The sequence below is a fragment of the Microbulbifer salipaludis genome, from assembly GCF_017303155.1.
In the GTDB taxonomy this organism is placed as follows: Bacteria; Pseudomonadota; Gammaproteobacteria; order Pseudomonadales; family Cellvibrionaceae; genus Microbulbifer; species Microbulbifer salipaludis.
Map to the genome: position 1 here is coordinate 749,729 of NZ_JAEKJR010000002.1, position 57,671 is coordinate 807,399.

35 protein-coding genes (2 of these 35 running past the window's edge) are annotated in these 57,671 nt (G+C 55.1%); 26 read left to right on the plus strand and 9 right to left on the minus strand.

Annotation, left to right across the window (positions count from 1 at the left end):
* Positions 1-1,598, minus strand: the 5' portion of a protein-coding gene (locus JF535_RS08875; protein WP_207001317.1) for a carbohydrate-binding protein. 202 nt of this gene lie to the left of the window's left edge; 1,598 of the gene's 1,800 nt are visible here — the first part of the coding sequence; it begins with the start codon at positions 1,596-1,598; its stop codon lies beyond the left edge, outside the window.
* Positions 1,599-1,887: 289 nt separating this feature from the next.
* Here JF535_RS08875 and JF535_RS08880 point away from each other — a divergent pair, with 289 nt between their 5' ends.
* The 4 genes from JF535_RS08880 to JF535_RS16715 all read left to right on the plus strand — a co-directional run bounded on the left by JF535_RS08880 (position 1,888) and on the right by JF535_RS16715 (position 8,854).
* The gene (locus tag JF535_RS08880; protein ID WP_207001319.1) at positions 1,888-6,309 is read left to right on the plus strand and encodes a glycoside hydrolase family 2 TIM barrel-domain containing protein; all 4,422 of its coding nucleotides are present in this window, start codon (positions 1,888-1,890) and stop codon (positions 6,307-6,309) included.
* Between the two features lie 171 nt (positions 6,310-6,480).
* Positions 6,481-7,377: an SMP-30/gluconolactonase/LRE family protein gene (locus JF535_RS08885; RefSeq protein ID WP_207001321.1), complete on the plus strand. Its 897-nt coding sequence runs from the start codon at positions 6,481-6,483 to the stop codon at positions 7,375-7,377.
* Complete coding sequence (locus tag JF535_RS08890) at positions 7,374-8,618, plus strand: sulfatase family protein (protein ID WP_340674150.1); 1,245 nt, start codon at positions 7,374-7,376, stop codon at positions 8,616-8,618. Before JF535_RS08885 ends, JF535_RS08890 begins: the two co-directional genes overlap by 4 nt.
* Positions 8,594-8,854, plus strand: coding sequence for a hypothetical protein (locus tag JF535_RS16715; RefSeq protein WP_242523771.1), 261 nt, complete (start codon positions 8,594-8,596; stop codon positions 8,852-8,854). Before JF535_RS08890 ends, JF535_RS16715 begins: the two co-directional genes overlap by 25 nt.
* Before the next feature lie 305 nt (positions 8,855-9,159).
* Here the strand turns inward: JF535_RS16715 and JF535_RS08895 are convergent, their stop codons facing one another.
* Entirely contained in the window at positions 9,160-9,813 is a 654-nt protein-coding gene (locus tag JF535_RS08895) for a 2-dehydro-3-deoxy-6-phosphogalactonate aldolase (protein WP_207001323.1), read from the minus strand.
* Positions 9,814-10,032: 219 nt separating this feature from the next.
* Between JF535_RS08895 and JF535_RS08900 the strand changes: the two genes are divergently transcribed.
* The 8 genes from JF535_RS08900 to aldA all read left to right on the plus strand — a co-directional run bounded on the left by JF535_RS08900 (position 10,033) and on the right by aldA (position 21,166).
* Positions 10,033-11,598, plus strand: a complete 1,566-nt coding sequence (locus JF535_RS08900; protein WP_207001325.1) for an MFS transporter — start codon at positions 10,033-10,035, stop codon at positions 11,596-11,598.
* Between the two features lie 42 nt (positions 11,599-11,640).
* Entirely contained in the window at positions 11,641-12,414 is a 774-nt protein-coding gene (locus tag JF535_RS08905) for an SDR family NAD(P)-dependent oxidoreductase (protein WP_207001327.1), read from the plus strand.
* Between the two features lie 13 nt (positions 12,415-12,427).
* On the plus strand, positions 12,428-13,582 hold the full coding sequence (locus JF535_RS08910) for a mandelate racemase/muconate lactonizing enzyme family protein (RefSeq protein WP_207001328.1): 1,155 nt from the start codon (positions 12,428-12,430) through the stop codon (positions 13,580-13,582).
* Positions 13,583-13,785: 203 nt separating this feature from the next.
* Complete coding sequence (locus JF535_RS08915; RefSeq protein WP_340674151.1) at positions 13,786-16,068, plus strand: beta-galactosidase; 2,283 nt, start codon at positions 13,786-13,788, stop codon at positions 16,066-16,068.
* Positions 16,069-16,717: 649 nt separating this feature from the next.
* Positions 16,718-17,857 carry a mandelate racemase/muconate lactonizing enzyme family protein gene (locus JF535_RS08920; protein ID WP_242523772.1) on the plus strand — a complete coding sequence of 380 codons (1,140 nt, stop codon included), beginning with the start codon at positions 16,718-16,720 and terminating at the stop codon, positions 17,855-17,857.
* 12 nt (positions 17,858-17,869) lie between these two features.
* The gene (locus JF535_RS08925) at positions 17,870-18,901 is read left to right on the plus strand and encodes a zinc-dependent alcohol dehydrogenase (RefSeq protein ID WP_207001332.1); all 1,032 of its coding nucleotides are present in this window, start codon (positions 17,870-17,872) and stop codon (positions 18,899-18,901) included.
* A gap of 43 nt (positions 18,902-18,944) precedes the next feature.
* Positions 18,945-19,709 (plus strand): SDR family oxidoreductase, encoded by a 765-nt coding sequence (locus JF535_RS08930; RefSeq protein ID WP_207001335.1) that lies wholly within the window; start codon positions 18,945-18,947, stop codon positions 19,707-19,709.
* A 2-nt stretch (positions 19,710-19,711) separates the two neighbouring features.
* A complete protein-coding gene (gene aldA / locus JF535_RS08935) occupies positions 19,712-21,166 on the plus strand; it encodes an aldehyde dehydrogenase (RefSeq protein ID WP_207001336.1) in 1,455 nt (484 codons plus the stop codon).
* A 159-nt stretch (positions 21,167-21,325) separates the two neighbouring features.
* On the opposite strand, the gene JF535_RS08940 is transcribed toward aldA, so the two are convergent.
* Entirely contained in the window at positions 21,326-21,934 is a 609-nt protein-coding gene (locus JF535_RS08940) for a GntR family transcriptional regulator (protein WP_207001339.1), read from the minus strand.
* A gap of 398 nt (positions 21,935-22,332) precedes the next feature.
* Here JF535_RS08940 and JF535_RS08945 point away from each other — a divergent pair, with 398 nt between their 5' ends.
* Positions 22,333-23,235, plus strand: coding sequence for a 2-dehydro-3-deoxygalactonokinase (locus tag JF535_RS08945; protein WP_207001341.1), 903 nt, complete (start codon positions 22,333-22,335; stop codon positions 23,233-23,235).
* A gap of 171 nt (positions 23,236-23,406) precedes the next feature.
* Positions 23,407-24,336 carry an SGNH/GDSL hydrolase family protein gene (locus JF535_RS08950; protein WP_066965705.1) on the plus strand — a complete coding sequence of 310 codons (930 nt, stop codon included), beginning with the start codon at positions 23,407-23,409 and terminating at the stop codon, positions 24,334-24,336.
* Positions 24,337-24,422: 86 nt separating this feature from the next.
* Here the strand turns inward: JF535_RS08950 and JF535_RS08955 are convergent, their stop codons facing one another.
* Positions 24,423-26,114 carry a thioredoxin domain-containing protein gene (locus tag JF535_RS08955; protein ID WP_207001343.1) on the minus strand — a complete coding sequence of 564 codons (1,692 nt, stop codon included), beginning with the start codon at positions 26,112-26,114 and terminating at the stop codon, positions 24,423-24,425.
* Positions 26,115-26,240: 126 nt separating this feature from the next.
* Positions 26,241-26,714: a YcxB family protein gene (locus JF535_RS08960; protein WP_207001345.1), complete on the minus strand. Its 474-nt coding sequence runs from the start codon at positions 26,712-26,714 to the stop codon at positions 26,241-26,243.
* 475 nt (positions 26,715-27,189) lie between these two features.
* Between JF535_RS08960 and JF535_RS08965 the strand changes: the two genes are divergently transcribed.
* The 5 genes from JF535_RS08965 (at position 27,190) to JF535_RS08985 (ending at position 35,541) form a co-directional block, all read left to right on the plus strand.
* The gene (locus JF535_RS08965; protein ID WP_207001347.1) at positions 27,190-30,135 is read left to right on the plus strand and encodes a TonB-dependent receptor; all 2,946 of its coding nucleotides are present in this window, start codon (positions 27,190-27,192) and stop codon (positions 30,133-30,135) included.
* A gap of 103 nt (positions 30,136-30,238) precedes the next feature.
* Positions 30,239-30,988, plus strand: a complete 750-nt coding sequence (locus JF535_RS08970) for a SapC family protein (protein ID WP_207001349.1) — start codon at positions 30,239-30,241, stop codon at positions 30,986-30,988.
* An 84-nt stretch (positions 30,989-31,072) separates the two neighbouring features.
* Complete coding sequence (locus JF535_RS08975; protein ID WP_207003669.1) at positions 31,073-32,569, plus strand: tryptophan halogenase family protein; 1,497 nt, start codon at positions 31,073-31,075, stop codon at positions 32,567-32,569.
* Positions 32,566-34,125: a tryptophan 7-halogenase gene (locus JF535_RS08980; protein WP_207001351.1), complete on the plus strand. Its 1,560-nt coding sequence runs from the start codon at positions 32,566-32,568 to the stop codon at positions 34,123-34,125. Before JF535_RS08975 ends, JF535_RS08980 begins: the two co-directional genes overlap by 4 nt.
* Positions 34,126-34,272: 147 nt before the next feature.
* A complete protein-coding gene (locus JF535_RS08985; protein ID WP_207001353.1) occupies positions 34,273-35,541 on the plus strand; it encodes a sugar MFS transporter in 1,269 nt (422 codons plus the stop codon).
* Between the two features lie 151 nt (positions 35,542-35,692).
* On the opposite strand, the gene JF535_RS08990 is transcribed toward JF535_RS08985, so the two are convergent.
* Together JF535_RS08990 and JF535_RS08995 are read right to left on the minus strand one after the other, a co-directional pair.
* On the minus strand, positions 35,693-36,514 hold the full coding sequence (locus JF535_RS08990) for a LytR/AlgR family response regulator transcription factor (RefSeq protein ID WP_207001355.1): 822 nt from the start codon (positions 36,512-36,514) through the stop codon (positions 35,693-35,695).
* Complete coding sequence (locus tag JF535_RS08995; RefSeq protein WP_207001357.1) at positions 36,501-37,670, minus strand: sensor histidine kinase; 1,170 nt, start codon at positions 37,668-37,670, stop codon at positions 36,501-36,503. The genes JF535_RS08990 and JF535_RS08995 overlap by 14 nt, the downstream gene beginning before the upstream one ends.
* A 363-nt stretch (positions 37,671-38,033) precedes the next feature.
* On the opposite strand from JF535_RS08995, the gene JF535_RS09000 reads away from it, so the two are divergent.
* From JF535_RS09000 to JF535_RS09025, 6 genes are all read left to right on the plus strand, one after another.
* Entirely contained in the window at positions 38,034-39,359 is a 1,326-nt protein-coding gene (locus JF535_RS09000) for a sugar MFS transporter (protein WP_207001359.1), read from the plus strand.
* A gap of 284 nt (positions 39,360-39,643) precedes the next feature.
* Positions 39,644-40,648, plus strand: a complete 1,005-nt coding sequence (gene glk / locus JF535_RS09005) for a glucokinase (protein WP_207001361.1) — start codon at positions 39,644-39,646, stop codon at positions 40,646-40,648.
* Between the two features lie 27 nt (positions 40,649-40,675).
* Positions 40,676-43,276, plus strand: a complete 2,601-nt coding sequence (locus JF535_RS09010) for a glycoside hydrolase family 3 protein (RefSeq protein WP_242523774.1) — start codon at positions 40,676-40,678, stop codon at positions 43,274-43,276.
* A 198-nt stretch (positions 43,277-43,474) separates the two neighbouring features.
* Entirely contained in the window at positions 43,475-45,469 is a 1,995-nt protein-coding gene (locus tag JF535_RS09015; RefSeq protein WP_242523775.1) for a glycoside hydrolase family 3 protein, read from the plus strand.
* Between the two features lie 425 nt (positions 45,470-45,894).
* A complete protein-coding gene (locus tag JF535_RS09020) occupies positions 45,895-48,834 on the plus strand; it encodes a cellulase family glycosylhydrolase (protein WP_340674153.1) in 2,940 nt (979 codons plus the stop codon).
* Positions 48,835-49,066: 232 nt separating this feature from the next.
* Positions 49,067-51,910 (plus strand): carbohydrate-binding protein, encoded by a 2,844-nt coding sequence (locus JF535_RS09025; protein WP_207001365.1) that lies wholly within the window; start codon positions 49,067-49,069, stop codon positions 51,908-51,910.
* A gap of 154 nt (positions 51,911-52,064) precedes the next feature.
* Here JF535_RS09025 and JF535_RS09030 read toward each other — a convergent pair whose 3' ends face one another.
* Positions 52,065-54,779 carry a glycoside hydrolase family 9 protein gene (locus tag JF535_RS09030; protein WP_207001367.1) on the minus strand — a complete coding sequence of 905 codons (2,715 nt, stop codon included), beginning with the start codon at positions 54,777-54,779 and terminating at the stop codon, positions 52,065-52,067.
* Between the two features lie 445 nt (positions 54,780-55,224).
* On the opposite strand from JF535_RS09030, the gene JF535_RS09035 reads away from it, so the two are divergent.
* Positions 55,225-57,276, plus strand: a complete 2,052-nt coding sequence (locus tag JF535_RS09035; RefSeq protein WP_207001369.1) for a glycoside hydrolase family 31 protein — start codon at positions 55,225-55,227, stop codon at positions 57,274-57,276.
* A gap of 131 nt (positions 57,277-57,407) precedes the next feature.
* Here JF535_RS09035 and JF535_RS09040 read toward each other — a convergent pair whose 3' ends face one another.
* Positions 57,408-57,671, minus strand: the final stretch of a protein-coding gene (locus tag JF535_RS09040) for an ADP-ribosylglycohydrolase family protein (RefSeq protein ID WP_340674154.1). 2,040 nt of this gene lie beyond the right edge of the window; the window shows 264 of its 2,304 coding nt (coding positions 2,041-2,304); its start codon lies off the right edge, out of view; its stop codon occupies positions 57,408-57,410.

Below are 57,671 nucleotides of genomic sequence, written 5' to 3' on the forward strand. Positions count from 1 at the left end.
CCACCAGTCACACCGCTACCTGCCTGATAGTGAATTTCATAGGTGCCCGCCTCGGCGATGGTTACTGTGTAGTCGGCGAAGTCACCTTTGTTGACATAGTTGATGGCAGTGTTGCCATTTACTGTGTAAACACTGATGGATTGGGCCTGGCCGTCAACAAAGGTGCCGCCAACACTGACAAAGTTCTCTGCTTCCGTGGTAATGCTCGCGCCGGTTGCAGGTGGTGGAGTCGTCGCACTGTCTTCCGTTTTGGTAAAGCGGAGTTCGTCTCCGTTCCACTGCCATGCACTGCCTCCGGCACTTTGCACGCGAATCGTGTGGTCGCCGGCGCCGGCGATATAGATGGTGTCGGGCAGGCTGAAGGTGCTGTACAGCTCCCAGGCGCCGGTGCTGCTCATGGGAATGGTGCCCACGTAGCTGCCGTCCACCTGAATATCGGCGGCGATGCCGGAAGTGGTGGGGGAGGCGGCGACCAGCTCAACGGCATATTGGCCGGCTTCGGGGAAGTTTACGGTGTAGTCGCCCCAGTCGCCCAGGGTGTTGTAGTTGATATTGTCGGCACCGTTGCGGTTGAAACCGGGAACCGTATCACCGGCGACCGCCGCGCCGGATTTACCGGTGTCGGTAAAGTTTCCCAGCTCGACGGTTATGGTTTCGCCGTCGCCGCCATTACCCGGGTTTCCACCGTTGCCGGGATCGCCGCCGCCATTATCCGCTGGCACTGGTTTGTAAAAACGTACCCAGTCGACAAGGAAGCGATTACGGCTGGAATCGGCGAGTTCTTCATCGGTGGGCGGTGCAGTGCCCTGGGCATCGCGCCATGGCTGGTGCTCGGCATCAAAGATTACCTGCATCGGTTTGCTCAGGCCGGTGCCGCCGGTGTAGCCGTAGGGGTCGATCATTTCCGGTCCGGTCACGGTGCGCACATGCTCGCCATTGACGTAGTACTCCAGTGTCCAGGGGTCGACCCAGTAGGTGCCGATGCGAATCCACTGATCGCGCCAGGTGCCGCCGTTGGGGTTCGGGTACCAGCTGCCGGCGTCTTTGGGCTGGTAGTCCTGGAACGGTGAGCGAATAAATACGTGGTGGCTGAGATGCAGGCGTTCATCAAACCAGGTTTCACTGGGGCGGTCACTGCCGTAGGACTCCAGCACATCGATCTCCTGCGTGGAATCGGAGCTGAGTAGCCAGAAGGCATTGGCGAGGGTGAGATTGGTGATCTTTACCCGCGCTTCCATAAAAAGCGGGTAGGTCAGGCTCTCTTTGGAGTGGATGGCCCCGGTGTGGATTTTGATGGTGCCCGGTTTGCGGGTGGCCTTGATCACCAGATTGCCGTTTTCCACGGAGGAGTTGGGGGCGTGGTATTCGGTCTCGCCCGGGCCGAGCCAGGGGTTGATAAAGCCCTCGCTCCAGCGCTCGAAAAAAGTGGTGCTTTTACCGTAAGCCGGTGCCGCGTAGTTGAAGTCGTCCGAGAGCGGGTGCAGCTCCCAGGTGTTGCCGGTGCCTGCGTCAGCCGGGACCGGGATGCCGTCCCAGTCTGTGGCCATCAGCGGGGTGCTAAACACAAGCGCCGCCAGGGCGCACTGAGTGGTTTTCATCGCTTTGCTCCTTGCTCTCAAACCGATGTGGTGTGAGCGCGTTATTGTTATATCGGAGCAGTTAGGTTACTGTTAATTGTTGACAATTTGAAGTGCGCGCGGGCCTTCCATGTAGGAATTGCGTTGTGGTTCGCATTCGCGCAAGCCTGGTTGCGACCACCGACATGGTCTGTTGCTCCTTGCCGATCGCGATGAACGCGGTCAGGAAGGTCAATCACACCGCTATCCACGGGGGATTGGTGACTTAACCAGTACGACTACCAGAGGAAAGAGCAAGGGCGAACCCGTCATGAAACAATCGACTATTTTGCGTTTCCCATTGGCAATTGCGCTACTGATTGGCGCCTGTGCCGCAGCTGCGGAATTGCAGTTCATTGAAGTCAGCGAGCAACGCGGTCTGAATACAGAGCCGACCTGGAAGTACGGTGGCCCCGCCGTGGCGGATCTTAACGGTGACGGCCACTACGATCTGCTGCTCAGCAATCACGACAAGGTGCCTGCGCAATTGTTCTGGGGGGCGGATGGTGGCCGCTATCGGGAGCATGATTCGCCCATCATGCGCTGGGACGTCCACGGTATTGCCGCCGGTGATTATGACCGGGACGGTGACCAGGATGTGGCGGTGGCACTTGGCGGAGGCAACGGCGCTGCGCCACAACCGCCACGGATTCTGAGAAACGACAATGGCACCTTTCGAGATATCACCGTAGGGAGCGGGATTGAGAATATGGGCGCGCGTGGGCGCTCGGTGCGTTGGATCGATATGGATCTGGATGGTGACCTAGATCTGCTACAAATCAATGCCATGATGCTGCCGGGAGAAAAAGGCCCACGCAATATCCTGTTTGAAAACATGGGCAACGATCAATTCCGGTATCGCCAGGCGCCGGCATTCGAGCAGCTGGAGGCTGAGCGCGTTCTGGTCACGGATTTTAATGGCGACCACATTGATGACCTGATTGCCTTTTCCCCTGTCAGTTTGTGGGCGGGCACTGGCGACTTCGTCTATCGCGACGTCACTGACCAGTGGTTGCCGAAAGACATCGATCGCGATTTCGTGATGGCAGTGGCCGAGGCGGATATCGACAATGATGGCGACCTGGATTTTTATCTGGCGCGGGGAAAAACCTATTACCAGATCGCCAATAATGCGCTGTCGTTTGACCCGGAGAGCGGCCGCCTGGATCTGCGCGATGAGGGCAATCGCAGTCACGACGGAATTACTCTCTACAGTGATGGGCCCCTGCAGTTGAATGAATTTTTTCACTGGCAACGCGGGCAGGAAATTACCCTGCCGGTGTACCTGGGGGAGAGTGGGGAGAAACTGGCTACTCCAGCGGGGCCATCGCTGATCACGGTATCACCGAAGGATGCCAGCGGTTTTCCCGATGAAGTGTTAAAGAACGGCTGGCACCTGGGAGTGGTGGAGCAGCATGGCACGGAGAAGGCAGTGCGTGGCGCTTACAAATGGCGCCTGGAATGGCTGTTAAATGGCAATCTGGCCTGGGATGTCCGCGCCAGCGTTCACGGTGTAAAACAGATAGCGCCAGACTGGACGCCCCAGGAGCTGGGCGTTGCCGATATCCTGCTGCGCAATGATGGGAAGAGGTTTACTGATATCAGTGCTAGTCTGCCGCCACACAGTGCCGAAAATAGCTGGGGGGTTGCGGCCGGTGATCTGGATAATAACGGTTATCAGGATTTTTTTGTCTACCGCTTTGGCAAACTGCGCCAGCGTGTGGAAGATCTGTTGCTGCTGAATCAGGATGGCCAATCCTTTGTCCAGCGGACGAATCACGGTGGCACGCTGCTTGGCCAGCCTGGTCATGGTGATATGGGGGCGGTGTTCGACTACGACTCCGACGGTGATCTGGATCTGCTGAGTGGCGATGACGATCCGGGCCGTTGGCACCTGTTTGAGAATGCTCTGAATCCACAGCAATCCAAGTCGCGGAAGAACAATTACCTGCAAGTTCGCGTTGGCTACTCCCCGGAGGGAACAGACCCCAAGGGCGCAGAAGTTTTTGTAAACAACCGATACCATCGGGTAGGTTCCGGTAGTGCGACCCATTCTCAGGGGCAGCTAGATGTCGCACACTTTGGTCTGGGACAGCGTGATGCCCCGGTCGATATCCATGTGCGCTGGCGAGATGGGACGGAAGCAACCTTGAAAGGCGTTGCTATCAATCAGCGGGTATTTGTCCATGGTGACAATGACCGGTCTCAACGTGCCGCCAACACGTATCCTCGAAGCGTCGATTTTAACTTTGGCTGGAAATTCCGCCTGGAAGACGACAAGGCCTTCCGGAACCCCGCGTACGATGATAGTCAGTGGCGGAACCTGCGCTTACCCCACGACTGGAGCATTGAACACGACTTTGACCCCGCCCTGAACGGAGCAACCGGGTATCTACCCGGAGGTATCGGCTGGTATCGCAAAACCTTTGCCTCTCCCGATTACGCGGATGGGAAGGTGACCTACCTGAATTTTGACGGTATCTACAACCATTCTGAAATCTGGCTGAACGGTGCAAAGGTGGGAGGACGAATTAATGGATATACCCCGTTTACCCTCGACATCACTGAGCACCTGGCGGCGCCGGGGGAAGATAATGTTCTGGCGGTACGAGTCGATCGCAGCCGGTATATCGACAGCCGCTGGTACACCGGGTCCGGGATCTACCGCAATGTAAAACTGGTGACCGTAGACCCGCTCCACATCCCCATGTCCGGCGTATTCATTCAGACTCCGGTAATCAGCGCAGAAGAGGCACAGGTCACCGTTCAGGTCGATGTGGTCAATACCGCGGGGGCGCAACGCTTTGTGGTGGACACCGAGGTAGTGGACGCGGCAGGTAAGCGAGTAGCGCAGGCCAGCACCAAGAAATCCTTGAGCGCGAAGAGTGACGCCAACGTCCAACTGCAGCTCAGTGTCGCCAATCCCGCGCTGTGGAGTCCGCAAGCGCCCAATTTGTACACCGCAGTGACCCGGATACGGCATGGCGATCGGATTGTCGATCAGGTGGAAACCCGCTTCGGTATTCGTTCCCTGCGCTTTGACGCCGACAAGGGCTTTTTCCTGAATGGTGTAAACACGTCCATCAAGGGCGTCAACCTGCATCACGATGCCGGCGCGGTGGGTGTTGCGGTGCCCAAAGACGTCTGGCGTCGTCGCCTGGAAACCTTGAAAGCGGCCGGGACTAATGCCATTCGCACCGCACACAACCCCGCTTCCGAGGAGTTTCTGGACCTGTGTGACGAAATGGGATTTCTGGTACAGGCGGAAATTTTTGATGAGTGGGACAACCCCAAAGACAAGCGGCTGAACCAGTGGGAACGTCACAGCGATTATATTAGCCGCGGCTATGCGGACTACTTTCAACAGGAGGCGGAGTCGGACCTGCGCCTGGCGGTCAAGCGCGACCGCAATCACCCTTCAATTATCATGTGGAGTATCGGCAACGAGATCGAGTGGACTTACCCTCGCTACAAAGATGCCACCGGCTATTTCGATATGAACGCGTCCGGCAACTACTTCTACAACCCGCCGTTTATCACTGAGCAGGAAATCAAGGACCGTTTTCACGGGAGTGAAGAAGGTGAGTATGTACTTGCCAAAACCGCCCGGAAGCTGTCGGACTGGGTAAAGGCGCTGGATACCAGCCGACCGGTAACGGCGAACCTGATTCTGCCGTCGGTTAGCCATATTTCCGGCTATACCGATGCCCTGGACATTGTTGGCTACAGCTATCGCCGGGTGATCTACGACTACGGCCACCAGCGGTATCCCGAGAAGATGATCATGGGTACCGAAAACGTGGTGCAGTGGCACGAGTGGAAGGCGGTTGAGGAGCGACCGTTTATTCCCGGGACCTTTTTGTGGACGGGCACGGACTACCTTGGCGAAGCCAATGGCGCCTGGCCGCGCAAGGCAGTGCGCAGCGGTATGCTCGATCTGGCCGGGTTTGAAACGCCCGCCTATGATCTCTACCGCACACTATGGAACAGTGAGCCCTACGTGGCGATTACCTCGCAGACGGAAGATAAATCCCTGTATCGCCGCGATACCGATGGCCGCGTGGTGGAAAAAACACCCGGTGCCTGGGCGCGTCGTGTGTGGGGATGGCAGGATGTGAATCGCCACTGGAATTACGGCGAGGGTGAGCAGATTATTGTGGAGGTGTTGAGTAACTGCCCGCAAGTGGAGCTGTCACTGAACGGCGAATCCCTGGGTATTCGAACGCTTGCAGAAAGCCCTGATCGCCAGCTGAAGTGGGCGCTGCCTTTCGCCGGTGGTCGACTGACCGCGCAGGGAGTGAATGGGTGCGATGCCTCGGCCTCGGTTGAAACCTCCGGGGCGCCCACAGCCATCGCGCTTTCGTTCGATCGAGACGCCTTGCCGGTCGACAATTACAGTGTGGCTCATGTGACCGCACAGTTGGTCGATAAAATGGGCAGGCCCGTGCGCCACCAGGATATGATTATCGCCTTCGACCTCGCCGGTGGATTGGAGCTACTGGGCACCGACAACGGGCGCACTTCGCGTATGACAGGTTATAAAAATGCGCAGCTGCGCACCAGTGAGGGTAAGGCACTGCTGATTGTGCGGGGGTTGTCAGAAGAGGCAACCCGCGCCGATGCTCCGGACACCATTCACCTCGATAAGGCGGTGAACGCAAAAATCACTGGTGCTATCGTAGAGCCCAGTTAAGAACAATAAAGAGGAAAGAACTTGGAACGCCATATTGACAGCGCTTCGCGGCGCAAGCTGGTGCTGGCGATCTTGTCTTGCGGTTTCGGTACTCTGTCATTGAGCGCCGCTGCGAGAAAGGTCTCGATGCTTGGAGATAGGAATAGTCAAACAAATGGTGAGGAAGAGAGCGTGAGTGAGCATTCACAGAATCCAGCCTTGGCGGGTCAGGCGGAAGTGTTTGATCAACGTGTCTGCAGCCTGGGGGAAGGCCCCTTGTGGCACCCAGAGCGCAAGAATCTGTACTGGGTGGACGTGCTCAACAAGCGGGTGCTCGCCAATGGCGCTGATGGTGAGCAGGCCTGGGAATTCGAAGAAATGCCCTCGGCGATTGGCTGGGTAGACCGGGACCGCGTTGTTGTCGCTTTTGAGAGTGGCCTGTACCTCCTGGATCTGGACAGCGGCGAGACGAGCCTGCTGTGTTCGATCGAGGCTGATATGTCGGGCAATCGCAGCAACGACGGCCGCGCAGACCCCTGGGGCGGATTCTGGATTGGCACTATGGGCATGGAAGGCGAGCCGGACCAGGGCAACCTGTACCGCTGGTACAAGGGCGAGCTGCGCCAACTGGATAGTGGCATGACCGTGCCGAATGGTATTTGCTTTGATCACACGCGCGGTTTTGGATATTACGCAGATTCTGCCAAAAATCGGATTTATCGGGTGCCGCTGAATGAAAAAGACGGGTGGCTGGCTGGCGAGCGCGAGGTCTTCCTCGACCTGAGCGAGCAGGGGCTTATCCCTGACGGCGCGGTGATGGATGGGCAGGGCAATATGTGGTCGTCACTCTGGGACGGCGCACGTACCCAATGCTTTACCCCGGATGGCAGCGCCATCACAGCGCTGCCGGCGCCGGTAATTCGCACCACGTGTCCTGCGTTCGGTGGTGAGAACTTTGCCGATATGTATGTGACCACCGCCGCAGTGGGGCTGGAAGACGAAGTGGACGCGGCAGTACAGAACGGTGTGACCCTGGTGTATCGGAATGCCGTTAAGGGTAAGCCCGAACCCGCGGTGGTTCTCCGGTGAAACGATTTCTATTGAGTGTTGTTTGCGGTTGCTTGGTTTCGGCGCTGACACAGGCTGAAGATATAGAGAAGCCCAATATCCTGCTAATTCTGGCGGATGACCTGGGTTATGCGGATACCGGTTTTACCGGAGCCAAAGACATCAAAACCCCCAACTTGGATCAATTGGCAAAAGCCGGCGTGGTGATGAACAACGGCTATGTTACACATCCGTATTGTGGACCATCTCGCGCGGGGCTGCTGGTCGGGCGTCACCAGGCTCGCTTTGGTGCGGAGAGCAACAACACCTACTCACCCTTCGACAATTACATGGGGTTGCCAGTTACTGAGAAAACCTTTGCCAAGTATCTGCAGGAAGTGGGTTATCGCACCGGCATTGTTGGCAAATGGCATCTGGGTGCGGCGCCACCCTTCCATCCGAACAACCGCGGGTTTGATCACTTTTACGGTTTCTTCTCCGGTGGCCGTGCTTATTTTCCTGAGAGTACCTCCAACAAGGTTCCCCTGGAAAGTGACACGGGGCTGAACGACTATATGGCCAATGAGGGCGGTTACCTGCCACTGGTGCGTAATAGCGGCGCCGGTGAGCTAACGGAGTACCTGACTACTGCTCTGAGTCGCGATGCGGCGGAGTTTGTCAAAGAAAGCACTGAGCCATTTTTCCTGTACCTCGCCTACAATGCGCCACATGCGCCGCTGGAGGCTCCGCAAGAAACCATCCAAAAATACCAGGCCATTGAAGATCCCGAGCGGCGCATCTATGCGGCAATGATCGACGAGATGGATGCGGGTATTGGCATGGTGGTGGATGCCCTGAAAGCCTCCGGGAAATACGATAACACGCTGATTTTCTTCCTGTCGGACAACGGCGGTGTCTACCCAGAATACTGGATGCCAGAGAGTGATTGGGCAGATAACACGCCTTTTCGGCGTGGTAAAGTCAGCCTGCTGGAAGGCGGTATTCACGTGCCATTCTTTTTGCACTGGCCGCAGAAATTGGAATCGGGACAGTTTGATGGTCTGGTCTCTGCGCTGGATATAGCTGCCACTGCACTGGCTCTGGGCAATGCCCCGGTGGCCGACGAAGCGCTGGATGGTGTAAACCTGATTCCTTTCCTCACTGGAGAGAAGCTGGGGTGCCACATAAGGCGTTGTTCTGGCACCTGGAAGAAGGCGATGGCAATACCTGGGCGGTACGTACGGAAGATGCGAAATATATGCATCAGACATTGCCTGGCGTAGGACGCAGTTATTTCAATATGCGGGAAGATCCCCACGAGCAGAACAATCTGGTGGATCAGTTCCCCGAGCGCCAGAGTGAGCTTGCGGAACTCTGGAACCAGTGGAATGCCGGCAACCAGCAGAATGTTTTGATGCAGGCTTATGAATACCAGAAGGCCCGTCAGGATTTTTACAAGTCTCTTTATGACGCGCGCGTCAAGCAGGCGAAGGAACGGAAGCCGATTGTGGTGAAGTGATTCAGTCGTCTGGATCGATCATCCAAGTTCACGCTTCAGCTATCACCTGGGGCGCGCCAGTTAAGCTCCCACCGGAACAGCTGGCGTTGACCCTGGAAGCCGCCGATTGGCACAAGCTCGACTACCTGGGGGCGCATATTTACGGCAAGAGCCGCTACGGATATAAAAAAACGCCCCTGGGAAGGGGCGGTGAAGCGAGAGAAGAGCTTGCGTTGCGGCGCAAGCAAAGGTCGCGAAGAGTCAATCGCAACTGACAAGATGTAGCGAACTGCAAACTACGCTGCAGTTCGCTACGGGAGACAACTTTACCCAAGCGCCTGTGCGCGTTTTGCCGCATCCACCATGATGCGTGCTTTGTCCGCGATCTGGCTGGCGTTGTCGCCGGCAGCGTAGATATTTGAGCCGAGGCCGAAACCGCGTGCACCGGCTTTCCAATACTCTTCCATGTTGGTATCGGTAATGCCGCCCACCGCCAGGGTGAGGACATCTTTTGGGACCACGGCACCCAGGGATTCCAGGTACTGGGCCGGAAAGTCTGCCACCGGGAACATTTTCAGTACCCGGGCGCCCGCCTTGAGCGCGCTAAACGCCTCGCTAGGGGTGAGGCAGCCGGGAACGGAAATCAGCTTCCGGTCATTGGTGGCTCGAATTACTTCAGGGTCACAATTCGGTGAAACAATGATCTTTCCGCCCGCATTTTGTACACTCTGTACCTGCTCCGGTGTGAGCACGGTGCCGGCGCCGCAGATAGTGGTTTCAGCGAAGTCATCCATGATCTTGGCCAGCCGCTCGATGCTGTTGAGTGGCTCAACCGGGGAGTTCAGCGGAATTTCGATGACACGGACCCCGGCTTCCAGCAGGGTATTGGCGACCATGTCGATCTCGTCCGGGGTGACGCCTCGAATGATGGCAATCAGGGGGCAGGCTTCCAGCGCCTGTTGGAACTGCTGACTCAGCATCGTGTATTCCTGTGCTCTTTACTGATCTTTTCCCGGTGACGGGACAGGATGGATGCAGTATAAAGGGAGGTAGGAACATTTGTATATAGTTAATTGTTAACAAAAAAGGATTGGGGTTGTATGATGGGCCAACATTACGTGGCGGCCGACCGTACGACCTGACGATACCCCAGTGTATCTGCGGTCGGAGTGCCCATAACAATAAAAGAGGGTTATCCGATGAGAGGATTCCAACTGACCGCCTTTAAGTTTGCTGCGATCGTGGCATTCGGTGGTTTCATTTTTGGTCTCGATGCGGCGCTGATCTCCGGCACCGTGCGTTTTATTACTGCCGAGTTTACGCTGTCGGACCTGCAGGTGGGCACCGTCGTCAGTGCCCCTGGCTTCGGGGTTATTTTTGCACTGATGGTCACCGGGCGCATCTGTGATGCGTGGGGCCGAAAAACCGCGCTGCTGTTGATTGCCGCCCTCTATCTCGTCTCCGCAATAGGCTCTGTACTCGCGCCCAATTTTGAAATGCTTGTGGCTGCGCGTTTCCTTGGTGGCCTTGCGTTTACCTCGCTTTCCCTTGCCTCCATGTATATCGGCGAAATCGCACCGCCGCAAATGCGCGGCAAACTGGTGTCCATGAACCAGATCACTACTGTGGTGGGGCTCTCCGCCGCGTACTTCGCCAACTATCTGATTCTACAGGCGTCCAATGCGGATGCCGCCTGGGTGACCGCATTGGGGATCGATCAGTACACCTGGCGCTGGATGCTGGGTGTGGAGGTGATCCCGGCACTGATCTGGCTGCTGATGCTGCTGCAAATTCCAGAGAGTCCGCGCTGGCTGGTGCTGAAGGGTCGTCTGGATGAGGCACGCGCGGTTATGGGCAAGCTGTTGCCGGAAGGGCATATTGAGCCTCATATTCTAGAAATCCAGGAAAGTGCCGCCGCGGCACCGACCGGCAGCTTCCGTCAGCAGGTGGCCGAAATCTTTAAGCCGCGTCTGCGTACCGCCTTCTGGGTCGGCCTGGTGATTGCCGTTGCTCAGCCGATTACCGGGATCAATGCGATTATGTTCTATGCGCCCACCGTGTTTGAGCAGGTGGGCATCGGCACCAATGCGGCCTTTATGCAGGCGGTGATTGTGGGGGTGGTAAGTGTAATGTTTACTATTCTGGCACTGTTGCTGATTGACCGCCTCGGCCGACGTCCGCTGGTGCTGTTCGGTCTCGCCTGGGGAGGCGCAAGCCTGTTTCTGTGCAGTTGGGCGTTCAGCCAGGCGAGCTATGAATTAACAGTGTCCTCCCTGCAGGCGCTGGCGGGTGCGAACATTGACGTGTCCAGGCTGCAGGCGCTGGTGGGCACTGCGTTTGAAACGGACGTGGCCTTCAAGCAGGCCATGTACCAGGCACTGGGCGAGGCGACAGCGCGGGCCAACGAGGGGGTGTTGATTCAGGAGGCAATCCGGATTGACGCGACACTGGTGTTGATGGGCATCATGTGCTTTATCGCTTCCTTTAACCTGTCTATTGGGCCGGTTATGTGGGTGCTCTTCTCGGAAATTTTCCCCACCTACGTGCGCGGCGTTGCCATTCCATTCTTCGCATTGATCGTGAGCACCGTCAGTTACTTTGTGCAGCAGTTTTTCCCATGGCAACTGAATAACATGGGCGCGACAGAAATATTCCTGTTCTATGCCGCCTGTATCAGTGTGAGCCTGGCGTTGCTTTACCGCCTGTTGCCTGAAACCAAAAACAAATCCATCGAAGAGATTGAAGCGGCCATGGTGCGCGCCTGAGCGCGCACCCGGCCGGACCGTTCAAGAAAGTGAGAAGTTTTCATGTCTAAAGCCTTGCTGGATCAGAAGGTTGTTGTCGTCACCGGTGCCGCTGCGGGCATCGGCTGGGGTATCGCACAAGTGTGTGCCGAGGCGGGTGCCACCGTGGTGCTGGCGGATATCAACGACGCGAGTAACCGGGTGGCGACTTTGCGTGATCGCGGGTTGGAAGGCGCGTATTTCCCGTTGAATGTGGGTGACGCCTCGGCGATTGCACCGTTTATTGAATCGGTGGTGGAGCGTTTCGGCCGTATCGACGGCCTGGTAAACAACGCGGGCGTCACCATTGAGGGAAACTTCCTCGAGTTCGATCTGGGTAAGCTCGACTGCCTGTGGGAAGTGAATCAGCGCTCGGTTTTTCTATTGTGCCAGGCGGCCGCGCGTCATATGCAGGCGGGTGCTGCCATTGTGAACATCGCGTCCAATCACGCCGGTGCCAGTGTCGCGGGATACGAGATGTATGCGGCCACCAAGGGCGCCATCGTCGCCATGACCCGCGCCATGGCCTGGAGCCTGGGTAATAAAGGCATTCGTGTAAACAGCTTGTGCCCAGGCCTGACCAAGACCGAAGCGGTGGCGAAAGTCGCCGATGAAAACCCGGCACTGGCGGCTTCCTTTGACAAGATGCACGCGGACAACAAATACAACACGGTTGAGGAGGTTGGCCACATCGCCGCCTTCCTGTTGTCGCCCTGTTCCGGTGCCATGACCGGCTCCAATATCACCGCAGACCACGGCCTCAGTGCCAGTCTGTGTCCCACCGACGATCTGAAATAAGCGGAGCACAAGGATGAAGATTACCGATATCAAGGTGTATCCCGCCTGGGTAGGGCACCGTAACCTTTGCCTGGTGAAGGTGGAAACCGATGCGGGCATTTACGGCTGGGGCGAGTCTGGCCTTTCCAGTCGTGAACTGGCCGTCGCTGGTGCGGTAAAGCATTTTCGTGAATTTTTGATTGGTCGTGATGCGCGCAACATCGGTGCCTTGTGGCAGGAGATGTACCGCAGCCAGTACTTCGAAGGTGGTCGTGTGCTCACTGCGGCCATTTCTGCTATCGATATCGCGCTGTGGGATATCGCCGGTAAAGCGCTGAACGTGCCGACCTACCAATTACTGGGCGGCAAGCAGCGCAATGAAATCCCACTGTTTGTGACCTCCACCAAGCCCATGGGCCAGGCGCTGCTGGACGATTTCCGCGCGCTGCGCGAGCAGGGCTGGGAAGTGATCCGCGCAACCACCGGCGAACACGGCTCCCCCACCGAGCCAACCACGTTTGATGTGCGCAAATCCATTGCCGCCGCAGCCGGAAGCCTGAAGGAAATCCGTCAGGAGCTGGGGGATGAGTTGGTACTGGGTATCGATTACCACCACCGCCTCTCCGTTGCCGAAACCGCGAGCTTCTGCCAGAAACTGGGCGAGGGCGTGCTCGATTTTCTGGAAGAGCCGATTCGCGATCAGTCGGTGTCGGCCTATCAGGGGCTGCGCAATATGGTGAATGTGCCCTTTGCCATCGGTGAGGAGTTCGCCAGCAAGTGGGATTTTCTGCCCTATATCGAAAAAGACATTACCAACTTTGCCCGTATCGACGTGTGCAACGTGGGCGGTTTGACCGAGGCGATGAAAGTGGCCGCGATGGCGGAAAGCCATTACATCGACATCATGCCTCATGATCCGCTGGGGCCGGTGTGTACCGCGGCAACCATCCAGATGTGTGCGGCGGTACCGAATCTGTCCTGGTGTGAAATTGCCCCCTACGACAGCAATAAGTCGGATCACGACAAGTATTTCATCAACCGACCGAAAGAAGTAAATCGGGTGTATCCGGTGGGGGATGCACCGGGCATCGGTATCGATGTGAACGAGGCAATGATTGCCGAGCAGTCGTTCAAGTTCTGGGAAGCACCGCGGTTGTGCAAGCCGGATGGCAGCTACACCAATTGGTAAGAAATCTACTGCGTATGCCGGACGGCGTTCGGCGAGTATCAAAAAATAAAATGAGTGAGACGATGGAAACCACAGCCTTTGCCAAAAAAACTACTCGGCCACTGATGCGCTCCGTGTTGAGCCTCGCCATTACCGCGGCAGCTTTGAGCGGACTAGCCGCCTGCTCCGGTGAACGGAAGGGTAGTGAACCGAGTGAAAGCGCAGTGAGCAGCACAGACTCTAATTTACTGGCGCAGGACTTTGTGCTGGAGAATTTTAACAACGGGGATATTCCCGGGTCTGTTCAGGTCAACAATGGCACTGCCGATTTGGTGGATGATGGTGCCGGCGGCAAAGCGCTGCAGGTAAAGCTCAACCTTGCCGATAACAACAGCGCCGGCCTGGTCATCAAGCCGGCGGAAGCCTGGGATTGGAGCGAGTTCTCGGATTTCAATCTCGCGTTTGATGTGGCCAACCACGGTGAGGAATCGGTACAGATCGATGTCACCATGGGCGATAAAAATGGTGATTTCTATACTCGTGGCTTGGTGGTGCCTGCGGACGGCACTTCGCGCACATACTACGCCAAACTGCATGGACACGATCAGGAAGATCCCAAGGCGGCAGCCCAGAACGAATTCAACTTCGCCTCTGGCCTGCGCTCCAACCCGCCTACCTGGCAGTCCGACGACATCATGCTGCATTCCTTCTGGGGTAAAAAACTACTGGATCTGTCCGGTATTACCCAGATCGCTTTTGGCTCTGATGGCAGCCTGAGCAATCGTCAGTACACCATCGACAATCTGCGCTTGCGGGCAAACCCGGAGATGGATAAAAACTTCCTCACCGGCCTGCTGGACAAATACGGCCAGAACGCCAAGGTGGACTACGCAGGCAAGATCCACTCGGACGAAGAGCTGAAGACAGTCGTCGAGGAAGAGCTTGCCAGTCTTTCCGGAAAACCCAATGCGGATCGCTCCAAATTCAGCGGCTGGAAGAACGGCCCGCAACTGGAAGCCACCGGTTATTTCCGCACAGAAAAGGTCAACGGCAAGTGGGCCATTGTAGATCCGGAGGGGTATCTTTACTTCTCCACCGGGATCGACATTATCCGTCTGTCGAACTCTTCCACGATCACCGGTTACGACTACGACCAGGCGCTGATCCCCAAGCGCAGTGCCGATGAAGTGATTGCGGAAGACGATCAGCCCCTGAACCGTGTCAATGAAGAAGCCTGGGCCACACGCGAACTGATCTCTGAAACCCGCGCGAACATGTTCAACTGGTTGCCGGGTTACGATGATGAGTTGGGTAATCACTACGGCTACCGCCGTGAAACCCAGTCCGGTCCGTTGAAGCACGGCGAGACCTTCAGTTTCTACAGTGCCAACCTCGAGCGTCGCTACGGAGAAACCTATCCCGAATCTTATCTGGACACCTGGCAGAAGGTGACGGTTGATCGCATGCTGGATTGGGGATTTACCTCCCTCGGCAACTGGGCTGCGGACCCTTTTTACGAGCAGCAGCGCATTCCATTTGTAGCCTTTGCGGACATTATTGGTGAGTTCAGCACACTGAGCAGTGGCTTTGATTTCTGGCATCCTGTGCCTGACCCATACGATCCGCGTTTTTATGAGCGCGCGGTGGTCGCTGCCAAGTCTGTGAACCAGCAGATCCAGGGCAGTCCCTGGTGCATGGGCATTTTCTTCGACAATGAGCAGAGCTTCGGCCGCCTCGAGAGTGACGAGCTGCATTACGGTATCGTGATTAACACCTTGTCGCGCGATGCGTCTGATACACCGGCCAAAGGTGCATTCACCAAAGTACTGAAAGACAAGTACCGCACCATCGATGCGTTGAACAAGGCCTGGAATAAAAAAGTGGATTCCTGGGAAGCGTTCGAGAAGGGTATGGATTCCGCGCTCACCACCGATGCCCAGCGCGAAGACTACGCGACTCTGTTGTTCGAATACGGCAACCAGTACTTCGGCACCATCAACAAGGCGATGAAGTCCGTTATGCCGAATCACCTGTATCTCGGCTCCCGTCTACCGAGCTGGGGTATGCCGCCGGAAATCGTCAAGGCGGCGGGCAAGAATGTGGACATCATCAGCTACAACCTCTACGAGGAAGGGCTGGTGCCGTCCAAGTGGGATTTCCTCGCTGAAATCGACAAGCCCAGTCTGATTGGTGAGTTCAGTTTCGGTTCCGACGATCAGGGGCACTTCCACCCAGGTATCGTGATTTCCGCAGATCAGAAAGACCGTGGCCGTATGTTCAAGAACTATATGCACTCGTTTATCGATAACCCCTGGTTTGTGGGTGTGCATATGTTCCAGTACATGGATTCCCCGATCACCGGCCGCGCCTACGACGGTGAGAACTATGCCAATGGCTTTGTATCGGTGGCGGATGTTCCTTACGCGGAACTAGTCAAGGCGGCCAAGGAAGTCCATGAGGGGCTGTATGAGCGCCGCTTTGGCGATGTGAAGTCGGAAAAAGAGTAAACGCGCCTACGGCAAACCTAGGGCGATGAACGAAAGCGCGCTGTCCGCGAGGGCATCGCGCTTTTTTTTTGGCAAAACTGTGGGTTATGCCTGGCCTGTGGCACTAAAGGATTTACATTGCGTTTGGATGACTGTAGATTGTTGACAAAATGTGCTTTGTAAACAGAATAGTGAACACTCGACCCGGATAACAGAATGGCAAGCTGCTCATCCTTCATATTGGGTTTTTTGTAGTATTTTTTTCTCTAGCTAAATGGTTTCTTGGGGTGGTGGCGCTAGAGACGAGCTGCCGTCAGTCGGATGTTGATGGGGCAGAGCATTCAGGTGCTGCCGGTCAGCTCGAAAACCTTCCGCTAAACCTGGCTGTCGCACACGGGATTTCGGTGGGGGGCGAGGATCACCGGGCGTCGCTTTCACGTCTGCAGGTGGATGCCGGGGCTTCGCCTGTGAGGGCGGTCTTCTCCAGAATCACCTACGAGCCTGGGCTGAACTTCAGTCGGGGTGCGGCTGGAATTGGAGCCGCGTCGGAGCAGGCAAAAAAAGTGATTGATGTTAATTGTTAACAATATACAATGGTTTCATTGATTGAGGTCGAATCATTAGAAGTGTTGAAGTGCTAATAAAAAATCACGGATTTTGGGGTTCCTCCATGTTGATGGAAGTACAAGAGCAGGCCGCAGAGCTGCTGTCTTCGAGCACCATCGCTGCCACCAAGGTTGAGTATTACCAGATTCCTCTGGCGGAAGTACTCTCCGATGCGCGCCACGGTGACCATACCCACTTTGAAGTGCTGGTGTTTCGTGTGCGTTGCCAGGATGGCCTCGAAGGCGTGGGGTACACCTACACCGGCGGCCGCGGTGGTCTTGCCATTTACTCCCTGTTACAGGATGACATTCAGCCGCTGCTGGAAGGCCGCGATGCGTCGGACATCCTTGCTATCTGGGAGGGCATTCAGTCCCATCTCCATTATGTGGGCCGCGGTGGTTTGCTGAGCTTTGCGCTGTCAGCGGTAGATATCGCTTTGTGGGATCTGCGCTGCAAGCGTCTTGAGCTACCGCTGTGGAAAGTAGCTGGTGGTGCGGGCAATACCACCAAGTGTTATGCCGGCGGTATCGACCTGAATTTCTCCGAGACCAAACTGCTGGACAATATTTCCAACTACCTGGCCCGCGGGTTCAACGCGGTGAAGATCAAGGTCGGTAAGGAAAATTACAGGGAAGATGTTGCGCGGGTAGAGGCGGTGCGCAAGCTGATTGGTGACGACGTCACCTTCATGGTGGATGCGAACTACTCGATGACCATTGAGCAGGCGGTACGCTTTGGCCGCGCCATCGATCACTGCGATATTACCTGGTTCGAAGAGCCCACCATCCCCGATGACTATCTGGGGTATGGCCGTATTGCTGAGGCCATCAATATTCCCCTGGCGATGGGTGAGAATCTGCACACGGTGCATGAGTTCACTTACGCCATCGCGCAATCCAAGCTCGGATTTCTACAGCCGGATGCGTCCAATATCGGTGGTATCACCGGATGGTTGAAAGTCGCTGAGCTGGCCTACGCGCACAACCTGCCGGTGTGCAGCCACGGGATGCACGAATTGCATGTGTCGCTGATGGCAAGCCAGCCCCACGCGGGCTACCTGGAAGTGCACTCTTTCCCCATAGACGAATACACGACCCGTCCGATCGTGCTGGAAAACGGCCGCGCTGTTGCCTCCAGCGAGCCGGGTACCGGGGTGACTTTTGATGAAACCCTGCTGCGACCACACCTGGTCAAGCACTCTTAATAGGTGATGTTCATGCAAGCTCAAGCTGCTCAGTATGTCGGCAACAAATCGTTTGAAGTTGTAGAAGGGCGCTGTGAAGCGCCGGCGGCGGATGAGGTTCGCCTGAAAGTGGGTTATGTGGGTATCTGTGGTACCGACATGCATATCTATCACGGCGTGATGGATCAACGTGTAAAGCCACCGCAGGTTGTCGGCCATGAAATGTCTGGCGTTGTGGATGCGGTGGGTGAGAACGTAAAAGACTACAGCGTCGGTGAGCGCGTTGTAGTGCGCCCACTGGACTACTGTGGCGATTGCCCGGCGTGTAACGAGGGTCAAAGCCATGTCTGCCATAACCTGAAGTTTATGGGCATCGACTCCGTGGGAGCGTTCCAGAGCTTTTGGAACGTCAAGGCCCGTACCCTGCACAAGCTGCCGGAAAACGTCTCCTTGCAGCAGGGCGCACTGATCGAACCGCTGGCCGTTGCTTGCCACGATATTTCCCGCGCGCGCCTGAAAGCGGGCGAGAAGGCTGTCATTCTTGGCGGTGGACCCATCGGCCAGCTGGTGGCCCAGGTCGCCCTCGGCATTGGTGCCGAGGTGATGATTTCTGAGCCCAGCCCCGAGCGCCGCGCATTTGCGGAACAAACCGGTGCGCTGGCGGTTAACCCCATCGAGCAAGATCTGAAAGCGGCGGTGGAAGACTGGACCCAGGGCAAGGGCGCCGATGTGGTGTTTGAGGTTTCCGGCGTGCAGCCGGCGGTCGATGCCATGACCGAGATTGCGGCCGTACGCGGACGCATCTGCATGGTCGCCATCCACTCACAGAAGCCGCAGCTGGATCTGTTCAAGTTCTTCTGGCGCGAGCTGGAGCTGGTGGGTGCGCGTGTGTACGAAGCACAGGATTTCGAGCAGGCCATCGACATGGTTGCCAGTGGCAAGATCGACCTGGTTCCGTTTATCAGCAAGGTCGCGCAACTGAACGATATCGGTAGTGCCTTTGCCTCCATGGACGGTAACCCGTCGGGCATGAAGGCGCTGGTAGCGTGTGGAGCCGAGGACTGAGCTGTCCTGGGTATTCCCGGAATAGAATTGAGAGAGTAAAACGATGTTGGAACAATTCAGCCTTGCCGGCAAAAAAGCTCTGGTGACCGGTTGTAACCGCGGGATCGGTAAAGCCATGGCCGTTGCCCTGGCGGAAGCGGGAGCGGATGTGATCGGCGTATCCGCCAATCTGGACCTGAACGATTCCGAAGTGGGCCGCGAAGTGGCGGCCGTGGGCAAACAGTTTTTCCCTTACCAGTGCGATTTCTCCGACCGCAGTTCCCTTTACGGTTTTATCGACAAGGTGAAAAGCGAACACGCTAAGATTGATATTCTGGTCAATAACGCTGGTACCATTCTGCGTGCGCCGGCGGCGGAGCACGGGGATGACCTGTGGGACAAGGTGATCGAAGTCAACCTGAATGCCCAGTTCATTCTGAGCCGTGAAATCGGCAAGGAAATGGTTGCGCAGGGTTCCGGCAAGATCATTTTCACTGCCTCTCTGCTGACCTTTCAGGGCGGTATTACCGTACCGGGTTACGCGGCCAGTAAAGGTGCCATTGGTCAGATCACTATGGCGCTTTCCAACGAGTGGGCGTCGAAAGGTGTCAACGTGAATGCCATCGCCCCGGGTTATATCGCCACCGATAACACCCAGGCGCTGCGCGAAGACAGTGAGCGCGCCGCGAGCATTCTCGCGCGTATTCCCCAGGGCCGCTGGGGGCAACCCGAAGACTTCAAGGGGCCGGTGGTATTCCTGGCTTCCGAAGCTTCCAATTATATGAATGGCAGCGTCCTCCTGGTGGACGGTGGCTGGATGGGGAGATAACTATGGCTCTCGAATTAAAAACCAACGTCAACTTTGTGAACGGCGAGTATGTTGCTTCCAAGGCCGACGGCACCATTGAAGTACTGAACCCGAGCACCGGAGAAGTGCTAGGCAGTATTCCCAAAGGCTGTGCGGAAGACGCAGACGTTGCACTGCAGGTCGCCAAAGACGCGCAAAAGCCCTGGGCCAAACGCACCGCGCGCGATCGCGCGGCAGTACTGCGCAAGTTCGCGGCGGCCATTCGTGCGGAAACAGAATCGCTGGCGGAGCTGCTGGTAAAAGAGCAGGGCAAACTGATCGGTGTCGCCCGCGATGAAGTCAACGCGACCGCGACCTTTATCGAATACGCCTGCGATAATGCGCTGACCCTGGAAGGCAACATTCTGCCCTCGGACAACGAAGACGAAAAAATCTATATCCACAAGGTTCCGCGGGGCGTTGTGGTGGCGATTACCGCCTGGAACTTTCCGCTGGCACTGGCCGGCCGCAAGATCGGCCCGGCGCTGATCACCGGCAACACCATTGTGATCAAGCCAACCCAGGAAACCCCGCTCACCACCATGGAGCTTGGGCGTATTGCCAATGAAGCGGGCGTTCCCGCCGGTGTGCTGAACATCGTCAATGGTGAAGGCTCGATTGTCGGCCAGGCCCTGTGCGAAAGCCCGCTGACTGCGATGATCACCATGACCGGCAGCACCCGTGCCGGCCAGATCATTCACCAGGCCAGTGGCAAGCACATGATTCCGGTGATGCTGGAACTGGGTGGCAAGGCGCCGTTTATCGTGATGGAAGATGCGGACCTGGATAAAGCCGCGGAAGCCGCACTGTGGACCCGCTACGCCAACTGTGGACAGGTGTGCACCTGCGCTGAGCGCCTGTATGTGCACGAAAGCGTGTACGACGCGTTTATGGACAAATTCCTGCCAAAGGTGAAGGCCCTCAAGGTGGGCAACCCGCTGGATGAGTCCTCGCAGATGGGGCCTAAAGTCAACGCCCGTGAGATAGAACACATTCACGAGCTGGTACAGCAAAGTATTGCTCAGGGCGCGGAGCTGGCAACCGGCGGCAAGCCTGCTCAGGTGGCCGGGTTTGAAGGTGGCAACTGGTACGAGCCCACCGTGCTGACCAACGTGCAGCAGGACAACATTCTGGTGCACGAGGAGACCTTTGGTCCGATTCTGCCAGTGGTCAAGATCTCCAGTATCGATGAAGTGATCGCCTACACCAACGACAGTGAGTATGGCCTGTCTGCCTACCTGTTCACCGAAAACCTGCGTTACATCCATCAGTCTATTGCGGAAATGGAAGTAGGCGAAGTTTACGTAAACCGCGGGATTGGCGAGCAGCACCAAGGCTTCCACAACGGCTGGAAGTTGTCCGGTATCGGTGGTGAGGATGGTCGCTACGGCCTTGAGCAGTACGTGGACAAGAAAACGGTTTACCTCTCGGAAGTTTGAGCTACTTCCGGACTCTTCCTTTCATCTCATCAGGATGGATACTTTGCGGGGACATTGGTCCCCGTTTTTTTGACGTTGATTAGGCGTTGAAGGTAGTAAAACGTTCGTGCACAAAAAAGCCCGGCACCTGGCCGGGCTTCAGTAACCTTTTTTTACAGGTTACTTGATATTTGCGCGCAGCGCGGTAGTGGCCACGTTGATTTTGTTGGCCCTGAGTGCGTCGAGAATAGCGCGGTGCTCATCGACACAGTCTTTTGGCTGGGAGATACGTTTGTAGTTCATGCGCATGCGCAGCACGATGGGATACCACAGGTTGGTCAGCTCATCGCCACCGGCGGCGTGTACCAGGTAGCGGTGAAAATCGATATCTGCTTTGGTGACCTCGTTAAATTCCTGCGCGTCGAAGGCGTCCTGCAGGCGGTCCAGAATGTCTTCCAGCTCGGCAAAGTCCATCTCGCTCAGCTTGCCTTTCAGCTGGGAAATGGCGAACACCTCGATACGGCGACGGATGTCGATCATCAGCTCCTGCATGGACGGGGTCAGTACGCTGTTTACCGACACCCCGCAGTTGTTCTTGGCAACCAGCAGGCCCTCTTTTGTGAGCTGCAGCAGTACGTCGCGCACCGGCCCACGGGAGACGCCGAAGCGATTGGCGAGCTGCTGCTCGTTCAGTTTGGTGGTGGGTGCGAGTTCTCCGGAAATGATGTCGGAGCGCAGTTGGTCCGCGATCTGCTCGCGCACCGGAATGATCTTTGTGGCTTCACGCATGATGGATTCTGCTCACCATTTATCTTGGGGTGGGGAAGAGGCCTCTCCCACCGTGTCTTACATTGAATTCAGCCGCCCCCTGTGAGCCCTCCACAGTGGTCGATCCTGTGGGGGAGCTGACCGAAGGAGGGTGACAGCCCCTGCTGCCCGCGATTGACAAGGCAATGCGGATGCTTGGAATAAATCTACAACAAGACCCGGATAAACAGATAGTACCCCAGGCCGCAAGAAAAATCGCTATCTAACTGTTAACAGTTGACAATGGAGCTGGTTAAATCCTCTGTTCAGGAGACCGAAATATCCCGGGCAGGGAAGTCGGCAGGCGAATTGAGCGTGATTATCGGTCAATGGTCAACAATCAACCAATAAATAATTCAAAAGGCAGACGGAGTGCTCCAATGAGCGAAGTTCTAGTGTGTGACTGGGGAACCAGTAGTTTTCGGTTGATGAAGATTGGGCTCGAAGGGGAACTACTTTCTCAGGTAAGCACCGACAGGGGGATAAAAAACCTGAAGAGGGCGGACATGGAACCCTACCTGAAGGCACAGATGTCAGCCATAGGCGGTGCCAATTACCCGGTCGTCCTGTGCGGTATGGTGGGGTCTGGTATCGGCTGGCATGAAGTCCCTTATGTTGACTGCCCTGCATCAAAAGCATCCCTCGCCGCGGCTCTGGTGCGGATTCCGGATACTGATTTACAGGCCTGGTGTGTGCCTGGTGTGAAACGCATTACCCGCAGTGGTACTGCCGATGTCATGCGAGGGGAGGAGACCCAGATCATCGGCTGGTTGACCCAGGCGAGTTCGCAGGAGCAAGCGAAGGCCACGCTGTGTCTGCCCGGAACCCACAGTAAGTGGGTACATATTGAAGGTGGCGAGATCTGTGCGTTTAGTACGGCATTTACCGGCGAACTCTACGCCCTGCTCACGGCGCACAGCGTATTGGTCCAGGGAGCGCAGGGATATTCGGCAGAAGCATTTACTGCAGGCTTGGCCGCCAGTGCGGAAGAGCCAGGGCTGATTCTTCAGCTGTTTAATGCCAGAAGCCGTACCGTGCTGGGCCTGCAGTCGGGGGCGGCGAGTGCATCCTATCTGTCCGGGCTATTGATCGGCAGTGAGGTGGTTGCAATGGCAAGAAAGCTGGGGCAGGGAGAGTGTGTGCACCTGGTTTGTGGGGACAATCTGGCAGCGCCTTACGGCGAGGCGTTGCAGTATTTCGGTATTGAATATCGGCACTACTCGGGTAGCACCTATTCGGCACTGGGCCTGTCGGCAATCGCACGGGAGGCGAATGTCCTCTGAGCGTCTCGCTTGCGCCACCGGGAAACGCTTTCCGCGACACGATTGAGAGTTGCATCGCAGACTGGAAAAGCCGGCATCTAACCCATCCCTCGATGGTGGTGTGACCAACTACCCTATCTCCGTTCACCGCAAAAAAATAATGTCATAAATAGGATGATCGGAGATAACACAATGCAAAAAGCCAGTCTTTTTCTTTCTCTCGCCATTACCTCGGCGCTGTGGTCCATCAATACCCTTGGTGCTCCTGCCAAAGGCACGGCGGCGGGTGACAGTATCACCATGGGTTTCGCCGCCGACTGCACCGGCAACACGTTCTTTACCGGTGGTTTTTTCTGCCTGCTGGGCGGGGATCAACCGGAACACAGCTGGTTCGATGGCTGGGACAGCAGCGTCAACAGTGTCCACGATAAATACAAGGCGATAGACCCGAATGTTGCGGCCAACAAGAATGCCGCCCGTTCCGGTGCCGAGATGCGCGGCGGCAGTGACAATTTCAGCGTACAGGCGGACCGGATTCTTGCCGATACTTTGGTGGCGGATCACGTCGAGGTCGTGCTCGGCGGTAACGATATTTGCAACCGGGGCTGTGTCGATCCAGCCAATTGCTCGGACCCACTACTGACCGAGGGCGAGTGGCGCGGCGCGGTGCAGGCCGGGCTCGACAAGCTGGTGGGTGGCCTGCCGAGCGGTTCTACCGTGGTGCTGGGGTCGGTTCCACGGGTGCAGGACTTGCGCGCCGCGGGTATCGCCAAACAGTCGGGTAACTGGCGCGTCAACTGCGAAAGTGCTTGGTCCACCTTCGGTATCTGCCGCATAGCCACCAACGGCGGCACCATGAACGGTGAATCGTTTGCCACACGCTACGCGGGTATCGAGTCGGCGCAGCGTCGGTACAACGAAGTGCTGCAGCAGGAGGCCGCTGCCTATAATGGAACCAATGGTGTGGAAGTGGTTGCGGAATACTCCGGGGCAGACCAGACCAATGTGGGCACCTTTACGTTCGGCAAAGATGATATTGATGGTGGGGACTGCTTCCATCCCAGCGTTCGTGGCCAGAACACGGTGGCGAACCTGATGTGGAATGGCAACCCGGACAAGTGATTGTCAGGCGGTGAACGGGGCTCCTGCGGGAGCCCTCTTATGGCTTCTACCCAGCTTAACGGGTGTCAGGCGCCGGCCGCTGGGCTCTACTCAGATTCTTTATCCTCGTCGGCCTTGTCGTCGCTCTCCTGATCACTGTCTCCGTTGCCTTCCCCATTGCTTTCCTCGTCGCTGCCCTCGTTGCCGCTATCCTGCTGCTCGAAATAGCTCTCCTCCTGCACCACGTATTGCACCCGCTCCGGTAGCCCGTTGCGCATATAGGTCACATCGACCACCTCGCCACTGGTGAGCGCGTCCCACAGCTGGTTCTGGCCGCTGTGCACCCAGGTATCGTTGACCCGCACAACCACATCGCCTTCCTCGAAGCCCAGTGCGGTGAAAAACTCGCTGTTCTCGATGCCCTCCAGCCGCAGCAGGTTGTGTCCATCCACCACGTGATCCGCGGCAACGAATTTCCGCTCCAGTTCGGCGCGGTTCTGCAGCTGCTTTTCCAGCCACGCCTGTCCCAGGGGCAATACGCCAGAGGGCGGGATCAGCTTGCGGGATTCGCCGTCCGGTTGCTCGATGCGGCGCAGGGTGGCCTCGTCCCGCGGGGTATTGTTGGTCATGGGTACTCGCACGTAGTTGCCATCCTGCCCGCGCAGGGTGAGCCGCTGCAGATGGTCGTTGACCTGCAGGATGACGTGGCGCTCGTGTATCTGCTTTAGGGTGACCCCGGACATCACAGGGGCGCCGGTAGAAAAGCGCCCGGCAGCGGCATCGCGGACGCGAATGAGGGCGGTCGAGTGCTCCGGTTGCGAGGAAACACTGGTGCCGCTCAATTGCAGCGGCAAATCGGTCTCGGCAATCTGCTCGCCGGACAGTCGCCAGCGGGCGGCATCCTTGTGGGCGCTTGCGGGGTCGTGCCCGAGCCGCTGCAGCTCCTGATCAATCCACATGGCGTAGTGTTCCGGGGTGCGCGGGCCTTTGGTATACAGCCCGTTTACAAACACCACCGGCACACTCTGCAGGCCGAGGGAGCGGGCCAGGGCGGTATCTGCGGTAACGCGATCGCTGCGCTCGGGTTCGTCCAGGCACTGGTTGAATGCGTCTTGTGCCAGCCCCAGCTGTGATGCCAGCTGGCCGAAGGTAGTTACCTCCAGCGTCTTTGCCTTTGCGTAGAGGCCATCCGCGTAGGCCCATGGCGCGCCTTGCTGGTTGGCGCAGTGCGCCGCGATGGCGGCCTGCGCCCCCTCTCGGTGATAGTGCATGGGGAAGTCAAACGGCACCACCGCAATCCAGCCGGCGTAGCGCTCCAGCAGTTCCCGCAGCACCAGATTGGTGGCCGCGCAGTGTACCGACTGATACGAGCAGAACACCGCGAGGGTTACCGGGGCGTTGGGGTTACCACGCAGGGGGCGGCCGCTGGTATCAAGGCTCAGTCGGGGAGGTTGGGGGTGCGGTAGCAGCCACTCCACCGCGGGCGTATCTGCGGCAGCGGCCTGCGACGGATGCCGGGCATCGATCATGGATTTGAGCGTATTGAAGCGTAGCTGGTACTCCGCCAGCGCCAGGTCGTATCGCTCCAGGCGAATTTTCTGATCTACCTCTTGCAGGGTGATCGCGCTGTTGCCGATGCGCGCGACTATTTGTAGACCTGCTTGATTTTCCTGCCCTGCAGTGGATGTGGAGCCGGGTTCATCCCGCGTATCCAGGCTACAGGCGCTGAGCAGCGCGGCAAACAATATTGGTAATAGCTGGAGGGCAGGGCGGTAGTGTTGATTATTCAGTGCGTCCATGGATTGAGATCCGCTCGTTATTATTCTGCGAGCAGTTCTAGCACATGGCCGTGTAAGTCTCTACCAAGCGTGGCGCGTACCTCGTATTGTGGCGGGAAAGATAACGCCTGGATCAATAGCCCGTGCCTATTGATTTTTTGCAACAATCTCGCTGACCAGCTCGGGGGTAAATAATGATTTGGAAAGATACTGCTGACCGCCGGATTGGGTGACCAGAATCAGTCCCAGATCGGTTTCAATCACGCGCTCGATGTCTGCCCACAACAGCGTTGTTTGTGAGTAGCTGCTCTTGGTGGTAATCCCTTCTTCATTAATGGTTAGCGTCACCTCGGTATTCGCACTCCTTGACAACATCTGCCGCGCCAGCCACCACGCCCGCCGGAATCGAATATGCAGCAGTTCCAGAATGCCCAGGGCGACCAGCAGGTAGCCCAGAACTTTGGGCTGTTCGGTTAAGAACAGTGATCCGGAACCTGCAGCAAGCAGCAAGGCCGGGAACAGATAATTGGGCCTAGCCCCTTTCCCGTGGGGCCGAGACTGGTCAAAGCACTCGGCGAGGTATTCCCGGGATAGGGTGAACTGTGTCTTGAAAGGTTGCATAGAAGTCGCTTGTTCGAGTGGTTAGTTGTAACGCTGATGTCGACGCAGGTCTTACTGCCTGCCACGGGTATTAAGACCCTTCGCACCTCACGCCAATGCGAGCGGGGACATTTCGTGTAGGTGAGGATTTAGTTTATGGGTTTCGTCTCGCGTAGCAAATGAATCTACTTTTCCGTCTTGCCGCACAACCAATCCTCAATATCGCATATTGTTTTTTAGGCCATTTCAAAAGCGAAGAAATGAGGCATGCTGAAATTGCCTGGTCTTAGGCTTGATAGGTTACAGGGGACACCTGCTACATGCCAATCGCCTCAGTCGCTGGGGCTTGAACAAAAAATCCACAGAAAATCAATAAGTTGGGATATTTCCGATGAACAGAGAAAACTTTCCTAGAAAACAACTTGCTTTGGCGGTATCCGTCGCGCTAGGGGTTGCAGCTGCGTCCCAGTCGACAGTAGCCCAAGAGGGCGCGGCGATGGAAGAGCTGGTAGTGACCGGCATTCGTGGCAGTTTGACTCAGTCTATGGACGTTAAGCGCGACGCGAAAGGTGTCGTGGATGCCATTAGCGCAGAAGACATGGGCAAGTTCCCAGACTCCAACCTCGCGGAGTCCCTGCAGCGCGTTACCGGTGTATCCATCAACCGCCGCAATGGTGAAGGCAACCAGGTTACCGTGCGTGGCTTTGGACCTGATTACAACCTGGTTACCTTGAACGGACGCCTGATGCCTGCGACCTCACTCACGCAGAATGGCGGTGGTGTGCAGCAGGGGCGCGCCTTCGATATGGACAACCTCGCCGCAGAAAGCGTGCGTGCTTTGGAGGTGTACAAAAGTTCCCGCGCCGATATCGCCTCCGGCGGCATGGGTGCGACCATCAACATCAAGACCCTGAGACCACTGGATAATCCGGGCACCAAGGCGTCGTTCGGGGTAAAAACCCTAAACGATACCACCGCCCGTGTCGGTGACGACTTCACCCCGGAAGCCTCAGGCGTGTTTAGCTGGACCGACGAGACCGACACCTTCGGCGTGTCGCTCACCGGCTCTTATCAGGACCGTAACAGTGGCGCCAGCGGAGCATACATTAACAACTGGAATGTGGCCGCATACGATGGCTCCATCCCCCAGTCGCCCGGTGCAGGCTCCGGCGACCCGATCAATATTGAGAATGCGCCGGCAGTCGGTGACCTGCGCTCGTTGCATACCGACCTGCGCTATATTCACTCCGACCGCGAACGCACCCGGGTCAACTCCCAGTTGACCCTGCAGTGGCGCCCTGCCGACAACCTCACCGGTACCGTCGACTACACCTACGCTAAGCAGGACATCTACGAAAACCGTGCGGAGCTTTCCGCGTGGATGGACACCTACAAAAGTGACCTGGTTTTTGATGACGCCGTGGTAAGTACCCCGGTCCTGTACTGGGAAGAGCGTCGTGAGCAGAACCCCCGCGATGTGGGCCTCGCGCTGCAGCAGCAGAACCAGCAGAACAAGCTGGAGTCTGTGGGCCTGAACCTTGAGTGGCAGCCGAACGAGCAGCTCGACCTGGCGTTCGACGCGCACAAGTCTGAGTCCTCCAGCTTACCCAGCGCCTCCTTCGGTAACTGGATCAACATCGGCCTGGGTGCCAATGTGTCGGCAGGCCAGGGTATCGACTTTACCAAGTCGGGTCTCCCGGTGCTGATGCTGGACTTCGACGACTCCGTTGCTGGCAACGGCAATGGCGTGCTGGACAAGGAAGAGATCGGCTCCACTGTGCGTCAGATCAGTAATGACCGCGCTTACTCCGATTTCACCCAAGTCCGCTTTGACGGTACCTTCACCCTGGATGACCAGCATTCGATCGACTTTGGTATTGAGTCTCGCGACATGGAGCAGAACCTCCAGTCCTCCTTCTATCAGGAGCTGCTGGCAGGCGGTTGGGGCGTTGCCAATCCGGGCGATGTACCAGATGAATATCTGCAGCCGCTGAACTACGCCAGCCTGTTTGACGGCTACAGCGTAAATCCCACCGGTGAGGCAGGCGAGTTCTTCGATCGCGTCAGCGATGGCGAAGCTGCGCCGCTGATGAACGGCTACATCGGCGATGCCGCGGTGATCGGCAAACACCTGTCAGAAGCGGTTGGTTTGCCGTGGGCGGTCAACCCCACCGATAACCTGAACCGCACCATTGAAGAGAAGGTCTTCGCCGCTTACGCGCAATACAACTACTCCGGCGAGTTTTACAACAAGCCGATTGACGTTGTGTTTGGCCTGCGTCACGAGCGCACCGATGTCAGCTCTACCGACCTGGCGAATATCCCGACAGACGTTGTATGGCAGAGCAACAACGACTTCCAGATTCCTGCCGGTGCTGTAGCCAGCCTGTATGCGGAAGAAGCAGAGTACGACCACTGGCTGCCGAACCTCGATGTCAAAATGGACCTAAGTGAAGACCTGGTGGGTCGCTTCTCCTACAGTCAGAGCATCGCACGTTCGCGATTTGACAATATGGGATCTGCCGCTACCGGTCTTTCCGGACCCAGCTCCCCGACCAACCTCTCCGGTTCCATTCTTGGTGGCGCGGGCGCAGGTAACCCGGGCATTCTGCCTCTGGAGTCTGACAACTACGACCTCTCCGTGGAGTGGTATTACGGCGAGTCAAGCTATGCCTCCATCGGCTACTTCCGAAAAGATGTCGACAACTTCATCGGTACCTCAGCGGTTGATATGAATCTCTATGGTCTCACGGATCCCACCAGTGGTCCCCGTGAGCAGCAGGCTGTGGCCGATCTGGCCGCCCTTGGTGAGCCGCTCAACGATACCACGCTGTTCTCCATGGTTGCGGCCAATATGCTTGGCGTAAGCTTCTATGACTACACCGCGGAAGAGTTTGAAAACCTGGTGGACGTAACTGGCAACCCGGAAGATGACCTGATGATCTTCCGCGTATCCCGCCCGATGAACACCGAGAAGGCCACCATCGATGGCTGGGAAATGGGCGTTCAGCACTTCTTCGGTGAGACCGGCTTTGGTGCCCAGGCGAACTACACCATCGTGGATGGGGATGTGGGCTACGATGTTGGCCGCGATCCGGACATTGATGGCGGGGCACAGTTTGCCTTGTCCGGTTTGAGTGATACCGCGAACCTGTCGCTGATTTATGAAAATCACGGGATTTCCGCACGTATTGCTTATAACTGGCGTGACACCTTCCTTTCCGGTATTGAGGATGGTGGCAAGCGTCCGCGGTTCATCGAAGACTACAGTCAGGTCGACCTGAGCGTTGGTTATGAGGTCAATGACAACCTGAAGCTCGCGTTCGAGGGTGTGAACCTGCTGGGAGAAGACTCCCGTGAATATGCGCGCACCAAAGCGCAGCTGCTGCGCACCGAAATGCTCGGCCCGCGTTACGCGCTGAGTGCACGCTACAGCTTCTAAACTTGGCGCCAGGCTAAGTTAGAAGCAGGAACCGCATCCGCAGGCTACCTCTGAAGGACTTGAGGTAGCTTTTCGTGACAAAAGATCACCAATCGGGGATACTTTGTTGTTGTCACGACGGGTGCGGTTTTTTTCGCTACGCCGGATCTATAACAATAAAAGAGACATTACGATGAGTAATTACGAAGTATTAGATAATGTCCAGCACTGTGACTTGCAGGTAGCCCAAGACCTGCGACTGAATCCCCAGGATGGCCTGGGTTATGTGCAGGTGTTCCCCTCCGAGTTGGACGCCGCCCACAAAGAATATCCCGTTTTTTTCCGGAAAAATTCCGACACTGGAAAGTTCTTCCTCGTCGCACTCCTTGCTGACGCCTTTACCTCCAACGTCTACCTCAAAGATTCAAAATGGTCCGCCAACTACATCCCTTTGATGGTGCGGCGGGGGCCATTTTTAATGGCGCGAGTGGGAGACGAGCTGAGCCTATGCCTGAACCTGGCAGACGAGCGTGTAAACAAGCCGGGTGAACGCCTGTTTGATGACAGTGGCACACTTACCCCCTATGCAGAGAGTATTTCCAAATTGTTTTCTGCAATCCACCAGGGACACGAGCAGACAGACCTTCTGGTCACAGCCCTTTCTGAGCACGGATTAATCGAGGCACTGGAAATTAATGACAAAAGCCCATCGTCCGATGGAAATTTGTCCGGACTCTACTCGGTAAACCCGCAAAAACTCAGGCAGCTGACGGGCGATGCGCTGGCGCACCTGAATGCTACCGGGCTGTTGCAGCTCGCCTACTTTATCGCAAGTTCCTCCGCGAACATCCGATTGCTGCTTGCCGCCGAATAGCCCGCGAATTTCTGTTGAGGTCCGTTGGGTTTTGTTGGCGTCCGTTGGTTTAGAGTGCGATCGGGAGGGTGATTCAAGATGACAATGAAAAAAAATACCATAAACCGCGTTGTGGTGGCCGGTGGTGGCACATCCGGTTGGCTGGCGGCTGCGGCAATCGCGAAGCTCTACGGAAAGCAAGTAGAGGTTACCCTCGTTGACTCCTCGAGCATCGGCCGTATCGGTGTCGGTGAAGCCACCATTCCTCCCCTCAGAAACTTTCACCGTCTCATCGGAATTGATGAGCAGGAGTTTATGGCCAAGACCAAGGCCACCTTCAAGCTCGGTATCGAATTCTCCGGCTGGGGCGCACTGAATGACAGCTATATCCACTCCTTTGGCATTACCGGGAAGGATTGCTGGGCCTGTGACTTTCATCATTTTTGGCTGGCAGGTAGAGAGAAGGGGATCGCTACCGATTTCGGCGACTACTGTATTGAGCTCCAGGCCGCGTGCCAGTCGAAGATTGACCGCGAAAAGCTCAATTATGCCTACCATCTGGATGCGGGAATGTATGCGGAGTTTCTCAGGGCGCATGCATTAAGGTACGGCGCACGCCACATCGACAAAAAAATCTCTGAGACGGAAATATCCGAGGTGGACGGCAGTATCACGGCTCTACACCTTGAGGATGGCGAGAGACTGGAAGGTGACCTGTTTGTTGACTGTACTGGATTCAGCGCGCTGTTGATTGAAGGTGCCCTCAATGTGGGGTACGAGTCCTACCGGCAAGTTCTGCCCAATGACTCCGCAGTGGCAGTGCAGTCTGCAAGCGGCGGTCCGTTGCGACCCTATACCCAGGCGACGGCGCATGAGTTTGGCTGGCAGTGGCGTATTCCGCTACAAAATCGAGTGGGTAATGGCTTGGTTTATTGCAGCCGCTATGTCAGCGATGAGGATGCGCGTGAGCGGCTTTTGAGCGGGCTGGAAACCGATGCGATCACGGAAACGCGTATGTTCCGATACCACACCGGTCGCCGGGCAACGGCCTGGCATAAAAACTGTGTCGCAATTGGCTTGTCGTCGGGCTTCCTGGAGCCCGTTGAATCAACCTCTATCCACTTGGCAATGTCTTCCATACTTCGGCTGCTGAAGTTCTTTCCGCGAACGCAGATCGAGGCTTCCTCGGTTGATGAGTTCAATCGGGAAACGCAGGAAGAAGTCGAGCGCATTCGCGACTTTATTGTTCTTCATTATCATGCGACAGCAAGAGACGACAGCCCATACTGGCGTTATTGCAAGCAGATGGATATTCCAAACTCACTTTCCCGTAGAGTGAAGCTTTTCCGTAAAACCGGGATCTTTCCAATTGCCAACAAGGAGCTGTTTAAAATCGACTCCTGGGTGCAGGTGATGCTAGGACAGGGCGTGATGCCCAGTGATTTTCACCCGATTGTCGATCTAATGAGTGACGCGGAGCTATCAAGCTTTCTCAACGGATACAAAGGTTTTGTCGCCAGATCGGTTGCGGGAATGCCTGCGCACGAAGATGCCATTAGCCAATATTGTGCAGCCAATCTGACTGCAGGAGAAAAGATGTGACGGGCCCGATCAAGCGTGTCGTTGTTTTAGGCGGTGGAACAGCAGGCTGGTTGACCGCGGGAATACTCGCCGCAGACCATTGCAGCAGTGAACCCGATGGCCTGGAAGTCATCGTGGTGGAGGCCCCGGATGTGCCGCCGATCGGCGTGGGTGAGGGCACCTGGCCTTCCATGCGCAATACACTGCGCCGCATAGGGATAACAGAAACGGAATTATTCCGTGAGTGCGAGGCGTCTTTCAAGCAGGGTGCCAAGTTCTGCGGATGGGTGACCGGCAAAGAAAACGACTTTTACTACCACCCACTTGTGGTACCGGAAGGTTATGGCGAATTCGATATCGCATCTGCCTGGCTGGCCGAGGGCGGTGATGAATCGTTTGCGGACGCCATTAACTTTCAAAGCCATTTGTGTGAAATGGGGCTTGCGCCAAAACAAATTACCACGCCTGAGTACGCCGGTATTGCCAACTATGCGTACCACCTGAATGCCGGGAAGCTGGGCCAGCTGCTCACAAGGCACTGTATCGATAAGCTGGGTGTCCAGCATGTGCTTGCCCGCGTAACGAACGTCAAGTCAACAGAAAGTGGTGATATCGCGGCGCTGCTACTGGATAACGGCGGGGAGGTCACTGGCGATCTGTTTGTGGATTGTTCGGGGTTTGCATCGCGGTTATTGGGTGAACATTTTCAGGTGCCATTTATTGACTGCAGAGACCAGTTGTTCAATGACCGAGCGATCGCCGTACAGGTGCCTTATACCACAGAGGAGGCCGCGATTGCTTCTCATACCATATCGACAGCGCAGGAAGCGGGGTGGATTTGGGATATTGGCCTTCCGACGCGTCGCGGTATGGGGCATGTGTACTCCAGTGCTCATATGTCGGATGAGCGGGCACAGGACCTTCTCGAGGCGCACTTAAAGAAGGATCTCCCGGACTCCGCGGTTGCGGATTTGCAATTCCGCCAGATTCAGATGCGGCCGGGGCACCGCGAGCACTTTTGGCACAAGAACTGTGTGGCGGTGGGTATGTCTGCCGGCTTCCTGGAGCCGCTCGAGGCGTCAGCGCTTGTGCTTGTGGAGCTTTCCGCCGGGCTGATCAGTGATGACCTGCCAGCATCGAGGGCGGTAATGGATACGGTTGCCAAACGTTTCAACGAGCGGTTTCGCTATCGCTGGGCAAGCATTATCGACTTCCTGAAGTTGCACTATGTATTGACCGAGCGGACGGATTCCGACTATTGGCGGGACAACTGCCTGCCCCAGTCACAATCCTCGCGGTTGCAGGAGTGGCTTGCACTGTGGCGGGTTCAGCCCCCGTGCCGCCACGATTTCCCCCAGGTTGAGGAAGTGTTCGCATCCGCCAGCTGGCAATACGTTCTCTACGGCATGGGTTTTCGTACCCTGCCACGTGCGACCAGACGTCGTTTTGAAGATATTTCGAAGTATCGGGAACTGCATGACCAGAATGAGCTGTTCGTACAGAGATGCCGGCAGGGCCTTCCGGAGAATCGCGAGCTTATCCAAAAAATAATTCGCCATGGTTTGTCTGCCGTTTAGGACCGGTTGCCGTGTGTTTGTTCCGTTTCATCGTAAAACGAATTGATGGTTCTCTGGGTGTGTTAAAAAGAGCCTGAACTTTCTTCTGTAACGGCGGCAACATAGGGTGTCGTTGCAGAGCAGAATAATGAAGTACAGGACATTGACATGGCGAACCTCGGCTCAAATATAGAAGCTACGATTGCACCTCAACAGGGATACACTGAATCAGGTAATCAGTTTGCGTTGGGTGCACTCACCTCACTTTTTTTCATGTGGGGATTTATTACCTGCCTGAATGATATTCTTATCCCGCACCTCAAGGGTGTATTCGATTTGAGCTACACCCAGGCAATGCTGGTGCAGTTCTGCTTTTTTGGAGCCTACTTCCTTGTATCAATTCCCGCAGGCCGCCTGATTGGGAAAATCGGTTACCAGCGCGGCATTGTCGTGGGGCTGAGTATCGCCGTAATCGGCTGTCTGCTATTTATTCCCGCAGCGCGCATCCAGGTGTATGCCGTGTTTTTGGTTGCGCTGTTTATCCTGGCTGCAGGTATAACGGTGCTTCAGGTTTCTGCGAACCCATACGTTGCTGCGCTCGGAAGTGAGAAAACAGCGGCTAGTCGACTGACGATGACTCAGGCGTTCAACTCACTGGGTACTACGGTTGCGCCTTTCTTTGGTGGCGTTCTTATTCTGTCAGCGGTGTCCTCCGGGGTTGGCGAGTCATCCAGTGCGGCCCATGATGCCGGTGCGGTGGAATTACCATACTTTATTTTGGCGGTCGCCCTGGCGTCACTTGCGTTGATCTTCTCTCGCCTGAATCTCCCTGTTATCCAGAGTCATATAGAAAGCGCTCGACCGGAATCTGCCGTTAAGGAGAGCGCGCTCTCGCATAGACATCTGCTGTTGGGTGCCATCGGTATATTTCTCTATGTTGGTGCCGAGGTTTCCATCGGGAGCTTCCTTGTGAATTTCCTGTCGGAAGACCATATTGCCGGTATCACAGAGAAGCAGGCCGCATTTTACGTGTCGCTCTACTGGGGGGGCGCGATGGTTGGCCGGTTTGTCGGCGCGGTTGTGATGCGCTATGTGCACGCGGGTACCGTACTTGCGGTTTGCTCCCTGGGTGCGTGTGTTCTGCTGGCGCTGACGATTCTAGGGTCGGGCAAAGTCGCGATGTGGGCGGTGCTTTCCATTGGTTTGTGCAACTCTGTCATGTTCCCAACGATTTTCAGCCTTGCGCTGGCCCGCCTGGGCCCGCTGACTGGGCAGGGCTCCGGTATCTTGTGCCTGGCAATCGTGGGTGGTGCCGTCCTGCCGCTGTTGCAAGGTATGTTGGCGGATGTGATCGGCATCCAGCTCGCGTTTATTCTCCCGGTTGTTTGTTATCTATACATTCTCTCTTATGGTGTCCGTGGACACCTTGTGCGCTAAAGACCTCTCGTCGTTTCTCTTTAGCAGCCCGGCAGTAGCCGGGCTTTTTTTATGGTGCAAGGGTCGAGTTAACGCTTGAGGTGCAACGCTGAAAAAAGGTGACAATAGAGTAAGCTGAGAGGCTCACTCGGTAGGAAAACTTATACAGATATCAGCTAATGTTTGCGGAAGTACCTTCCAGATACTCCTTGATTGGCGTGCGGTAATTTCGGCTTACCTTAACTTCTGAGCCACTTTTCATGGTGAGTAGGTACTCGCCCTTTGTGAGTACTTTGATTTGATCGATGAACTTAAGATTGACTAAAGTAGAGCGATGGATACGCTTGAACCAATCAGGGGAAAGCTGTTTTTGAAGGTCTTTAAGAGTGCTACGCATAACGTGTGTTTCGCCAGTTGCGTGAATACACATGTAGTCACCGGCAGCGTCGATCCACTCGATTTCAAACTGATCCAGAAGTACGATGCGACCCCGGTCCTTAATTGCAAGTTTCCCTGAGCTCTCGACCGTTTTCGTACCTTCAGTGCTTGAGCTAGGCTGCGCTGTCTGTAGTGATGCGAGCAGCTGTGCCTTATGGTCACGGGTAGAGCCTCTGGCATTATCTTCCTGCCTTGCGCGGGCGCGGGCCCTGTCGACGGCAAGCTCAATCCGTTCCATTTCTAGAGGCTTGAGTATGTAGTCCACCGCATGTACCTCAAATGCCTCAATGGCATAATGGTCATAAGCTGTTGCGAATACCACCATTGGGATCGTATCCCCTTGCAACCGGCGTACAACATCGAATCCACTCATGCCTGGCATCTGTATGTCCAGAAATAGGATGTCGGGCGTATATTTCACAACGGCATTTAACGCTTCACGGCCATTGCGGCAGGTCGCAACGACTTTAATATCCGCGATTTCCTCGAGCATCGACTGCAGTAGCTGCAAAGCTAACGGCTCGTCGTCGACTAGCACGGCCCTAAGTTGGCTCATTTATAGCCTCCGGTGTGGCTTGTTCATGATATTCAGCAGGAATCCGAATATTGACTGTCATCCCACCACCAGTGTCGCGAGACTGGCAAATCCTAAAATTGTCCGGGTACAGTGTTTGTAGTCGCTCTCGTATATTGACGAGGCCTACGCCGGTGGAGCCAGAAAATGCCGGGTCTTCGTCAATCCTTTCACCAGAGCTGCCCGAATCCGATACGCAAATAGCTAATGTTTGATCATCGATATTTGCGCGAATTGCGATGATTCCTCCGGACTCACTGACCGCGATCGCGTACTTGATGGCGTTTTCAGCGAGTGGTTGTAACAGCAAGCTTGGAACCAGCGCCTTTTTCGCTGTGTACCCTATCTCGACTTCCACTCTGAGGCGGTCGGCAAACCGTGTCTTTTCAATATCCAGATACAGTAAAACTGCTCGCACTTCCTGCTCCAGGGTGATCTTCTTTATCGGATCTTCTGACAGTGAGTGTCGCAAGAACTGGCTCAGACGAACAATCATGTCGCGGGCCTGGTCTTGACGTTTCAGGCGGATCAATGCGTTTATCGAATTGAGAGTATTGAAAAGAAAATGTGGATTGAGCTGGTAGCGCAGCATTTTTAATTGCGCTTCCCGCGCTATTGTCTCCGCATGCAGCCTGCGCACCTGCTCCTGCTCATGAAAGCTCGCCATTTCTAGAACGATCTTGTGCTCATTTTCTAATAAAATAAAATATTTTACTCCGCAATACAGTGCGCTCCAGAACAAAAATATAAAGAGCGAGGCGTAATACCAGCCGCCGAACTCTGCCCAAATCGAGTGGGCGCCAGAAAGCTGGGTGTAGGTTTCCATGCGTAGCAGGGTCCAAATACCAGCGATGACCGCAACGGCGAGAAAGTAGACAAAGGTACGTAGGGCCAAGGGGGCGTCCCATGCTACGTCAAAAATTGGCTTGAGCAGCAACGATAGTAAAAAACCAATTCCACACTGAAATATGGTGTTAAATGGCTCGTAAGTTGGGCGTTCGCCAGAATTTTGCCAAAAGCTAAGTGACAGGAATGTAACGACTAATATGCCGCTCCAGCTAAAAAACTGCAGTTTCCAAAACCAACTCGCAGAAGGCAAGTGGAATGGTTCTTGTCGATTTGGAGGCGACATTGACATGAATTATCGGCTATATATTCCGCAGCAATTAGGGCTATTTATAAAACTTATACCCATTAGGCTATAGATGGTACCTAGTGAACCTGAATGCGGCCAGTAATTTATCGGCGGAGGTGTCCACTTTGTCTCGAATTGAGTCCGACTTGGCTCTCAGGTAGGGCAGGGGCTGGTCGTAGTAGATTCCGCGCCCCGTGTCAGCGCTAAAACGGGCCGCTTCGTCGCAATGTCTCGGTGTGTCAGGATTACAGTGTGTATGGCCCATGCTAAGGTTGGCGACAATGAGATAGTGGTAGCAAGATTTTCGGACACCGCTAAGGTGCCTGCCTTGCATACAATAAGTACAAATTTTGGATGTTTCCTATTATGAAGGGGCTGGAATCACACGCTTCTAGCGGCAGCAGCGAAAGGACTGGTCATGCTCCAGAGGCAGTCGGCTCAGTCGCTGTCGGCCGCGAGATTGGCTTGGTGGCCTTGACATCATTGTTCTTTATTTGGGGGTTCATCACCGGCTTAAATGACATCCTAGTGCCGCACCTCAAGAATGTGTTCGATCTAACCTATACCATGGCGGTCCTTGTTCAATTTTGTTTTTTCGCTGCATATTTTATTGTGTCAGTGCCGGCGGGGAGCGTCATTAAGCGGGTTGGATTTCAGTTAGGATTGGTCGTGGGGCTCCTTGTGGCCAGCGCAGGCTGCCTGATATTCATCCCTGCCGCTCGGCTTCAAATTTATGAAATGTTCCTGCTGGGGCTATTCGTTTTGGCGGGTGGCATTGCAATTCTGCAGGTTTCCGCCAACCCATTTGTAGTATCTCTCGGGAGCGAAAGCACCGCCCCGAGCCGGCTTAACCTGGCCCAGGCATTCAACTCACTGGGGACAACCCTGGCGCCAGCTTTTGGCGGCGTGGTTATTTTTTCGGCGGTTTACGCAATATCCCCAAGCGATCCAGCCGCTTCGGTCGAATCGTTCAAGGCACAGGAGGCTGCCCTCGTTGAGGCTCCCTATTTTTGGCTGGCGTTAGTGTTGCTTATGCTGGTCGCATTTTTCTCCTGGGTCAGAATGCCAGTAGTTTTGTCTGATGGTGGTGCGTCGGAAGATGTGAGCCGCGAGGTCGATAAGAGCTTCCAACTTCTACGCCATCCCAAGCTCTTACTTGGGGCTATCGGCATTTTCGTCTATGTTGGTGCTGAAGTTGCCATCGGCAGCTTTCTGATTAATTTCTTTGGCGAGCCCTCACTAGCAAACATGGATCCTGCGCGGGCGGCAACGTATGTTTCCCTCTATTGGGGTGCCGCCATGACCGGCCGATTTTTGGGTGCCGGTATCTTGTACTTCGTGCGCCCTGGATTCGTGTTGGCAGTCTGCGGGGTGGCTGCCGCGAGTTTGACAGGGCTTGCAATGGTGGGCTCTGGCATGCTTTCCGTATGGGCAATCGTGGCGGTAGGTCTCTGTAACTCTATCATGTTTCCTACGATATTCAGTCTTGCATTGGGCGGCTTGGGGCGCTTTGCGAGTCAGGGCTCTGGCGTTTTGTGTATGGCCATTGTCGGCGGCGCAATTGTTCCGCTCTGTCAGGGCGTAATGGCAGATGCAATCGGCATCCAGCTATCATTTGTGGTTCCCGCTCTGTGCTATTGCTATATCGTCTATTACGGCATTTCCTCACCACTTCTTCGCAATCGTATCTGATCAATTTTCCGCATCGGCGTATATACGATCCCTTCTATCGTCTATTCCCTGCTGCCGTCTTGCTCCATTGGTGCAGGCAGAGCATTTTATAACTTCTCGTATTAGGTCTATCCCTATTGAATCTGAGCTCAGTTTTCTCTTTGGCCCGGATGTATTTGACGGCGGTATTCGAACGCCAATCTCGGGTTTTCGCGGTCGCGCACATTGGTGATCCTTTTTCAGCCAGTGTGAGTGCTTAGGGATGGTAAGTCGTTGATCAGGATCGAAGTTTGTTTATGGAGCTAGTGAGCCAGAAAAAACCGCCCTATTGGAACCTTGTAGCCGATGTAGGGGGTACAAATGCGCGATTTGGTTTGGCCCCTCAGACCGGACGGAATTTTAATGCGATTGAGGATATTCAGGTTCTTCGCTGCGCGGACTACAAGAATATTCAGAGTGTGGTGAATGCGTACCTTGAAAGGCTGCCGCTCACCAAGCGGAAGGAGATTCAGGAGGCCTGTGTTGCTGTCGCCGGGCCAACGGAGGGTGACAGGGTCGAGGTAACGAATCTCTCCTGGGTATTCTCTAAATCAGTAGTTGCGGAACAAACCGGACTTTCGAGATTTGCCGTAATCAATGATTTTTCGGCGCTGGCACTGGCCTGCCCGCAGTTGCGCAGCGAAGACAAGATTTTGATTGGTGATGTCCGTGAAGATGGTGGCGTCATGGACTCGCTGGGGAGACTTGCAGTAATTGGTCCTGGCACCGGCCTTGGTGTATGTGGAGTTTTGGCGACCGGGAAAAGCTACTTGGCACTACCTTGCGAAGGTGGCCATGCAACGATCTCCCCTGTTACCGATGAAGAGTGTTCCCTGTACAATTTTCTAAAATCGGACTTTCCCCACGTCTCCGCTGAGCATTTTTTAAGTGGACGAGGAATTGAGAATATTTATCGCGGTTTGGGGGCGTTACGTGGCATTCCGCCAACTTTTACTCAAGCTGAGGAAATTGGCGCTGCCGCACTAAATCGAACATGCGAACAGGCACGTGACGCCGTAATAATGTTTTGTAACCTGCTTGGCACGTTTGTTGGTGATGTTGTGTTGACCCTGGGGGCCAGAAATGGCGTCTACCTGGGTGGCGGCATTCTACCGATGCTAAAACCTTTGTTGTTGGAAAGTGACTTCGAAAATAGGGTCCGCAGCAAGGGCGTTATGTCAAGCTATGTGGCGAATACACCAATTGAGCTGGTGGTGCATCCTTTCCCTGCGCTGATCGGAGCATCCTTCTTTCTCAGTCAAAAATATTAATCAACAGAAATCCGTCAGGAGTAGTTAATGACCATTTTCAACTTACGACCGAAAGTGCTCGCGGTATCCGTTGCGTTCATGGGCGCAATCTTGTCAGGTTGTGAAAGTGAAGTCCGCTCTTCTAACAATAATGCGGCTAAGCTCACCAATGGGGAGCAGGCCGCCGCGTCTCAGAATATCGAGGTTTGGCCAAAGCTCAATCCGGCACTTGATCCCGATCCTGCGGTGGAGGCAAAAATCTCCCATCTGATGGAGAAAATGACCATTGAGGAAAAGGTTGGGCAGATCATCCAGGCGGAGATTAAATACATTACTCCAGAGGACGTAAAAAAATACCATATTGGTTCGGTCCTGAATGGAGGTGGAACCTATCCGAATAACGATAAGTTCTCTTCCCCCCAAGACTGGCTTGAGCTTTCGGAGGCTTTCTTTAAGGCGTCCATGGATACCAGCGATGGCGGCGTGGCGATTCCCATCATTTGGGGCAGTGATGCAGTGCACGGTCACAATAATATCGTAGGTGCTACTTTGTTTCCGCACAACATAGGCTTAGGCGCAGCGCGTGATCCTGAGATGATACGACGTATTGGCATAGCGACAGCCAAAGAGGTTGCGGTCACAGGGGTTGATTGGACATTTGCCCCAACCATTGCTGTAGTGCGTGACGACCGCTGGGGACGAACCTATGAAAGTTACTCCGAGGACCCGGCAGTAGTTGGTGCCTACGCGCAAGCGATGGTAGAAGGCCTACAGGGCGACAAGTCGGATGCTGATTTTTTGCGCGGAGAGAACCTCGTCGCTACCGCCAAGCACTTCATCGGTGATGGCGGAACAGTGCGTGGTATTGACCGCGGTGACAATCAGGTACCCGAGCGCGAACTTGCCGAAGTGCATGGCGCAGGTTATCTGAGTGCGCTTCCCGCAGGCGTACAAACCGTAATGGCATCCTTCAACAGTTGGAATGGTGAAAGATTGCACGGCCATCGCTATCTGCTGACTAACGTTCTTAAGGAGCGTCTGGGTTTCGATGGATTTGTTGTTGGTGACTGGAACGGTCACCGTTTTGTACCTGGATGTAGCGTAGACAGCTGTGCGGCGGCAATCAATGCGGGTCTGGATATGTTTATGGTCCCGTCTGACTGGAAAGCGCTCTACCACAATACGCTAGAGCAAGCGAAAGCCGGTGAGATCGGCACAGAGCGGTTGAATGATGCTGTGCGCCGTATTCTTCGCGTTAAAATTCGCGCGGGGCTGTTCGAGCATATCCGCCCGCTTGCTGGTAAGGACGGGATTCTTGGCAACAAGGAACACCGTGAACTCGCCCGTGAAGCGGTGCGTAAATCCCTCGTCTTGCTGAAAAATAATGAAAAACTTGTGCCGATCAATCCCTCTCAGAACGTTCTTGTGGTCGGCGATGGTGCGCATAATTTGTCCAAGCAGTCTGGAGGCTGGACAATTTCCTGGCAGGGAACGGGTAACACGCGTGAAGACTTCCCTGGGGCAACCACCATATTTGAAGGTATTCAAGCATTTGTTGCCGCTTCTGGCGGCCAGGCCGTACTCAGTGAGTCTGGTGACTTTTCTGCTTCCACTTTCGCCAATGGTGGCGGTCCCGATGTCGCGGTGGTGGTCTATGGTGAAGAGCCTTACGCTGAATGGCATGGTGATATTGCCAGTATTGAATATCAGCTGGGCGAAAAATCAGATCTGGCGAAACTTAAGGCATTGCGCGATGCTGGTATTCCAGTTGTGAGTGTTTTCCTTACCGGCCGTCCTCTATGGGTGAATAAGGAGCTGAATGCATCAGATGCGTTCGTTGTAGCCTGGCTTCCAGGTTCGGAGGGGCAAGGCATTGCGGATGTATTGTTTACGGATGAGAACGGAAACGTCCGTTATGAATTTTCAGGTAAGCTTCCGTTTAGCTGGCCTGAATTCGTCCATCAGACAGTGCTGAATCCGTACCACGACGAGTATCAGCCGCTTTTTGCACTGGGTTATGGTTTGGGTAGTGAGAGTGAGTCTACGGTAAGCAATCGGCTTTCTGAGGATGGAGAAACCTATTCTATCGGTGAGCTGGAAGATGCGTGGGTTTTAGTTTCTCGCCCGCGTGCACCATGGGGTTTGTACATTGATGATGCAGGAACGCTGACTTCGGTCACGGGTAATCGCATGGCTAGTCCAGACGATGAGAACATCACGGTGGCATCCATAGACATGGAGTCTCAGGAAGACGCTCGAGCGATTAGCTGGAAAGGTGCGCGGTCGGGTGCTGTGCGTCTTATGGCCAATTCCAAGCAGGACTTGAGTCGATATTTAGCGGAGTCCAGTGCGTTGATGCTTGATGTCCGTGTTGACAGAAAGCCCAGTCATTCTGTAACCGCTGAAGTCCGGTGTGGTGACGGTTGCGTAGGCGCGCTTCCGCTTCAGTCCTACTTGGCCGAGCTGGAGCCGGGTAGTTGGGCAAGCATATCCATTGATCTTCAGTGTTTTGCAGAGCAGGGGGCTGACTTTGGTCGCGTTTCCGAAGCCTTTGCACTTGCTTCGGAGGAAGAGCTAAATATGGCAGTGGCTAACATACGCTATGTGCCGGGTGCTGCAGAGAACGCAATGGTAAAATGTGCGGGCTAATCCTGAACATTCTTCGGCTGCCGCAGTGCGCCAATTAATTTGATTCAGGTTCATACATTGTGACATCCATTTAGTCTTATTCTTGGTCCCCCTTGGCCCACTTTGGGTTTGCAGTGGGCGGCTAAGTGATAAGCTAGGTCTATGGATGTCAGAACCTGAGTTGCGTTATATCGACTTTCTCTCCCGCAGGATGGGTGGTTGTTGTTGGATGTAGCTGAAGTAATTGATAGTTGGGTCGCGCAATTTTTTGCCGACCCTTTTTTTTACCCAAAAAATTGCTTTGTCAGGTCTGGTCAATGGCTATTTGGGTATTGCGCGGCATATATTTTCGGCCGTTCGGATGCTTTGGAGAACACGATGAAAGGTATAAAAAAAATTGGCATGGCAGCCGCTATGCTGGTCAGTATTTCCTCACATGCTGAATCAAGTCTTCAAGATAGAGTTGAAGGCCTTCTGGCTGAGATGACGTTGGCCGAAAAAATTGGGCAGATGACCCAGGCTGAGCGCCAGCATGCAACGCCAGAAGATGTAAAGAAGTATTATCTCGGGTCAATTCTTAATGGTGGCGGTTCTGTTCCAGGAAAGAATCGCCGTCAGGATTGGGTAGACATGATCTCGGGCTATCAGCAAGCGGCGCAGTCTACGCGACTCGGAATCCCAATTCTGTATGGTACCGATGCTGTCCACGGGCACAGTAATGTGAAGGATGCGACAATATTTCCACACAACGTTGCCATCGGTGCAACCAGAAACCCTAGGCTAGCCCATGACATTGGCGTCGCGACAGCACTTGAGACGGCGGCAACCGGCGTGCATTGGACGTTTGCGCCAACCCTGTGCGTCGCGCGAGACGACCGATGGGGGCGTGCTTACGAGTGTTTTGGAGAGCAGCCTGACCTGGTATCAGAATTCTCAGGCCCCTTCGTAAAGGGGCTGCAGGGGGGGGGGCTGAATGGAAACACGATTGGCCAGAATAGGGTGATCGCGACGGCGAAGCACTGGGTAGCGGATGGCGGGACCACCTATGGAACTGGCGATGAGGGCTATGCAATTGATCGCGGTGATACCCGGCTCGAGTTTGCCGATCTCGAACGGCTCCATATCGCTCCTTATCTGCCCGCGCTAAAGGCTGATGTTGGTACGGTGATGGTTTCCTACAGCAGTGTGAACGGTACCAAGATGCACGAGCATAAGGGGCTTGTGAACGACACGCTGAAAGGTGATCTTGGATTTTCTGGTTTCACCATCTCAGATTGGTCGGCACTGAGTGAAATTCCAGCAGAGACCAATCGCGAACGCGTTGTTCGTTCGGTGAATGCCGGCCTGGATATGGTGATGGAGCCGGAGAATTGGAAAGAGTTTATTTCTGACTTGACGGACGCAGTGAAGGCCGGTGAAGTGCCGATGTCGCGGATTGATGAGGCCGTCAGACGGATTCTCATGATCAAACTTCGGTCGGGACTGTTTGAGCATCCCGTTGCCCCCATTGCTCTCCGTGCAGATGCCGATATGATAATTGGTAATGCGCAACACCGGGCGCTGGCGCGTCAAGCAGTACGCGAATCTGTAGTGCTCCTGAAAAATGAGGGCGGCGTTCTGCCAATCGACAAAGAAAGTCGTATTTTTGTGGCAGGTAGTCATGCAAATGACATTGGTCTTCAGTCTGGTGGTTGGACCATAGAGTGGCAGGGTAAGTCGGGAGTCGAGACTACTGGTACCTCGATACTCGAAGGTATTCAGGACCTCGCGCACCGTAAGGTCTCCTATAGCGCGGATGGTACCGGTGCGGCAGGCCATGATGTTGCTGTTGTGGTGATCGGTGAAGACCCCTATGCGGAGGGCTGGGGCGACTACCGGCCGGCACCCTGTGAGAAATGTAAGCCAATTGGTATTGGGGAAGATCAGCGGACGGTATTAGATAATGTCAGGGCAAGTGGCGTTCCTATGGTGGTTGTGCTGGTTTCAGGGCGTCCTTTGATGATCGAAGAAGAGATTTCGAGCTGGAACTCAATGGTTGCCGCCTGGCTTCCTGGTAGCGAAGGCGCGGGTGTGGCCGATGTGCTGCTGGGAGATTATGCACCTACTGGAAAGCTGCCGGTTACCTGGCCGAAGAAGTTGAGCCAAATCCCAATCAACTATGGGGACAAGGAGTATGAGCCGTTATTTCCTTACGGGTTTGGAATGACCTATTGATATTGGTCACATTTGGCTTTGTCTCATGATCGCCGATACCCATTGAAAAAAAGGCCCATATACAAATGGGCTTTTTTTTCGCAGTATTTCTATCGGTTGCTACGAAGCCCCTATAGGACCGAAGGAGCATCGAATCGCCTGCGTACTGGAGCTGCTTTTTATTGTAATCAGTTGTCGACTTTGCGAACAATTAGAGTGTTTCATGGTAGCCAAGAGGTGTCATAAGACGAATGCCCTTGTATTGGTACGACATCTGCCGATGTCTTGTACGATGTTTATCTGACTAATAACAAAAATTTCATGGTGAGAAAATGAATAGTTCCTCAGGTGACCACTCTTCTTCTGTGCGTCAATTATCGGGTCTGCCTCTTGCAATCCTTTTTGCGCTCACAGGTCTAGCCTTTACTTCCCCAACATCTGCCGCAGTGGAACCTCTGCGTGTAGAAGGTAACAAGGTGTTGGTGGGTGGTCAGGTAAAGAGCCTGGAAGGTATTTCCCTTTTCTGGAGCAATACCGGCTGGGGGGCTGAAAAGTGGTATACCGCCAGTGAAGTCATGCGCATCAAAAACGAGTTCGGTGCAAATATTATTCGCGCGGCAATCGGCCACGGTGAGCCTGGCGGCGTGCAGGAAGACTGGCATGCAAATATGGCCCGGCTTGACACGGTAATACAGGCCGCCATCGATAATGATCTTTATGTAATCGTCGATTACCATAGCCATATCGCCCATACCAACTGGGAAGCAGCAGATGCCTTCTTCTCGGAAGTCGCGCAAAAATGGGGCCGGTACGACAACGTCATCTACGAAATTTACAATGAACCTGTTTATGCGGATGGCCAGGGTGGGACCTATGCCGACTGGGATATTAACCTCAAACCCTATGCGGAGCATGTAGGGCAAACCATTCGGAGTATTGATCCGGACAACCTCATCGTCATGGGCAGCCCAAAGTGGTCTCAGGATGTGGACATTGTATCCACCAACCCGGCCAATGTATCCAACATGGCTTACGCCATACACTTCTATGCCAACGAGCACACAAGCTGGTTGCGGGAAAAGGCGCAAGTGGCGTTGAGCAACGGCATCGCCCTGTTTGCCACTGAGTGGGGCATGGTCAATGCCAATGGTGCCGGGCCGATTAATTACGACGAGACCTGGGCCTGGATCGATTTCTTGCGCGATAACGGCATCAGTCATACTGGGTGGGCGTATCACGACAAGGCACTTAATTATCTCGGCGAGGTAGAGTCCAGCTCCTATTTCTCGAGTGATGGATCGCTGAAGGACTCCGGTGTGTTTATCAAGGAAATCCTCGGCTCAGGCACGGGAGCGGCTATCGTTGAAGGGCCATGTCTCACTGGAAGTGGTGGCCTAACAATCGAAGCTGAAAATTTCTGCCTTGCGAGTGGTATTCAGTTTGAAACCTCAAGTGATTTTGGTGGTGGGCAGAATGCCGGCTGGGTCGATGATGGCGACTGGCTGACGTTCGATGTGGATCTGGCGCAAGCTGGAACGGCAACCGTAACTTACCGGGTTGCTTCTGCTGTCGGCGGTGGGCGGATACAGTTGGAGCAGGGGGGTGGTGCGGTGACCTACGGTGCGGTTGATGTACCAAACACTGGCGATTGGCAATCCTGGATTGATATTACCCATGAAGTGACGTTGCCTGCGGGCCCGCAAACCTTGGGCGTTGCTGCAGACATTGGCGGCTGGAATCTGAACTGGATGCGAATCGACACGGCAAGTAGCTCCGGATCGAGTTCCAGTTCCAGCTCGAGTTCCGGTAGCAGCTCGGGATCAGGATCTGGTTCCGGTGGCGCGACGTTGCACGTTGAAGCGGAAAACTGGCGAGAAGCCGGTGATGTTCAGACCGAGTCCACTTCCGATATTGGTGGCGGACTCAATGTAGGGTGGATCGATGCCGGTGATTGGATGACCTATAACGTCGCCGTTCCCGCAAGTAGTACTGGCAATTACCAGATAAGCTATCGCGTCGCCTCGCCAGCTGGCGGCAGCCTTCAGCTTGAGCAGCCTGGCGGTACGGTGGCCTACGGTAGTCTCGTTGTTCCCGCAACAGGTGATTGGCAGAGCTGGACGACCATAGCCCATAATGTAATCCTGCCGGCCGGCACCACGGAGCTTGCGATTGCCGTAACCGGTGGGGGCTGGAACTTCAACTGGTTTGAAGTGCAAGCGCAGGACGGTAATGGTTGTACCGACGATCCGAGCTGCCTGGACGATGACAATGATGGTGTCGTGAACAGTGCGGATGCCTGTCCAGATACAGCACCCAGTACACCGGTCAATGCGGTAGGCTGCCCACTACTTCAGGATAATGGCATTACCGCAACGGTCGCCGCAGCTGCGATGGGTAAAGGCTTCAACCTCGGGCAAATGTTTGAGAGTGATCAGCACCCGCGTACCTTCGCCGCAGCCAAAGCCAAGATCGACAGCTACTACAACCAGGGCTTCCGCAATGTGCGTATTCCGGTGTCCTGGACAATAAGCATCGGCGGCTCCACTCTGGTGAATGACACCAACACTGGTGATGTAGATCGCTCTCACCCACGCCTTGCGGTGATCGAGCAGGTTGTCGATTACGCACTTTCCCTGCCAGGCATGTATGTCGTATTGAATACTCACCACGAGGTGCCGATCAAGGACAATGATGCGTGGTGGACGCTTGAGCGCCTGTGGGCCGACATTGCGGATATCTTCGGTGATCGCGATCATCGGCTGATGTTCGAAATTCTCAATGAACCACACAAATCCTCGGGCAGCAAGGATCCCATGGACCCCTGGCAGCTGCGCAACATGACCGGGAAGGCCTATGACAGGATTCGAGCGGTAAATCCACAGCGTATTGTGATTATTGGTGGAAACCATTGGTTCGGGGCGCATGAAATGGCGCAAACCTGGCCAGATCTCAACGAGGTGGGTGGTGGTGGCGATGCCTACCTAATGGCGACATTCCACCATTACAACCCCTGGAGCTTTAACGGTGACAACCAGGGCGATTACGCCGATAACTGGACCGACAGCGACATCGCAGGCCCCATGGACGAGATGAATGCATGGGCCTCCACCGTTGGCAACGGTATGCCGGTGTATATCGGGGAGTGGGGCGTAGGTTGGGGTAGCCGCTACGAAACCATGGAGTGCAATAACGTCCGTATGTGGTACCAGAAGTTCGACAGTGAATTCGCCAGCGCCAAGAGCCAGCCCACCTCCGTATGGGATGATGGTGGTTGGTTCAAGATCTTCGACCACGGCAGCAACAGCTTTGCCAACAATCTCTACCAGTGCATCGATGGCACATGTGATTGGAGCGGCGACTTTTCCCGCAACTCCGGCTGCTGGTAATTCGGACTCCCCAACCGGGTCCCTATAACCATGCGGCAATAGCCCGGCCGGGCGGCGCTTTGGGTGCCGTCGGGCCGGGCACCTCCAAAAGCGCCCGAGCGTGTATTCCGGGCCAATTTAAAGAACTCGAACGCTCCGCAGCGATTGCTATCGCCGTGCGTGCATTTGTGTGCGGGCGGAGTCAACGGCTCAACCAGTTTCGCAAAAGCGGAAGGGGAGCAAAGGACGGTAAATGTACAACTTTATAAAGATTTCTATTGCGGCGGCGCTATCAGGCGTGTTCTTCTCCGGCTACCTGTTCGCCGAACAGGTCAGTATTCTTACCACGTCAGGAGATCGCAGCCTGCTGCTGCACGAGCAGACGCAGGATCTTCCGTTTACCCAACCGGACATCGCATCCGGATTCCGAATTGATATAGATCACGATCAAACCTTTCAGTCAGTGGTCGGTCTTGGCTACGCACTGACCCAGGCCAGCGCAGAGGCCATACTATCGCTCTCCGAGGCAGAGCAGAATTCCGTACTGAATGAGATATTTCACCCGCAGGCCGGCAATAATGTTTCTATGGTGCGCATCAGTATCGGTGCGTCCGACCTGTCCACGTCGCTGTATACCTATAGTGACGAGACCCGCAGCCATCAAAATTTTGTGCCCGACCCGGGCAAAACCTATTACATCGACATGCCCGCCCACAACGTGCGGTTGGGTGCAAACGGTTTCGATGAAGACCCATACACCGCACCCAACTCGCCGAGCGGTCCCGACTTTGAGTGGAGGTTCGTTCCCGCAGGAGAAGGCCTCTACTTTATCGACCGCGCTGCCGGTGGCCCAGTGCCACGGCTGCGTACCGATGATACTAACATGGCGGATATGCAGGAGACCTCTGCCAATGGCTGGTGGGAGAAGTGGGAGCTGGCACCGGGCGAAGGGCACGGCGCCTACTTTCTATCGCTGCCATTGAAGGGATTTGGCAACCACGACCGCTTGCAAATCGACGACAACTTGCTGGTGCGCATGGTGGACAATGACCAGTCTGCCGGTACCTGGGAGTCATTTACCTTTACCGAGGTGGGGAGTGATCGCAGTTTCTCCCTGCAGGGCCCGGATACACAGACACTGCTACCGGTATTAAAGAAAGTGCTCGCGATTAACCCCGACATAAAAGTTCTCGCCACCCCATGGACCGCGCCCCTGTGGATGAAAACCAATAACCAATGGGTAGGTGGGGAACTGAAGCCGGAGCACTACGGCGACCTTGCAAACTACTTCGTGCAATATATTCAGGCCATGTCGGCGGAGGGGATTGATATCTGGGGCGTTACGCCACAAAACGAACCGGAAAATCCCTGGAATGAACCCAGTATGCGGATGAACGCAGAACAGCAGTTCGACCTGGTGGAAAACTATCTTGGCCCGGCGCTGCAACAAGCGGGCCTAGGCCATGTCAAGCTGCTCGGATTCGACCATAACCTGGACCACCCCGAATTCCCCATCCGCGTCGCGCAAAGCCAGTATATCGATGGCTCCGCGTTCCATCTTTACGCGGGGGAAATCGATACCATGAGCCAGGTTTTTCAGGCGACGGGCAAGGACGTCTACTTTACCGAACAGTGGACAGGGAAACCGGAAGATGACACGCCCGAGGGGTGGGCCGCAGCCTTCGACGGCGACCTGGCGTTTCATATGGAGTCGGTGGTGATGGGCTCCCTGCGAAACCACGCACGCAGCGTACTGGAATGGAACCTGGTTACCTCACCGCCCACCACAGCGACCGGTTGCGCCGCATGCCTCGGCGCCATTACCATAGAGAGCAGTGGCGAGCGTGTTACCCGCAATGTGTCTTACTACATTATTTCCCAGCTTTCTCGCTATCTGCAGCCGGGAGCGCGCCGGGTCGTCTCTACGCCCTATTCAGAAGCGATTCTCAACGTCGCCCTCAAAAACCCGGACGGCACCCTGGTGGCAATGGTGTACAACAAATCCAACAGCCCGCAACCGGTGTCGGTCTCATGGAGCGAGCACGCCTTCGAGTACACCATCCCCTCGCGCACCGCAGTGACCTTTCGCTGGCAGCCTGAAACCCAGGCCGCTGATGAGGACGGCGATACCGTGCCCGACCAGCTCGACCAATGCCCGGGCACGCCTGCCGGGATAGAGGTTGACAGTTCCGGCTGCCCGATTGCCGGTGATGACGACCTGGACGGTGTGTGGAACGATGTGGACCAGTGCCCTCAGACCCCTCTGAACACTCCCGTCGATAGCAACGGCTGCTCGCTGCTAGACGACGACAACGACGGTATACGCAATCCCTTCGACGCCTGTCCTCAGGTGGTGGGGCCAGCGAGCAACCAGGGCTGCCCGGCCGAAAGCAACTTGCTGCGTATAGAGGCGGAAGATTGGCAGGAGGCCAGTGGCGTACAGGTTGAATCGACCACTGATAGTGGCGGCGGCATGAACGTTGGCTGGATCGATGCCGGCGACTGGATGACCTACATCGTCACCCTCCCGCCAAGTAGCACCGGCAACTACGAGGTCCGCTACCGTGTCGCGTCGGAAAGTAGTGTCGGGAGCCTGAAGCTCGAGCAGCCCGGCGGTGCCGTCGAATACGGCAACCTGAGCTTCAATGCCACCGGCGGCTGGCAGAACTGGGCCACCGTATCGCACACCGTCAGCTTGCCTGCGAACACCTCAACGCTAGCCATCACAGCCAGCACCGGCGGCTGGAATATCAACTGGTTCGAGGTGAAGGCGGTCGAGGATTCCGTTTGCGACAGCGATCCGAGTTGTCTCGATGATGACAATGACGGTGTACCGAACTCGATAGATCAGTGTCCGGCCACCCAGCCCAGCGCCGCTGTAGATAGCACTGGGTGCGCGGTTACCACTAGCAGCCAGTGCGATGGCGTTGTTGCCTATCCGAACTGGTTGCACGCAGATTACTTAGAGGGTCCTAATACACATCTTCTGGGGGGGGATCACATGACATATCAAGGAAGTCTGTATCAGGCAAACTGGTACACTAGCAGCATTCCCGGAAGTGATAACTCTTGGACGCTGGTTGGTAGCTGTCAGTGATAATTGAGAGATAAAGCGATACGAAAGCGGTCCGATGAGAAATCGTGAGTCTATTATTGGTTGATCGAATTGGCCGTATTTCTGCTCCCCCTGTAGAGAAGCCCGCAGAGCATTCTACGGGCTTCTTTACTTGGTGACTTGAAAGTGCAGCTATTTACTCGGTAGTACAGGTAGGCAGGCCAAAGTCGCCGTTGTGGTTGCCCTGGAAGCCCACGACTGCGGATGCGCCCGGTTGCAGCTCGCCATTCCAGGGCGCATTGGAGATGGTAACCTGGCGGCCGTCTGGTGAAAGGCTATAGTCGCCACTCCAGCCGTTCACCAGTGAGATGGCCGAGGCAAATTGCAGATGAATCTGCCATCCGTCGGTCTGCTGGTTGCTGCCGTTTTCTACCGTAATATCGTTCAGTACGAAACCGGTATCCCAGACATCCGCTTGTGAGAGAGAGCAGCGGAGCTCTCCTCCACCCGTGGATGGCCCAGTGACCTCAATGCTTACACTATCCGCAGCACCCAGCTCCTCGCCATCGTCAACCGCAATCAGTTGAATCTGGTGTGTGCCGAGTCCGGGCCCGGGAATGGTAAGCGCTATAGAGCCACTTGCGCTCTGCTGGAGTGCGCCGTCCAGATACAGATTTACCCCATCGGCATACTGCAGGGTGTACTGCACAAGAATATCTTCGCCCAAGGTATGACGGCTGTTGTTGGAAGGGCTGGTGATACTGACGGCGGGGACCGATGGCGACTCCACCTCAATGGAAACGGTGGCAGGTAGGGATTCTGCACCGGCATCGTCCGTTACCGTATAGGTAAAGCTGTCGCTGCCGAAAAACCCGGCATCCGGCGTGTACAGGAGATCCGCGCCTGTGCCACTCAGGCTACCGTTGGCCGGGGGGCTGGCGAGCGTATAGTTGGCTATCTCTCCATCCTGGTCGCTGCCGGATAGAGAGACAACGATCTGGGTTTCAAAACCCGTTTGCAATTGCAGGTCGTCCGCCTGTGGTACACAGTTTACACCGGAGTTGCCACCACAGTCTGCGCCGGGCTCTTGTCCCCAGACGAGTTCATCACCATCGTAGAGCGCGATCAGTGGTGCCTCTTTGCGATCGCTGCCATAGTTGTCCCAGGACGGGTCATTGGTTGGATCCCAGGGCACACCTGAAGGTACCCCGATGCGGAATTGGGATTCTTTCTTCGATGCGGACTGGCCTCCGGGGTAAAGATTGATCCCTGCAAAGGATACTTCCACATAGTAAAGATTTTCGGCCGGATCACCCCATGGATGTGGGCCGGTAAAGTTGCTTCCCTGATTATAAGCGGTGCTGAGTTGCAGATCGTTTGCAGAGTAGCCTGCATTCACCAGTTCGCTGATGTCGACCCAGTAGCGCATGTGGAGGTTATCGGTTTCCCGTGCGGGCCACGCGCTATGGTTGTGTGGGCGGGCACTGATTTCAGTATGCTGGTTTCCCGAGGAGTTAAGTTTCGCATCAACAAAAAACTCATTGTCGCGTACTTCTGAGGCTGGGAAATTTTCCTCCGCAATAGGGCTGCCGCCAAAATCCAGCCAAAGGCGAGCCAGTGCGCCAGTAAACCCTGCGTTGTAGTCAGTGGCCACTTCGTTGAGGATGTAGTCTCCTCGGTCGTTTTCAAAACCATCGTTGGCATCGGGACCGCCTACCAGCGCGCCAATGAGGATATGTCGGTTGGATACCGGTTCCGCAAGGCTGTCGTTCCAAGAGCCGTGGGCCGTTCGGTGATGTGGCGAGATTGGGAATACCGTACCGTAACCAATCTGATAACTCATGCCCATGGGATTGTCACCAAGTAGATACTCCATTTGGTTCACGGCAAAGTCATAGTATGTTTGGATCCGAGTGTTGCCGGGGTCTCTGGATCTTAGATAGTCGGAATAGATCAGGGCGATAAATGCGGTGTTAGAGGTGTAGCGGGCCGCACCCCACTGGTCAAGGTGGGCGAGACCGCCCGGAGTATAGCGAACCCGGTTGCCTTCGTAGCCGCTGGTCCAATAATCCAGCCAGCGCTCGGCATCTTGCCGGTATTCTGGGTTGTCCGTCAAAACGGACATTAGTACGTAGCTTCCATACCCTTTGTCATCCCAGGCGTGGGTCCATTTGTAGGATCGGTTGTTGGATTGTGACTCTGTGGAAAGATTGCTGTAATAGCTGACGGCTTTGTCCAGGTAAGATTGATCTCCCGTTGCACGGTAAAGCCAGGCAGCCCCCCACACTAGCTCGTCGTTGTAGCCGCTCCAGGAATTGTAGAAGCTGGTAACATCGGTGATGCAGTCAGAGTATTTTCCGCGAAAATTATCCGCAAAGCTGTAGAGTTCTTTTGCATTTTGCCTAAGTAGGTCCGCGTATTGGGCATCGCTGCTGTCAAATACCATGGCAATTGCGGCAAGTGCTGCTGCGGTCTCGCCTGCGAGATCCGAGCCGGGGCAGTGCTCATCAATTTTGTAGGAGGGGCGCGGCATCTGCATAACCTCTGCAGCACCCCACCACGCATGATCTGCTGCTCCTGCGCCTACTTGTCCCCAGAGTTCGTTAGGTGCGGTGTGGGCTTTCAAAAAATAGTCGGCAACAAAGCGCAGGTTATTTTCTATATGCCGTAGCTGCCCCGTCTGTGCATAGGCTTCTCTATTTTCGATCACACCCCATGCAAGCATGGTTGCGGTTGCGGCCATGGGGAATCCGAATTTGACATGATCACCAGCATCATACCAGCCACCTTGCAGGTCAACATTGTTGTCGGCACCGTCCAGCATTCCAGAGTCGCCTCGCCACTCATTTCGGTTCCAGCTGGGGATGGGGCCAGACTGTTGTGCTTCATAGAAGTAAATCGATTTTTGCAATGCTTCGCCGTAATTGACGGCCAGGACGTTTCCAGAGAGTGTAGCCGTGGCCACAGCGAAGGCTAGGGGCTTTATGCACATTAACATCCGATTCATAGTGATTCCTTATTATTAGTTCCATTGGTTCTACGCAGGCGTTAACTAATTAACGCGAAATCGATGTTAGTGGGGAGGCGTGGGAAAAACAGTATTTGAAAGAGAGAAGGCGTGAATAGTATTTTATGTGTTCGCGGGTGTGAGGTGGCTCAAGAAAATGGATTTTTTTGGTTTTTAAAGTTGAATTTTTCAACTTTTTTGTAAGATTTTTCTTTATCGTGTTTTTATCCCGTCTCGCCGCAAGTGCCCAAGCTGAGGGGTGTCTGCGTGGCCCTTATGGTCAGTAACCTGATAGCATTTGGGAAAATTTTTCACCTGCTTGGTGCTTAAGAGATTCCGTGATAATCCAATGAATAATAAAACTATCGTTCTCTTGCTATCGTTATTTCTCACTAACTTCATGGGTCCCGCCTGCGCCATGGCAATGCCTGGAGATAGCGATGGTGATGGTCTGGTGGATGCGGAGGATAATTGCCCGCTTGAAGAAAATGCCGCTCAAGTGGATATGGATCGCGATGGAAAGGGCGATATCTGTGACATCGATATCGACGGAGATGGTTTTATCAATGAGCATGAAATCATCGCTAACACCGACCCCAACAATGCGACGTCCAAGCCCGATCTCAACGCGGATGATGACCGAGATGGTATCGTAAACAAGGATGACCGCTGCCCAGCTTCCGCAATTGGTAGGAGCGTCGATGCTCAGGGCTGTGAAGTCGCTGGGGTTACGGAAATGCTCGATGATTATGGTGATGAACTCAATCTCAATCCGCCGCATACAGAGCCCATGATTCCCAAGTGGGGCTTTGGGTATATGCAGTCCGGTTGGGGGGAGGGAGACTTTGGCTACGATAACCAGGAAGGCTTCCTGGACCATGCGCGGGCGCTGCGCGGTATCGAGAACCGCTATGGCAATCATCGTTATCCTGCGGATGTCATGATTCTCGATATGTACTGGACAGGAAAGGAGTGGAGCTGGCCCGGTAACATGACTTGGGACTTGAACAAGTTTCCGGACCCCAAAGCCTTGATCGACACTCTCCATGCAATGGATTTCAAGCTCATGATGAACTATCACGAGGGCGGGTTTGGAGAGGCGTGGTTAGCGCAATTGCAGCGGGATCTGGATTACGGGTTGGATATCGTCTGGCTGGATTTCTGGCGCGGCAACTCCGAGTATGAAAAGCAGGTATGGGAGTTGCTTCGCAAGCATCACGGCGACGACAAGCGCATTATGTTTATGGCCCGGCACTATGCCCGCCCTAATCACCACAACCAGGAGTCTATTCTCGGCGGCGATTTCATGCGCACGCCCGACGAGGAGCCACTTGAAAAATCCATGCCCATCCACTGGACAGGCGACGTGCTGGGGGATTGGGATGGATTTTCCGAGACCATTGAGGCCATTGTGTACAGCGACGATGGTGCGCCGGGCGGCTGGTCTTACCTGCATGCCGATACTCCGGGGCATACCAAGGGGGAAGACCCGGAACTCGCATTGCGCTGGATGCAATTCTCTGACTTCACTACCTCTACACGTAACCATGGCACCACGGCACGGGATGTCTGGTCCTGGGGTGAAGACATTGAACAGCTAAGCTTTGACTCGCGGATGCTTCGGTACCGGCTATTGCCTTACATTTATACTTATAGCTGGCATATCTGGGAGGATGCAATACCGCTGACCCGGCCACTTAGGCTCGCCTATCCGGGAGAAGCCGATGACAATCCCTATGTGTATATGTTTGGGGAAGAATTACTCGTAGCGCCGGTGTATAAGCCTGCGGCAGCCTTTCCGAAAGGGCGGATGGATGTCTATCTGCCGAAAGGTGATGGCCTGGAGTGGGTGGATTACTGGACACATGCTGTCTATGAAGGTGGGCAGACGATTCAGGTCGAGGTTGGGTTGGACATACAGCCTAATATGCCGCTTTTTGTGAAGCGGGGGTCGATTATCCCAATGGGGCCGGAAATATTTCACATAGACCCAGCGGTACATGCGGACCCCATTACCTTGGATATCTATCCTAAAGATCGCGGCTCTGCGTCATTCACTGTGTATGATGACGACGGTGAATCTCTGGGGTACCAACGCGGAGAGCAAACCTTTGCTCGGGTCACTGTTAGTTCTCAGGATGAGCATATGAAAATTGTGGTTGGTGCACATCGCGGGGACTATGAAGGCAAGCCTGAGAGTCATAACTACATTGTAAAGATCAATTTAGTCGACAAGGTATTCACTTCCGTGAAACTGAACAAACAAAAAATTCAGAAAATTATGGATGACAACTCCTCAATACAGCCTGGCTGGTCTTATGATGAGGAAAAAAATATATTCTGGGTCCGCTTTTCAAGCCATGCGGATCGCAAAAATATTATTCTATTAGAAAGCAGTTAATCGATTTCCAGTTTAAGTCCTTAATGAATATTGGATAGCCTTGGATTCGGCTAAGACTGTCACCTATCAACCTTGATAGGCCCCAGCATCCAAGGCATTTGACCGTGCTCGGATCACTGAGAGCGGCAACCTCACCGCTCGCTGGAGTTCACGGCTGTCACTGTGAGTAAAATACCTGGATGGTCTGATGGGGTGGCTTCAATACTTTTACCGCTCCCTTCCAGCCCCCGTGCAAAACCGCAGTCTACTCCGTCTCCATACAGCAGTGACAAGCCGGAGCGGGAAGTGAGAGCTTGCACTGCCTCGCTATCACAGGTCGTATTGAAATCACCTACCACCATCAGTGGTAAATCGTGTAGCCGCCAGGATGTGGCTGCTGTACGCGTTTCGTCGCT

Excerpts from the sequence above, each read along its gene's own strand:
- JF535_RS08995 (WP_207001357.1), bottom strand. The coding sequence starts at position 37,670 with ATGTCAATGTCGCCTCCAAATCGACAAGAACCATTCCACTTGCCTTCT.
- JF535_RS08960 (WP_207001345.1), bottom strand. The coding sequence starts at position 26,714 with ATGCAACCTTTCAAGACACAGTTCACCCTATCCCGGGAATACCTCGCC.
- JF535_RS08990 (WP_207001355.1), bottom strand. The coding sequence starts at position 36,514 with ATGAGCCAACTTAGGGCCGTGCTAGTCGACGACGAGCCGTTAGCTTTG.
- JF535_RS09035 (WP_207001369.1), top strand. The coding sequence starts at position 55,225 with ATGAATAATAAAACTATCGTTCTCTTGCTATCGTTATTTCTCACTAAC.
- JF535_RS16715 (WP_242523771.1), top strand. The coding sequence starts at position 8,594 with ATGCATCAGACATTGCCTGGCGTAGGACGCAGTTATTTCAATATGCGG.
- JF535_RS08950 (WP_066965705.1), top strand. The coding sequence starts at position 23,407 with ATGCAAAAAGCCAGTCTTTTTCTTTCTCTCGCCATTACCTCGGCGCTG.
- JF535_RS08940 (WP_207001339.1), bottom strand. The coding sequence starts at position 21,934 with ATGCGTGAAGCCACAAAGATCATTCCGGTGCGCGAGCAGATCGCGGAC.
- JF535_RS09010 (WP_242523774.1), top strand. The coding sequence starts at position 40,676 with ATGACCATTTTCAACTTACGACCGAAAGTGCTCGCGGTATCCGTTGCG.
- JF535_RS08905 (WP_207001327.1), top strand. The coding sequence starts at position 11,641 with ATGTCTAAAGCCTTGCTGGATCAGAAGGTTGTTGTCGTCACCGGTGCC.
- JF535_RS08985 (WP_207001353.1), top strand. The coding sequence starts at position 34,273 with ATGGCGAACCTCGGCTCAAATATAGAAGCTACGATTGCACCTCAACAG.
- JF535_RS09025 (WP_207001365.1), top strand. The coding sequence starts at position 49,067 with ATGTACAACTTTATAAAGATTTCTATTGCGGCGGCGCTATCAGGCGTG.
- JF535_RS08895 (WP_207001323.1), bottom strand. The coding sequence starts at position 9,813 with ATGCTGAGTCAGCAGTTCCAACAGGCGCTGGAAGCCTGCCCCCTGATT.
- JF535_RS08900 (WP_207001325.1), top strand. The coding sequence starts at position 10,033 with ATGAGAGGATTCCAACTGACCGCCTTTAAGTTTGCTGCGATCGTGGCA.
- aldA (WP_207001336.1), top strand. The coding sequence starts at position 19,712 with ATGGCTCTCGAATTAAAAACCAACGTCAACTTTGTGAACGGCGAGTAT.
- JF535_RS08975 (WP_207003669.1), top strand. The coding sequence starts at position 31,073 with ATGAAAAAAAATACCATAAACCGCGTTGTGGTGGCCGGTGGTGGCACA.
- JF535_RS08955 (WP_207001343.1), bottom strand. The coding sequence starts at position 26,114 with ATGGACGCACTGAATAATCAACACTACCGCCCTGCCCTCCAGCTATTA.
- JF535_RS08910 (WP_207001328.1), top strand. The coding sequence starts at position 12,428 with ATGAAGATTACCGATATCAAGGTGTATCCCGCCTGGGTAGGGCACCGT.
- JF535_RS08880 (WP_207001319.1), top strand. The coding sequence starts at position 1,888 with ATGAAACAATCGACTATTTTGCGTTTCCCATTGGCAATTGCGCTACTG.
- JF535_RS08945 (WP_207001341.1), top strand. The coding sequence starts at position 22,333 with ATGAGCGAAGTTCTAGTGTGTGACTGGGGAACCAGTAGTTTTCGGTTG.
- JF535_RS09000 (WP_207001359.1), top strand. The coding sequence starts at position 38,034 with ATGAAGGGGCTGGAATCACACGCTTCTAGCGGCAGCAGCGAAAGGACT.
- JF535_RS08965 (WP_207001347.1), top strand. The coding sequence starts at position 27,190 with ATGGAAGAGCTGGTAGTGACCGGCATTCGTGGCAGTTTGACTCAGTCT.
- JF535_RS08920 (WP_242523772.1), top strand. The coding sequence starts at position 16,718 with ATGTTGATGGAAGTACAAGAGCAGGCCGCAGAGCTGCTGTCTTCGAGC.
- JF535_RS08925 (WP_207001332.1), top strand. The coding sequence starts at position 17,870 with ATGCAAGCTCAAGCTGCTCAGTATGTCGGCAACAAATCGTTTGAAGTT.
- JF535_RS08930 (WP_207001335.1), top strand. The coding sequence starts at position 18,945 with ATGTTGGAACAATTCAGCCTTGCCGGCAAAAAAGCTCTGGTGACCGGT.